Consider the following 56,218-nt stretch of genomic DNA (forward strand, 5'->3'; position numbering starts at 1 on the left):
CGCCCGATTGGGTGTCACCGCTGATGCGCTGATGCAGACCCTGGAGGCCGCCGGCGGGCCGGGTGCCGATCTGGCCGAGACGCTTGATCTGGACGAGGCGGCTCTTCGCGCTGCATTGCCCGCGCCGCCCAGCCCGTAACCCGAACATCCCAGGACAGTTGATCGAAATGGAGTTCCCCGTGACACGCATGATCCTTCCTTCCCTGCTCTTGGCAGGCAGCGCCGGCATGGCCTCGGCCCATGCGGGGGCCCATGACGACGACGCGCTGGCCCGCGTTGCAGCCTTTTTCGAAACGGCGAATGTTGTCGCCGGCCCCGAACTGGTCGATTGCACCTTGTCGGGCGGTGCCGAGACGCGCTGTTTCAGGATCACCGTCACACCAGACCCGCAGGATTATACCCCCGGCCCATGGTGCCCCAGCAATATCGCAGATGGGGCCGATGCCGGCGGAATCTGGCTGGAGGATGGCAAGGTTCTTGATGTCGACGGCGATTTCATCGCCAATCTTGCCGAATTCTATGGCGATGCGAACTGGCAGTTGTTCGACCCCGAGACCGGCGACATCCGCTATACGGGCACGCTGGAGGCTTGCGAGGCAGCGGCGCGCCCCGATGTGGATCCGGCCTATCATAACTATTGCGTTCAATGCCTGCCGGAATATCTGCCCGAGGATGCTTCGGTCACCTATGTCATCCCGGTCGAGCCGGTGGAATCGAACAGACCGATGCCCACCAATCAGACCGGTTCCGGCATTGCCTATAACGGCGTCCGCCTGGATGGGCCGGCGCCTCTGGATGCGATCCTTTCGGCCCATACGGTTGCGCCCTTCGACGATTGCGGCGGCCATGTGAACCCGCATGTCGGCTATCACTATCACGCGGTGACCGATTGTCTGGATCATGCACCGGGCACGACGGCAGCCGCGCTTGGGACCGGCCACGGGTCGCAGATCGGCATAGCCATGGACGGCCATCCCATCTTTCAGCATCTGCTTGGCGATGGCTCTGGGCCAGAAGACCTTGATGCCTGCAATGGGCATCTGGCATCGGACGGCAGCTATCATTATCACGCGGGTGCGGCGGGTTCGAACGCCATCCTCGGCTGTCTCGTGGCTCAGGCCGGCTGCACGCTGGAGGATCCCGACGGCAGTTGTGATGCTTCGCAGCGCAGGCCGCATCCCTGAACGCATCATTTCAAGTCAGGACATACACGGAGATCCTCATGACACAACTTACGGACCGGCCCGACCGGTACGGGCTTGTCAGCCGGGTGCTGCACTGGGGCATGGCCGCCATGTTTGCCGCACAGTTCCTTTCGGCATGGGCGCATTGGGCGCTGCCGCGCGAAGACGCCTTGCGCGGCATCCTGTGGAGCTGGCATTTCGACCTTGGAATGACGCTGTTCATTCTGGTTTTGCTGCGCGGAGCCTGGGGACTGGCCAATCTGGCGCGGCGCCCCTCTCATTCGGGGCTGATGGGTCAGGCCACCGCGATCGGCCATCTGGCCATCTATGCGCTGATGGTGATCGTTCCTCTGGTGCGGATCGTGGCAGGTGCCGGGGGCGAGCACGGGCTGCACTATCTGGGACTGCAGATCTTTCCCGCCCGTGAAACGCCCATTGCCTGGACGCAGGCCGTCGCCGAATGGCATGGGGAAATGGGCTGGATCCTTGCGGTGCTGGTCTTGGGACATATCGCCGTGGCGGTCCTCTGGCACCGGGTAGTCCGGCACGATGATGTCCTGAGCCGCATGGCCTGACAACACGACCGCTTCTCTGGCGGGGGCCGGACAATATCTGGCCCCGCCCTGATCCGGCATAGTTCGGCTTGCGCCCATGCCACAGGCACAAGACCCTCGACGCATTCATTTTCCTGCGCGAAGATGAAGCCACGGTCCGAAACGCGGGGATGGGCCCGCGATTGTGCAATACTGCGGAAATGACCGGCCTGCCGCAGATGAAGTGAACCTCATGGAAATCGTCCGCGATGAATGGCTGAAAACGGGGCTTTTGCTGTTCGCGCTGCTGGGCCTGTCGCTGGGGCTGGGGTTTTACTTTGCCGACATGGATGGGCCTTCGCATCTGGTCTGGACCGTTACGGTTCTGCCGGTTCTGGCGGCGCTATGCGTTCAGATCCTGCGCAGCCTGTCGCGCGGAGAGGTCGGGCTGGATATCGTAGCCGCCCTGTCGATGAGCGCGGCGCTGATCTTTGGCGAGACGCTGGCGGCGGCTGTGGTCGCCGTGATGTATTCGGGCGGAAATGTCCTTGAAAGCTTTGCCGAAGGGCGCGCCCGTCGCGAGATGCGCGCCCTGCTGTCGCGGGTGCCGCGCACGGCCTATCGCTATCAGGCGGGCGGGCTGGAGGATGTCCCGCTGGATGAGATTGCGCCGGGCGACCGGCTGCTGATCCGGCAGGGTGACGTGGTGCCGGTGGATGGCGCGGTGGCCTCGGATATGGCTTTTCTGGACAGTTCCGCCCTGACCGGGGAATCCCTGCCTGCGCGGCTGGCACGCGGGGCCGAGGTCATGAGCGGCGCGACCAATGCGGGCGAACCCTTCGATCTGATCGCCGCGCGCCGGGCCAGCGACAGCACTTATGCCGGGATCGTGCGGCTGGTCGAGCAGGCGCAGCGATCCAAGGCGCCGATGGCACGTCTGGCGGACCGCTGGTCGCTGGGTTTTCTGGCCGTGACCGTGGTCATCGCAATGGCGGCATGGGGGCTGACCGGCGACCCGATCCGCGCGGTGGCGGTGCTGGTTGTGGCAACGCCATGCCCGTTGATCCTTGCAGTGCCGGTGGCGCTGGTTGCCGGGCTGTCGCGGGCGGCGCATTTCGGGGTGCTGATCAAGGGCGCTGCGCCGCTGGAGGCCATGGCCCGCATTCACACGCTGATCCTCGACAAGACCGGCACCCTGACCGATGGCCGCCCGCAGATCATCTCGATCGACGCAAGCGGCGATCTGGATGAGGCAGAGATCCTGCGCCTTGCTGCCTCGCTGGACCAGGCCTCGAAACATCCCGTTGCCCAGTCCCTTGTCGCGGCGGCAAAGGCCCGCGGTGCGGCGCTGTCGGTGCCTTCGGCGGTTACAGAGATTCCTGGTGAAGGGGTCGAAGGCACGGTTGACGGGCATCAGGTCGTGGTCGGCGGCAATGATTACGTGGCGCGGCGCATCGGGCAGGAGGCGGGCGATGACCCGGTGCTGGAAGCGGGCGCGTTGCTGGTTGCGGTGGCGGTCGATGGAAGACCGGCGGGGCGTCTGATCATGGCCGATCCGTTGCGTCAGGGCACGGCGGCGATGCTGGCGGGGCTGCGCGGACAGGGCGTCATGCGCATTCTTCTGGCCACGGGTGATCGCGCCGCCGTGGCCGAGCGCGTGACCCATGGGCTTGAACTGGACGGTCTGCGCGCCGGTCTGACCCCCGATCAGAAGGTTCTTCTGGTGCTGTCCGAACGCCAGAACGGGCCGGTGATGATGGTCGGTGACGGGGTGAATGATGCCCCCGCGCTGGCTGCGGCCAATGTTGGTGTGGCCATGGGTGCGCGCGGCGCTGCCGCATCGGCCGAGGCCGCCGATGTCGTGCTGCTGGTGGACCGGGTAGATCGTCTTGGTCCGGGAATCGAGATCGCGCGCCGTTCCCGCCATATCGCGCTGGAAAGCGTGGTCGTGGGAATTGGCCTGTCGGTCGCAGGCATGATCGCGGCCGCGTTCGGCTTTCTGACGCCGGTTCAGGGGGCGGTGTTGCAAGAGGTGATCGATGTCGCCGTGATCCTGAACGCCCTGCGTGCGCTGAGGATTGCGCCCTGTGATACGGCCAGCGCCTGAGCCCGGAATTCCCGGTTGCGGATCACATGCAAGAATGCCTAGCCAAGCGCTGCAAGTTTTGATACCAACGAATTGGTAGTAACAAATACTGCGGGGAGCGAGGCGTGGCGGCAACTGGCGAAAGCACCGGTCGGGATCTGCGCGCGGATCGCATCTTCGTCCTGCGTCACGCGGTGGCGCAGCTGCTGTTCTGGTCATCCTTCTATTACCTGATGCCTGCGCTCTTGCCGCATTTGCTGGCCCAGAGCGGCTGGTCTGATGTCGCCGTTTCGGGCGCGATGAGCTCGGGCGTTCTGGTCTGGGCGGTATTATGTCCTTTTGCAGGAGGCGTTGTGGACCGGGGCGGCGCGGGGCGTGCCATGCGGCTTGCCGGAATCTGCGGCGCCGTGCTGTTGCTGCTTGCGGCCTGGGCGCAGACCTTGTGGTTGCTTGCGGTGGCGCTTGTGCTGCTGGGCGGGCCGATGGCGATGACGCTGTATGATCCCTGTTTCAGCCTGATGATCCGCCGTTTCGGCCCTGAGGCCCGCCGCCCGATCACCCTGATCACCCTGATTGCCGGTTTTGCGACCCTGCTGATCTTTCCGCTGGTCAGTGCCTTGGCGGCGGCAGGGCTTGGCTGGCGCTGGATCGTCGTGATCTTCGCCGTCATCGCCTTGCTTGCAACGGCGATCCTGCCCTCTGATCCACAAGGCGATGAAAACCTGCAGGCGACCGCCTGCGCCCCGCCCGGCAAGGAGCAGCGCGCGCGGACCATTGCCTTTGGCATGGCCTTTGCGCTGATGATGTTCGGCCATGCCGCGCTGTTGTTCCAGCTGCCCGCGCAACTGGTCGAGGCGCGCGGCCTGTCGGGGGCGCTGATGCTGCCGATGGTGCTTGGCCCGGCGCAGGTTGCCGGACGGTTGATGTGGGAACGGGTGCAGGGCCGGCTGCACTCGGAACCGGCGGCGCTGCTGCTGTTCACGGCGATGCTGTTGCCGCCACTGCTGCTGTTTCTGGGCGGCGGCATGGGAATGGCGCTGCTGGCGCTGGTGATACAGGGCGGCTGTTATGGGGTTTTGACGATCCTGCGGCCCTTGCTGGGCGCGCGCTGGCTGCCCGGCGCGGGATTTGCCCGCCGGCTGGGTGTGGTCGCGATGATCGGCCTGTTGATGATGGGCGTCGCGCCAACCGTGGCGGCATGGGTCACATCGGGCTTTGGTCTGGTGGGCTTGCTGGTGCTGGTGTTGCTGGCGGACGGGGCCGGTCTGGCACTGCTGGCCGGATTCATGCGCCGGGCGCGGCGGGAGGAATGGACATGAGCGATGTGTTGATCGGGGGCGGCGCGATGACCGTCTTCAACCGCCGCAAGGATGGCAGTTCATGGCGCGACTGGTGTCTTGAGGCCTTTCACGGCGCGCTGGATGACGCGGGTCTGGCATCGGGCGATATTGATGCGTTGGTGGTGGCCAGCGAAAGCGACTTCTTTTCCCTGCAACTGAACCCTGCTGCGCTGATCGCAGATGAGCTTGGCCTGCAGGGCATCCGGCTGTTGCGGGCAGAAGGCGGCGGCGCGACCGGACATCTGGCGGTGCAGGCTGGCGCGGCGCTGGTGGCCTCGGGGCAGGCGCGGCGCGTGGCGGTGCTGGGATTCGAGGCCTCGGCCGCACATCTGGATGGGGCCAGCGTCGGGGCGCTGTACAGCCTGTCCTATGACGCATGGTCTGAAGGAGCGCTCGGCATTGGCTCGGCCTCGATCTATGCCTTGTCGGCGCTGGCCTTCATGCAGGACAGCGGCGCGACGGCACAGGATTTCGCCCGCGTGGCCGCCCGCAACCGGCAGAATGCGCGACAGAACCGCTATGCCCATCTGCCGCTTGATGTCAGCGAGGCCGATGTGCTGGCCTCGCCTCTGGTATCTGCGCCTTACAGGCGGCTGGATTGTTCGCCGCTCAGCGATGGCGCGGCATGCGTCATTCTGGGGCGCGGCGCGGATCTGCCGCAAAGGTCGGGTCGGGCGCGGCTGGCAGGCATGGCCGTGGCCAATGACCGGGTGCGGCTGGGTGATCGTGCGGCTCCGGGGCGCTTTGCTGCCAAGACCGTGGCCATGCGTGCGGCGCTGACTCAGGCCGGATGTGCGCCTGATGCCATCGGGCTGGTCGAGCTGTATGACAGCTTTTCCGGTGCGCAATTGCAGGCACTGGATGCGCTGGGTCTGACCGACAACGTCCTGACCGCTGAACGCGACGGGTGCTTTGCGGCCGATGGGGCGCTGCCGGTCAATCTGTCCGGCGGGTTGCTGGGGCAGGGCGCGCCGGTCGGGGCGACCGGCGTGGCGCAGATTCTGGCCGCCGCGCAACAGATCGAGGGGCGCTATCACGGTTGCCGCCCCGCCCAACCGCCCCGATTTGCGCTGGTCGATACCCATGGCGGTATCGCCACCCTTTGCGCGCTGTCGATCCTGGAGGGCAGCGCATGAAACGCATCCTGCATCTGGAATACGCCCAGCCCACGGGCCGTCTTGCCCCGCATTTCGAGGCTTTGGACAGGGGCCACGCGCTGGCCCGGCGATGTGGGGGCTGCGGCCATGTCGCCTTTCCGCCCTCGCTGACCTGTGGCACTTGCGGTGCGCGTGACGGTGCATGGGTCGCGCTGAGCGGGCGGGCCGCGCTGATTCAGCGCAGCGACACGCCTGATGCGGCCTATGCCCTTGTGCGGTTCGACGGTGCCGGTAACGCGGCCATGGTCCGCCTGAAAAATCCTGAAATCACAACGCAACGCGGCGCGCTGCTGCCGCCTGAAAACGAAGCCGGCCTGTGGCTGGAACTAGAGGAACCCCGCAATGATGACTGATCTGTTCGCTGACTGGAGTGATGACAAACTGGCCGGAATCGGCCTGCGGCGCAGAGAAGCGGGGATCGAGATCGATATTCCCGAGGATGCCAATATCCATGCCATGACCGTGGGGCGGCAGCTGGCCGAAGGTCGCGCGGATGCCCCGGCGATGATCTTTGAACGCGGGGAAGATGAGCTGGAGCATTGGAGCTTTGGCCAGATCGACGCGGCCGCGACCGCCTTGGCAGCGCATTTGCGCGCGCTTGGCTATGGACGCGGTGATCCCGTCGGGCTGCATACCGGGATGCGCCCGGAAACCGCCATCGCCCATATGGCCGTGTGCAAGCTGGGCGGCGTGGCGGTGACGCTGTCACAGCTATACGGGCCGGATGCGCTGGCCCATGCGCTGAACCATTGTGGCGCGCGTTGCCTGCTGACCACGGAATCGGGCTGGGCAGGGCTGCGGCCCGAGGCGGCGACGCTGTTTCCGGCGCTGGAACATGTGCTGGTCTCGGAAACTACCGGACCTGAGCGCGATCTGCGCGATGTCCTGGCCGGACCGACCCCCGCAGGCTTTGTTCCCGAATATACCGGCGCCGATGATGTGGCGCTGTTGATGTATACGTCCGGCTCGACCGGCATGCCCAAGGGCATCCGCCACGGGCATCGGGTGCTGGCCTCTTACGTGCCTTCGATCAGCCTGTTTTTCGACCTGTCGATGCATGACGATGATGCGGTGTTCTGGTCGCCTTCGGACTGGGCCTGGGTTGGCGGGTTGCTGGACATGCTGTTTCCGGCATGGCTGGCAGGACGGCCGGTGGTGACATCCGAGGCGCGCTTCAAGGCCGACTGGGCCTATGCCTTCATGGCGCGCCACAAGGTCACGCATACATTTCTGGCCCCCACCGCGATCAAGCGGCTGGCGCAAACCCCCAACCCGCGACAGGATCACGATCTGGCGCTGCGGGTGATCTGCACCGGCGGCGAGGCGCTGGCCGCCGATACGCTGGCCTGGGCCGAGGACCGTCTGGGCGTGGTCTGCAACGAATTCTATGGCATGACCGAGGTGAACCATCTGATTGGCAATTGCGCCCGGCTGTATCCGCGCAAGCCCGGTTCTATGGGCGTGGCCTATCCCGGCCACAAGGTCTGTCTGGTCGATGCCGAGGGGCGCGAGGTGCCAGATGGCGAGCCGGGCGAGATCGTGACCCCGGCGACGGCCCCGACCCGCTATCTGGGCTATCTGAACAATGCCGAAAAGGAAGCCGAGCTGCGTCTGGGCGACTGGATGCGGACCCATGATCTGGCGGTGCGCGATAGCGACGGCTATTTCTGGTACAAGGGCCGCTCGGACGATCTGATCAAGTCTTCCGGTTTCCGTATCGGTCCGGCAGAGATCGAGGAATGCCTGCTGGCCCATCCCGCCGTGGCCGAAGCTGCGGTGATCGGCAAACCCGATCCCGAGCGTGGCCAGATCGTCAAGGCCTTTGTCCGTCCCGCCAGTTCCGCCCGGCCCGGTCCCGAACTGGTCAAGGAGTTGCAAGAGCATGTCCGCACCCGGCTGGCCCCTTACAAGGCGCCGCGTGAAATCGACTTTGTTGACGGGTTTCAGATGACCTCGTCGGGCAAGATCAACAGAAAATCGCTTCGCGCTCAGGAATCTGCCAATATAAATTTGACATAACAAATTGGTTCATACTAATATGACATGTGAGAGGGAGGGTGCGATGAAATTCGGAATTCACGCCGGTTTGTGGATGGACAGATGGACGCAGGATCCTGCGCCATTGTTTGACCGCGCCGCGCGCATCGGTTTTGACGCGGTCGAGCTTTCGCTGCTGGGCATCGGACCCGACAAGGCCGCCGCCTTGCGCGGGGCCGCCGATGCTGCCGGTGTGGCGCTGAGTTGCTCGACCGGGCTTGGCCCCGAGGCCGATCCGGCCTCGTCCGACCCGGCTGTGCGACACCAGGCCCGCGAGACGCTGGCCCGCGCGATCGAGACCGCCGCGGCGCTGGGTTCCTCCCGTCTCGCGGGTGTGGTTGCCGCGCCTTGGGGGCTGTTCGATCCGGCCAACAAGCCCGACCGTGCCAAGCGTTCCGCCGAGACGCTGGGACAGATGCAGGATCATCTGGCGCAGCATGGCGTCACCTTGGGGGTCGAGGCGCTGAACCGGTTTGAATCCGACCTGACCAGCACTGCCGCCGAGGCCTGCGCCATTGCCCGCGCCAGCGGTGCCGCCAATGTCGGTGTGCTGCTGGACAGTTTCCATATGAATATCGAGGAGAAAGACCCGCCCGCCGCTCTGCGTGCCGCCGGGGAAACCTTGGTGCATTACCATGTGTCCGACAATGATCGCGGCGTGCCGGGCAGCGGTCGCTATGATTTTGTCGCCGATGCGCGGGCGCTGGCAGAGATTGGCTACCAGGGCTGGATCGTCGCGGAAATGTTCGTGCGCGCCGGTCAGCCGACCAGCGCCGATCTGCATATCTGGCGCGATATCGAGCCGGATGCAGACAAGGCCGCGGCTGCGGCGCTGGCTCATATGAAGGAGGTATTTGCCAATGTCGGCTGAGCGATATTTCAACGCCCTGCGCGAGAAGGTCGCGGGCGATATGGCCCATCTGAACGCGCTGGACGCCGCGCTTGGCGATGGCGATCACGGCACCACGCTGCTGCGCGGGCTGACCAGCGCGGCCAGAGCAGCAGAGGGCCAGCGTGCCAAGGCTTTCATGCGCGCATCGGGCGGGGCATCGGGAACGCTTTTCGGTCTGGTGCTGCATGAGATCGAACAACATCTGGAGGCCGGGGCCGATCTTGGTGCAGGACTGGCACGTGCCGAGGCCCGGATCTGCGATCTGGGGCAAGTCAAGCCCGGCGACAAAAGCATGATTGATGCGCTGTCACCAGCAGTTCAGGCGCTGCAGGGCGGCGATCTGGCGGCGGCGGTTGCTGCGGCCGGGGCGGGGCGGGATGCCACCGTCGAAATGATCGCCCGGCGCGGACGGGCGCAATATGTCGAAGGCGGCGGGCAGGGTCACATGGACCCCGGTGCCGTGTCCCTGACGATGATGCTGGCCCTGCTGGCCGAAACCGAGGCTGCCGCATGAAGAAATTGTTCAACAGTCCGGAAACCATGGTCGACGACATGATCGACGGTTTTGTCGAGGCCTATCCTCAGGTGCGGCGTGGTGCGATTGATCCGCGTGTGGTGGTGCGTCGTCGTGGCACCAAGAACCCGGATGAAAAGGTCACCCTGCTGATCGGCAATGGCGCCGGGCATGAGCCGATTGCCATGGGCTTTGTCGGGCAGGGATTGCTGGATGCCAATGTGGTGGGCGATGTCTTTGCCGCGCCCTCGGCCGATCTTATCCTGGATGGCGTGCGCGAGGTCACCGGCAAGGCCGGGTCCATCCTGCTGATCTCGCAGCATTCCGGCGATGTCATCAATGGCCGCGCGGCCACGATGCTGGCCGAGGAAGACGGGCTGAATGTGCTGCCCCTGCTGATGTATGACGATATTTCCGCCGCTCCGCCCGAGCGTCGGCAGGACCGGCGCGGCGCCCCCGGCACGATGTTCATCTACAAGATCCTTGGCGCGGCTGCCGAGGAAGGCATGGATCAGGCCGCGCTGATGCGCCTTGGCGAAGAGGTGCGCGACCGCACGGTGACGCTGGCTGCCGCTCTTTCTCCGGGCATTTCGCCGCTGACCGGCCTGCCGATGTTCTCGCTGCCGGATGACGAGATATATCTGGGCATGGGCGTGCATGGCGAGCCGGGCGTCGGGCGGGTCAAGACCGGCCCCGTGCGCGGGCTGGTGGTCGAGATGATCGCCCGCCTGCTGGAGGACCGCCCGATTGACCAGGGCGGACGCGCTGCGGTGATCATCAATGGCATGGGCGGCACCACGCAGATGGAGCTGTTGACCGTCTGGCGCGAAACCGCCGCCGAGCTGCGCCGTCGTGGCATCACGCCGCTGGCGCCGATGGTGGGCAGCTTTGTCACCACGCAGGAAATGGGCGGCTTCTCGATTTCGCTGCTTGAGCCAGAGGATGAGATGCTGCGCCTGTGGTGTGCGCCCCAGGACAGCCCCGCCTTTCCCGAAATTCACATGATCCCCGAGGATGACCAGAAATGACCGACATTCCCTTGAGCAAGCGCCGTCCGATCCATGGCGTCGCGGTCGATCAGGGCAGCGGTCTGGCTACCGCCCTGCGTGAGGCCCGTGGCGCTGCGGCGCGTGATGATGATCTGTTCCGCTTCAAGCAGCTTGTGGCCCGCACCATGAGCGCCGAGGCCACGACGCTGTTGGTGGATGCCCAATACGGGCGGGCCTTGCTGCCCGAGATCGCCGCGTCCTGCCTGCCGATGCTGGCCTTCGAGGCCGATGTCTACAAGATCGTCAATGACGACCGCATCACCGTGCTGCCCGACAATCTGCAAGTGGCGGACTACCCTGCCTTGGGCGTCGATGTGCTGAAATTCTTTCTGTATTACGGCCCCAATGACGATCCCCGGATCAATGACCGCAAACATAAGCTGGTGCAGCAGATCGGCGAGCAATGTCGCGAACATGGCATCAGCTTCCTGTTCGAGCCGATCGTCTATGACCGGGCCATCCCCGACAGCGCCTCGGCCGAATTCGCGGATCGGAAACCGGACCTGGTCGCCCGCGCCACGCGCATCTTTGCCCAGCCGGAATTCAATATCGCCATCCTCAAGGTCGAATTGCCGGTCAATCTCAATTTCGTCGAAGGGATCGGCACGGCGCGGATAAGCCGCAAGGATGCCGAGGCCGCCTTCCGCAATGCCGCCGAAGCCGCCGGCAATGTGCCGCTGCTCTATCTCAGCGCCGGGGTCACGTTCGAACAATTCGAGGCGGGGCTGAAACTGGCGCGCGCGGCTGGTGTGGATATGGCCGGTTTCATGTGCGGCCGGGCGATCTGGTCTGATGCCATCGCCGTCTTTGGTGCGGAAGGACCGGAAGCTGCCGAGCGCTGGATGGCCGATGAGGGCCTGCGCCGGTTGCGTCTGCTGGGCGAGGCACTGGCATGACGATGATCCCGCTTTTGCCCGAAGTCGCCGCCTTTCTGGACAGGGTGCAGGGTTTGCGCATCGCGGATGCGCGGATCGACAGCGCAATCACGATTCCGGTGGAAAACCCCTCGACCGGCGAGCGGCTGGCCGAGGTGGCCGGAGCATCTGCGGCCGATGTGGACAGCGCTGTCGCTGCTGCCCGCGCGGCATTGTCGGGGCCATGGGGGCGGATGATGCCCCATGACCGCGGACAGCTGATCGCGCGGCTGGCCGATGCGATCGAAGACCGCAAGGCGGTGTTCGGGCAGTTGGACGCGCTGGACAATGGCAAGCCCTTTGCCGTGGCACGCGATGTCGATGCCGTCTGGTCGGCGCGTCATTTCCGCTATTTCGCGGGCTGGCCCGACAAGATCGAGGGCGCGACCATTCCGGTCTCGACGCCGGGCCGGTTCAATTACACAAGGATCGAACCGGTCGGTGTCTGCGGATTGATCACGCCCTGGAACTATCCGACGCTGATGGTGGCCTGGAAGCTGGCGCCCGCGCTGGCGGCGGGCAATACGGTGGTGCTGAAACCGGCCGAACAGACGCCGCTCAGCGCGCTCTATCTGGCCGATCTGGCGCTGGAACTGGGCTTTCCGCCCGGTGTGCTGAATGTCATTCCCGGATATGGACAAGAGGCCGGTGCCGCGCTGGCCGCGCATCCGGGCGTGGACAAGATCGGCTTTACCGGCTCGACCGAGACCGGGCGGCGGATCGTGCAGGCCTCGGCGGGAAATCTCAAGAAGGTCTCGCTGGAACTGGGCGGCAAGGCCGCCAATATCATCTTTGACGATGCCGATCTCGCGCGCGCGATTCCGGGCGCTTTCTGGGCGCTGTTTGGCAATAACGGGCAGTCCTGCACCGCAGGCGCACGGCTTTACGTCCAGCGCCCGCTGCTGGAGCGCGTGACCGAGCCGCTGGCGGACATGGCGCGCGGCCTTCGCGTCGGGCCGGGCATGGCGGCCAGCGGGCATGACCTTGGGCCGGTGATTTCGTCGCCGCAGATGGAAAAGGTTCTGGGCTATATCGCCAGCGCGCGCGAGGACGGGGCAGAGATCCGCGCCGGTGGTGCGCGGCAGGGCGAGGCGGGTTATTTCGTGCAGCCCACGGTTCTGGGCGCTGTGCAGGATCAGATGCGGGTGGCCCGTGAAGAAATCTTTGGTCCGGTGCTTTGCGTGCTGCCCTTTGACGAGGAAGACGAGGTTCTGGCCCGCGCCAATGACACGATCTACGGGCTGGCGGCAGGCTGCTGGACCGAAAATCTTGGGCGCGCCAATCGCATGGCTGCCGGGCTGCGTGCCGGGACGATCTGGACCAATTGCTGGGGTGACACCGATGCGGCCTCTCCTTTCGGCGGCATGGGGCAAAGCGGTTACGGGCGCGAAATGGGGCGCGAGGCACTGGCGCTGTATTCCCAGACCAAGAGCGTCTGGCAGGGCTGAGCAATGCGTGATTTGATGCAATCAATTCGACGGATCAACAAAGGTTAAGCGATGAACACGCGTCCCGCTGCGAAATATCAGATTGTCCATGACGAATTGCTGCGTCGGCTGAAGGCGGGAATGTATTCCGTGGGAACGCGTTTGCCCTCGGAAGAGGCGCTGGCGCAGTCTTTCGGGGTCAGCCGGGTCACCACCCGCCGGGCCTTGGAAATACTGGTCGATGCGGGCTATCTGATCTCGCGTCAGGGCAGTGGCTATCTGGTCAATACGCTTTCGCCGCCGGAAACCACCTGCCTGACCTCGTTCACCGACATGATGCTGCGCGAAGGCCGGGTGCCGGGTGCGCGGCTGATCGAGATACGCGAGCAGGACCCGACACCGCCTGCCGAGGTGACGGCGCTGTTTGACGAACCCGTGGCGTTGATCCGGCGCTTGCGGACTGTGGATGGCGTGCCGAAGCTGCTGGTCAATACATGGCTGCCCTGCAGGCTGGTGCCGGGTCTCAGCCCCGACGATTTTCCCGAAGAAGGGCAGGATCAGTCGATCCTGCGGATCCTGACCGAGCGTTTTCATATCGACTGGGGCCGGGCCTGCGAGACGGTCGGGTCCTGCGCCGCACCGGCGGATGCCGCAAAATGGCTGGGGATCAAGCCCGACACACCGATCCTGTCGCAGGCCTGCACCGCCTTTGACGATGACCAGAAGCCGGTGTTTTTCGACCAGGTCTATCGGGTCAGCCCCATCACCTACAATCTCGTCGGATCGCGGCGCCAAGCCGATCCGGCCTGAACCGAAGGAAGTTCACATGACCCTCGTTGTCGGCCTCATCAAGGCATCCCTGCCCAGCTATTTTCCCCAGCGTCACGGAGTCTTTGATGCTGCGCTGGCGGCGGTGGAAAAGATCGCGGCCATGACGGGGGCGCGACTTGTCGAGGCGCCCGGCGTGCCGATGAACGGTGCCGAGGCGCAAAAGGCGCTGGATCATTGCCGGGGGCAGGGGGCGGATTTCATCCTGCTGCTGCATGGTGGCTTTACCATGGGCGATGTGGCGCGCCAGATTGCGTTGTCCGGCCTGCCGATGGGGGTTTGGGCAACGCCCGAGCCTGGCCATGAAGGCGATATCCAGCTGAACAATTTCGTCTCGCTGAACATGAGCATGTCCATTGCCCGTGGCGTGCGCGACCTGCGCAAGGCTCCGGTGCAATGGTATTTCGGCGCGCCGGATGACAGCGCATTGCAGGCCCGGCTGGGGCGCAGTTTCCGCGCGCTTTCGGCCCGGGTGGCACTGCGTGATGCGCGGATCGGGGTGATTGGCGGGCTGGCCCCGACCTTCTACAATATGGATATTTCCGCCCATACGCTGAAGGTCGCGACGGGGGCCGAGCCGGTGCATGTGGATATGCACCGCCTGACCGCTGGCATGAAGAATTGCGCCCATGACAGCGTGCAGCGCGAAGTGGCGGCCATGGCCGCACGGGCCGAAATTCGCGGCGTGTCCGATGAGCAGATGGCACTGACGGCGCAAGCCGCGCTGGCGATGCGCGACATCGTGGCGCAAGAGGGCTTTGCCGGATTGGCGGTGTCGGACTGGCCGGCCCTGCAGGAAGACCCCGGAATGCATCCCGGCGCGGCATTCAGCTGGCTGGAAGAGGTCGATAATCTGCCGCTGGCCTCGGAGGGCGATGTGCTGGGCACGGTGACGCAGATCGTCACCCGCGCGCTGACCGGCCGGGTCGGCAGTCTGCTGGACATGACCTCGCCGCAACTGGCCAATGACCGCATCCTGATGTGGCATGGCGGCGGCGGCCCCCTTTATATGGGCGGCCCGGAGGTCGCATGGATCAATCACCCGATGATCGGCCGGGGTACGCCCGAAGGGCCGCGTTTCGGGGCGATTGCCGATTTCATCTTTCCCGACGGCCCCTGCACTGTCCTGCGCGTGGCGCGCAGCGGCACGGCGGCCTTCGGTTTCGAAGGCACGCTGAGGGCTGAAGGAGAGTCGGGCTTCACCGGCTGCCGGGGCTGGGTCACCGATTTCCACAGCACCAGGGGGCAACACAGCGCGGGCGATATCGTGACCTCGGTGATGGAACACGGGCTGGAACATCACTTCGTTCTGGTGCCGGGTGCCTTCCATCGCGACTTTCAGGAATTCGCCGCATGGATGGCCATGACCCCTCTGGACATCATCGCCGAACATGACGGTTTGCCCGCTGGTATCTGTTGACAGACAGACGGCACCGTGTAGAATTTGTAGATACTAATTAGGCAATACAAATTGCCTAAAGGGAGGCCCATGTGACCAAGGTTCAGCTCAATGCCGTTCGCAAGCAGTTCGGTGCATTCGTGGCGATCGAGAATATCGATCTGGACATCGAATCCGGAGAACTGGTGGCGCTGCTTGGCCCGTCGGGCTGCGGCAAGACGACGACGCTGCGCATGATCGCCGGGCTGGAACGCCCCAGCGGCGGCGCGATCCTGTTTGACGGCAAGGACGTGTCCGAACAGCCGGTCCAAGACCGCAATGTCGGCATGGTCTTTCAGCGCTACGCGTTGTTTCCGCATATGACCGTGGAAAAGAATGTCGCCTTCGGGCTGAGCGTGCGGGGCACTCCGCGGGACGAGATCGGCGAACGGCTGGAAGAAATCCTTGATGTCGTGCAGCTGACGCAGTTCCGGCACCGCTTTCCCGCGCAGCTTTCGGGAGGGCAGATGCAGCGGGTGGCGATTGCGCGGACATTGATCACCAAGCCCTCGGTGCTGATGATGGATGAGCCACTGGCCAATCTGGATACCAAGCTGCGGGGCGAGATGCGCCGCTTTATCCGCGATCTGCAGCAGCGGTTTGGCATCACCACCATCTTCGTCACCCATGATCAGGTCGAGGCGATGGAGCTGGCCGACCGCGTGGCGGTGATCTTCAACGGCCATCTGGCACAATATGACGCGCCCGCCAAATTGTATCAGCAGCCCGCCAATCTGGATGTGGCCGATTTCATGGGGGCCAGCAATATCGTGCCCGGACGCATGAAATCCCATGAACTGGTGGAAACCGCCATTGGCGAGATCCGGGTTGCATCGCGCGCCGGCTTTGACTCTGGCAAGGATGTGCAGGTGATGCTGCGCGGTGAAGCGATTGACCTGTTGACCAGCCAGCCCGCGCGGGGAGGCGTAGCGGGCCGGGTGGTGGCCCGCGATTTCTTCGGGGCCAGCGTCAATTACAACATCGACTGCGGCACGCATCAGATCACGGTCAGCGAACAGGCGCGGCGACTGGTGGATGTCGGCACGCCGGTCTGGCTGAGTATCGATCCCGAAAGGGTCTGGCTTCTTTGACGATAACGGCTTTGCCGGAAACAAGAAATCTTTGGGAGGAGAACCATGAAGATCACCGCAATTTACACGAGCCTGCTTGCGCTTGTCGCAGCCGGGGCCGTGCATGCCGATACGGCGCAGTTTCGCGAAGCGTTTCTGGCTGGCGAGGTCGACTGGGCTGCCGTCGAGGCGCAGGCCAAGGATGAAGGCAGCGTCAATCTGTATTACTGGGGCGGGTCGGACCTGCTGAATGTGTGGATGGATCGGGTGGTGGCCCCGGCGCTGGAAAGCCAGGGCGTCGAGCTGAACCCGGTGCGTATCACCAGCACCAAGGATGCGGTCGATCTGGTTCTGGCCGAGCAGAATTCCGGCGCCAGCGAAGGCAGCGTCGACATGATCTGGCTCAATGGCGAGAACTTTGCCACGCTCAAGCGGCAGGATGCGCTGTTTGGCAGCTTTGCTCCGCTGTTGCCCAATGCGGCCAATCTTGAATGGAACCCCGAGGATGAGCGCTCGGTCCTGAATCTGCGCGATTTCGGGGTCGAGACGGGTGGCGCCGAAATCCCCTGGTCGGGCGAGCAATATGTCTGCGCCTATAATGCCGACCGCGTGGCGGCAGAGGATGTGCCTTCGACCTTCGAGGCGCTGCGCAGCTATCTGGAAGAAAATCCCGGCAAGTTCACCTATATCAAGCCGCCGCATTATATCGGCAATACCTTCGTGCAAGAGGCGATCTACGCGCATAATCCCGATGGCACCGGCGCGGAACCGTTTCAGCAATCCTCCGATCAGATCCCGGCTGCGGAACTGGCGCGGCTGATCACGCCGGGCATGGAGTATCTGCGCGATCTGGAACCGCTGTTGCTGGATGCGGCTGGCGGATCGCCGCGCTATCCCGAAGACAATGCCGCGCTGGACGGGCTGTTCCTGAATGGCGAAGTGGATTTCAGCTGCACCTTCGGCCTGTATGCCGTGGCGACAGGGCTGGCCACAGGGTCCTATCCAGAGGCGGCGCAGCAATTCATCTTTCCCGAAGGCCATATGATCAAGAACAAGAACTATCTTGCGATTCCGGTGAATGCTCCGCATCCGGCCGCATCGCTTGTTCTGGCCAACTGGATGACCTCGGTCGAAGCCCAGGCCTCGAAGCTGCAACAGACCGGAATGCCCTCGGGTATCGACAGCTGGAAGCTGGACGAGGCCGGTGCAAAGGCGATTGCCGAGGCATCGCCGGGACTGGTCGGTGTCGAGCAGGACGCGCTTGATGCCAACGCCGCACCCGATACCAATGCCACGCTGGTCGATGTGATCGAGGCGACCTGGCTGGAATATATCGAACGCGACAGCTCGGACCCGATCGAGACGATCGTGGCCCGTGCCTACGAAAATCTGGCGAAGTAATTCGCCGTCCCGGCCGTCCTGCACTCTTGTCTGACAGGGCGGCCATCCTTCCCTTTCCCCTTTTCTATCGGAGGCCCGGATGTCCGTTTCATCGCCGCCCGCCCCCAGCGCAAGGCTGACCGCGCGTGAGCGCCGCACCCGGTTCTGGCAGATGGTCCAGCTTATGCCGATCATGGCCATTCTGGTGTTGCTGTTCGGCGGTGCGCTGGTGCTGGCGATCCTGCAATCGCTGGGTTTTGCCCCCTGGTTCGGGGTGAATACCTTCCCTGATTTCAGCTATTTCGGGGCGCTCTGGGGGTCTTCAACCTTCTGGGCATCGCTGGGGCTGACGCTGTATTACGCGACGGTTTCGACCGTGCTGGCGCTGATCCTTGGCATTCTTCTGGCCTTGGCGCTGGTGAAGACCTTTCCCAGCAAGACCTTCTACAAATATCTCTACAAGCTGCCGCTGATGATCCCCTATACGGTCGGCATCGCGCTGGCGGTCCTGATGCTGTCCAATGGCGGGATGCTGTCGCGCCTTGCGGCCTTTTTCGGGATGATCGACGATCCCTCGCAATTTCCCCAGATCCTGAAAACCCATTACGGCTGGGGCATCATTGCGGTCTATGTATGGAAGCAGACCCCTTTCATCACGCTGGCTGTCTATGCGGTTCTGCTGGGCATCGGGCGCGAAACCGAAGAGGCGGCGGCAATCCTTGGGGCCAGCCGACGCACGATATTCTTTCGCGTGACCCTGCCCCAGATCCTGCCGGGCGTGGTGTCCTCGACGCTGATCTGCTTTGCCTTCAATGTCGGTGCCTTCGAAGCGCCCTTCATTCTGGGCGGCGGTTTCCCCGATACGCTGCCGGTGGTGGCATGGCGCTATTTCAATGACGCCGATTACACCTTGCAGCTTCAGGGCATGGCCACGGTGGTGTCCATCGGACTGGTCGCCGGGGTGATCCTGTTTGGCTATCTCGCGGCCTATCGCCGCTATGAACGACGCATGGGACGGAACTGACATGGCCAAGAAATTCAATATCGCGTTGTCCAGCCGGCTTTCGCCGTTCCAGAAATTCTATCTGCTGGTGATTGCCGGGTTCATCCTTGGCCCCTTCATCCCGCTGATCATCCAGAGCTTTGCCTTCCGTTGGGCCTGGCCCGATCTGCTGCCGGGCACATGGTGGCTGGAGCAACGCGAAAAGGCGATGGCACCGCTGGCCTGGGATTATGTGCTGTCGCCCTATAGCCGCGTCTGGGAGGCAACGGTCAATACCGTGTTCATCGGCACCATCGTCACGGTGATCTGTCTGGCGATCTGTCTGCCTGCCGCCCGCGTTCTCGCGCGCGAGAAGTTCCGGGGCAAAAGCGCCTTCGAGTTCTTTCTGTCGCTGCCCCTGATCGTGCCCGAGGCGGCCATCGGCATCGCCCTGCTGATGATGTTCATCCGGCTGGGGCTGGCGGGCAGCTATGTCGGCATCATCCTTGCCCATCTGATCCCCACGATCCCCTATATGGTGCGGATGCTGACCGCCGTTTATCAGGGGCTTGGCCGCGATTTCGAGGAACAGGCGATGATCCTTGGCGCCAGCCGCTGGCAGGTTCTGCGCCTTGTGACGCTGCCCATGCTGCTGCCCGGTGTGGTGGCGGGGGCGCTGTTCACCTTCCTGGTATCGACCAATATCTTCCTGCTGACCTTCTTTCTGGGGCAGGGCCAGATCGTCACCCTGCCGACGCTGCTGTTCTCGAAGATCGCGGGCGGCACGCTGGATGCCTCGGCTGCCGGCATCACCCTGATCGTGACCCTGCCGGGGATCATTCTGCTCATCATTTCGGAACGCTTCATCAAGGAAGAGGCTTTCGGCAAGGGCTTTGGAAATTAAGGAGACCCATCCATGACCACCCCGCTTTCCATTCTCGAAAGGTTTCCAAAGCTTGACGATGCCTTCGTCGAGGGCCGCCTTGGCCGTCCCGGTCCATCGCCGCGGGTGATCATCGACACCGACACCGCCAATGAGATCGACGATCAATATGCGCTGGCATGGGCCTTGCTGTCGCCCGAGCGGCTGGAACTGGAGGGCGTCACCGCCGTGCCCTTCAGCTTTGCCCATCACCGCGAAGAGCTGATCGAGTCGGTTGCCGCGCTGCGCGCGGCCTCGGATGCGGACAGCAAGGACAAGTTCATGGGCGGTCTGGGCGGCTGGGCACAGCGCCTGATCGAACAGGATCGCCGCGCCGAAGAGGTGAAATTCGTCGGCCCCGACGAGGGTGTCGAACTGTCCTATCAAGAGATCCTGCGCGTCTTTGACAAATGCGGCGTCCCCGCCGAGGGCAAGGTCTTTCGGGGCAGCCCCGGCTATCTGCAAGGTCTGGATGCGCCCATCGACACGCCGGCCGCGCGTTTCATCATTGAACGGGCGCGTGCGGATGACGACCGTCCGCTCTATATTCTGGCGATGGGCGCGCTGACCAATATCGCCTCGGCGCTGCTGATGGCCCCTGACATCATCGAAAAGATCGTCGTGGTCTGGACCTCGGGCTTTCCATCCTATGCGCCCTTCAGCAATGTGCCCTCGCTGAATCTTGTGCAGGACCGTCTGGCTTCGCAACTGCTGTTTGATTGCGCTGTGCCCCATGTCTATCTGCCCGGTTATCATGTCGGCGCGCAGTTGAAGCTGTCGTTGCCCGAGATGGAGCGTTTCGTCCAGGACAAGGGCGCGATCGGCGCCTATCTGCATCACCTTTATACCAACAATCCGCTGCACGAGATGTTCGCCATCACCGGCGCGGAAACCAAGACCTGGGTGATCTGGGATGTGATCAATGTCGCATGGCTGTTTGACGAGAAATATGTGTCCACGCATATGACCCGTTCGCCGCTGCTGGATGACGGGCTGTTCTGGCGCCATCCCGAGGGCCGTCATCCGATGCTGGAGGCCTATGATCTGGATCGCGATGCGATTTTCGAGGACATGTATCGCGCATTGGATCGCGCCCCGGCCTAGTCTGTTTCAGGGGGGCAGGGCCTGTCCCCCGCTCCCGCCGCCGGGGCCGGGAAACCCTATGGCTGCACCATGGCGGCATTCCATTCCGCCAGCAGCCCGGCCCGCCGCAGCTGATCGCCATAGACCAGCAGGCCGGTATCCAGCCGGATCGGTCGCAAATGCGCCGAAGGTTCGGGACCAAGGCCGGGCATCAGGGCGACGCCCGCATCGCTGGCGATCTGCCGTTGCGCGACATCCGACAGCAGGAAAGACAGCAGGTCGGTCGCGCCCTGCGGGTCATTCGCATTCGATGGAACCAGCGCCGAACGGACAATCGCGAATGTGTAATCCTCAAGCGCCAGCTGCACCAGATCGGGATCGCCGGGCGTGAAGCGCGACGCATAGCTGGCGACGACATTATAGGCGATGGTAATCCGTCCGGCGCGCAATTCGTCGATCATCTCGACGGAACAGCAGAACAGCCGCGTGTTCAGCCGACCCATGACCTCGGCAAGACGCCAGAACCCTTCGGATTCGCGGCTGTCCTGCGAGATCAGGAAATAGCCGACCCCCGATTGCTGCGGATCATAGGTCGCGATACGACCGTTCAGCGCATCGGGATGTTCGCGCATCATGGCGATCAGGTCGCGCCTTGTATGCGGCACCGGCAGATCGCCAAGACCACGACGCGATGCCAGTGTCACCACCGGCTCCAGCGCGACGCCGAAAAGCTGATCGCGCCAGCGCGCCCATGCGGGCAGATTGCCCAGCTTTGGCATGATCGATGCCGCGAAACCGTCATTGGCCAGTTTCATCTGCAGATCCATTGCCGAGGACATGACCAGATCATAGGGCACCGCCTCGTCATGTATCGCACGGAAGACCTCGATGCTGGCGGCCTGATCGTAACGGATGCGCAGATCGGGGCGGGCATCCGCGAAGGCCTGCATCACCTGGCTTATGGCGGCCAGATCGGTTGTCGACAGAACCGATATCTCTTTCGCGCCAGCGCCGAAGATCTGCTGTTCCTCGATCTCATAGGCGTGGCTCTGCGTGGTCAGGCCAAGCGTTACAAGAGCGGCAAGAACAAGATGGCGCATGCGCCTTTCTCCTTTCCCGGTTCAAGGGTGAATTTGCCGCGATGGGCTGCGGCCACCCCGGCGACGATGGTCAGTCCCAGACCCGATCCGACAATGTCGCTGACATTGCTGCCACGCTGGAAGCGCGCGGTCAGATTGCTGTCGGATGCGGACAAGCCCCGGCCTTCATCGGTGATCGTCAGCCGGGCCATGCCCTCGGCCTTGTCCAGCCGGATTCGCACCTGACCCTCGCTTCGGGAGTATTTCAATGCATTGTCCAGCAGGTTGCGCAGCGCGACCTCGATCATCCGCTCATCGGCCTGAACGGGGCAGCTTTCGTCCAGACCCTCGTTCAGGATCTCGATGTCGCGCATTTCGGCGATGGGCTGGACCGAACGCAGCACCGAGCGCGTCAGCATGGCGAAATCTACCTGTGTCGTCAGGAATTGTTCGCTGCGATACAGAACCATCGCATGATCGAGGATCTGGTTCGCCGAGCGGCTGCTTTCCCCGATGGCGCGCACCATCCGCCGCAGCCGTGCCCGTGTCACCTCGTCCGAGGTTTCGGCCAGCGCCATTTCTGCCTCGGTTCGCACCAGAGACAGGGGCGTGCGAATGCGATGCGCGGCTTCAAAGATGAAGGTTTCGGTCAGCTTCAGCGCGCCGCGAAGCCGGGCGATGAAGTCGTTCAGCGAGCCCACCAGCGGCACCAGCTCGCGCGGGGTGGGATGGCGGACCGGGCGCAGATCATGCGGCCCGCGCCGGGCGACGGCCTCGGCCAGACGATCCACGGGGCGGATCACCGCGCGGGTGGTCCACAGCGCCAGCGGCACGGCAAGCGCCAGAAATCCCAGCCCGATCCATGCTGCGCTGCGTGCTGTGTCACGTGCGATGGTCGCCTGACCATCGCGCGTCTGGCCCAATGTCACGGCGATTTCCTGCATCCGGTTGTCCAGCCGCACGCGCCGGGTAATCGCCGCCAGTCTCAGCCTGCTGTCCTGATAGTCTCCGCTGTAAAAGACCGGCGACAGATCATCCGGTGCGTGTGGCGGCTGTGGCAGCGCCGGATAGCCCGTCACCAGACGATCCCCGATCATCAGGCTGTAGAAGATCCGTTCATCCCCCATCGCGCCCAGCATCGAGAATGTCGCATAGGGCAGATCCAGCGCCAGCCCTTCGTCCACAGCCCGGATGCCGTCGCCGACCGAGATCACCGCCGCGCCCAGAATGGCGTCCTGACTGGCACGAGAGGCGCGTTCGGCCGCAAAGCGCACCGCAAAGAACAGCGCCACGACCAGCAAGAGAAACAGGGCGACGAATTGCCAGACCAGCCTGCGCCGCAGCGAGAATCCGGCCGGGCGCGGCTGCAGCGGTCTCATTCCGGGATCAGCCGATAGCCAACCCCGCGCAGCGTCTCCAGACGCGCGCCCGAACCTTCCAGCTTGCGTCGCAACCGGCCGACATAGACCTCGATCGCATTGTCGCTGATTTCCTCGTCAAAGGAAAACAGCCGGTCGATCAGATGGGCTTTGGAATAGGCCTGGCCGGGCCGCGACAGCAGGATTTCCAGCAGGCGCAATTCGCGCGCGCGCAGCTCGCGGACCTCATCCCCGATGGTGATATTGGCCGCCAGCGCATCAAAGATGAAGCCTGCATAATGCTGGCGGCTGTCGGCCACACCCTGATGGCGGCGCAGGACGGCGCGGCAGCGGGCCTGCAATTCGGCGAAATCGAAGGGTTTGGTGATATAATCATCGGCACCCTGATCCAGCGTGCTGACCCGGTCGCTGACCGAGGCGCTGGCGGTCATCATGATGACAGGCGTGTTGTGCCGCGCCGCGCGTTCGCGCGCCAGAAAGTCGCGGCCATCGCCATCTGGCAGGGAAATATCCAGCAGGATCAGGTCATAGGGGGCGGTTGCCAGAAATTCCTTTGCCTCGCCCAATGTGCCCGCGCGGTCCACACCATGCCCGTCCATCGCCAGACGTGACGCCACGGCGGCAGCCAGTTCATCGCTGTCTTCGACAAGAAGAAACCGCATTCGCCCAACTTTTCAGCAGTTCATGACAGGTTGGTGTCAGCTTTTCATCAAAATCTGTGTCTCGCAAGCCCGCGCCGATCCGGCGGGTGAGAGGGAGGAATATCATGAAGAACTGGACCCGCGTGGCGATTGCCGCGCTGATGACAAGTGTTGCCGCACCTGCAATTGCCGAAGAATGCATTGCGCCGGCCAATCCCGGCGGCGGCTGGGACTTTACCTGCCGTCAGATCGGGCGGATCATGACCGAGCTGGGGATCGTGCCCAATCTGGTGCAGGTGACCAATCTTGCCGGTGCCGGTGGCGGCGTGGCCTTCACGCAGGTCGTCAGCAGCCGCAACGAGGACCCCGATGTCTTTGTCGCCGCCAGTTCGGCCACGACCACCCGTCTGGCGCAGAATGCCTTTGCCGGTGCGACCGCAGATCAGGTACGCTGGGTGGGCACGATTGGCGGCGATCCCGGGGTGATTGTCGTGGCCAAGGACAGCCCGTTCCAGAATCTGGGCGATCTGGTCGAGGCCGTGAAGGCCGATCCGTCGAAAGTGGCCTTTGCCGGTGGTTCCGCCGTGGGCGGTTTCGATCACCTGAAGGTCCTGATGATGCTGGACAAGGCCGGTTTTGACGAGGCCCGCAAGGTCAAATATATCGGTCTTGACGGTGGCGCGGATGCCATCACCCAGACGGTTGGCGGCTTTGCGCAGGCCATGACCGGCGATCTGTCCGAGATCACGGGCTTCATCAAATCCGGCGATGTGCGCCAGATCGCGGTGCTGTCCGAGGAACGCATCTCGGGCTTTGAGGATGTCCCGACCGCCAAGGAGCAGGGCGTGGATATCGTCGCAATGAACTGGCGCGGGATCTATGTGCCCAAGGGCATCAGCGATGAACGCTATGACGAATGGGTCGAGACCCTGAAAAAGGTCGGTGCCAGCGACGAATGGCAACAGGTCATGTCCGAAAACGGACTGGCATCCTATGATGTGTTCGGCGCTGAATTCGAGCAATTCGTGGCCGACAATATCGCCCAGATTCAAGAGGTCTCGAAAGAGATCGGGTTGCTGAAATGATCCGCGGCGACCGTATCTTCGGGACGGTCATGATTGTCATAGCGCTGGGGTATATCCTCAGCGCATATGGCATCGAGACCAGCTTCATGTCCGACCCGGTCGGCCCGCGTGTCTTTCCCTATCTGATTGCGCTCGTGATGATCGTCTGCTCGCTTGTCATGGTGCTGCGCCCCGATCCCGAGGCCGACTGGCCCGCCGCGCCGATGCTGCTTCAGCTTGGGATCGCCTTTGCGGTGCTGGTCGCCTATGCCTATGCGATCACGCCCCTGGGCTTCATCCTGCCCACCGCCATCGCTTCGGGCGTGCTGTGTTGGCAGATCGCGGGCAAGCCGCTTCGTGCCGCGATTACCGGCGCCGGACTGGGTGTCGGGCTGTGGGTGTTGTTCCGTCTGATCCTGGGGCTTGGCCTGCGCGGCCTGCCTGCCGGCTGGGGGTTCTGAGCCATGGACATTCTTTCCAATCTTGCGATGGGCTTTCAGATCGCCGCATCGCCCTATACGCTGCTTCTGGCCGTGATCGGCTGTTTTGTCGGCACGATCATCGGGGCGCTGCCCGGACTTGGGCCGTCAAATGGTGTGGCGCTGCTGATTCCCATATCGTTCTCGATGGGGCTGGACGCGATTTCCTCGCTGGTGCTGCTGACTTCGGTCTATTACGGCGCGATGTATGGTGGGCGGATCAGTTCGATCCTGCTGAATATTCCCGGCGATGAACCGGCGATGATGACAACGCTGGACGGCTATCCGATGGCCAAACAAGGGCGCGCCGCCGAGGCCCTGGTCGTGTCGGGCGTCGCCTCTTTTGTCGGCGCTTTCGCCGCAACGATCGGGCTGATGATCTTTGCGCCCTATCTGGCCCGCGTTGCCTTCAAATTCGGCCCGGCCGAATATTTCGCGCTGTATATGCTGGCCTTCTGCACGCTTGGCGGAATCGGGTCCAGCAATCAGGCCAAATCCGCGCTTGCCGCCGCGATCGGTCTGGCCATTGCCATGATCGGTCTGGACAAGACAACTGGCATGCCGCGTTTCACCTTTGGCGAGCTGCATCTGATGGACGGGGTGGATTTTCTGGTCGCGATTGTCGGCCTGTTCGCCGTTGCCGAGGTGTTCTTCTTCATCGAGACCCATGGCCGGGACAGCGCCATCGGTGTCAAGCTGGGCAAGATCAGGGTGCCCTGGAAGATGCTGCGCCAGACCAGCGGCGCGATGATGCGTGGCACGGGGATCGGCTTTGTCTCGGGCGTCCTGCCGGGCGCGGGGGCTTCGCTGGGGTCATTTCTGGCCTATATGGCAGAGAAATCTCTGGCCCGCGACAAGGACAGCTTTGGTTCGGGCAATCCCAAGGGCGTCGCCGCGCCCGAGGCTGGCAACAATGCCGCAGCTGGGGGTGCGCTGGTGCCGATGCTGACGCTGGGAGTGCCGGGTTCGGGGACGACGGCGGTGCTGCTGGCGCTGTTGCTGACGCTGAACATCACGCCTGGCCCGTTGCTGTTCACCGAAAGGCCCGAGGTGGTCTGGTCGCTGATCGCGGCGCTGCTGATTGCCAATATCGTGCTGCTGCTGATGAACGTGCCGATGGTCAGGATCTTTGTGCATATCCTGTCGGTGCCCGCATGGATCCTGCTGCCGGGCGTCACCATGGTTGCCTTTGTGGGCATCTATTCCCTGACCGGGTCCAGCTTTGACATGCTTATGATGGTCGGGTTCGGGGCCCTTGGCTATGTGATGCGCAAGCTGAGCATTCCGACGGTGCCGGCGATCCTTGGCATTCTTCTGGGCAATGCCATGGAGGACAATCTGCGCCGCGCGATGGTGCTGTCGGACGGAGACTGGGCTTTCCTGTTCAGTTCACCTATCGCCGTGGGGCTGTGGATTGCGGCCATTCTGGGCTTTGTCGCCCCGATTTTCCTGCGTGGCCTGCTGAAAAAGCCGGCCTTGCCGGATGACGACCCAACAACGATCGAGGACTGACATGCCAACACGCGTTCTGGTGCCTTCGGGCGTTCTTGGACTGGGCTTTGACCGCGCTGCGCTGGCGCGCGGCGTGGCCATGCGCCCGGATATCATCTGCATCGACGGAGGGTCCACCGACAGTGGGCCCTTCAGCCTGGGGGCGGGACAGTCGAAATATTCCCGCGCGGCGACGAAATCGGAATGGCGCAGCCTGATGCAGGCCCGCGCCGAACTTGGCGTCCCGCTGGTCATCGGCACGGCGGGCACCTGCGGCACGGACAGCACCGTCGACTGGATGTATGACATCACCATCGAACTGGCGCAGGAGCTGGGCCAGTCGCTGAAGATCGCGCGGCTTTATTCCAGCCAGCCGGTCGAGCGCATCGCCGCAGCGGCGAAGGCCGGGCAGGTCACGCCGCTGACCCCCGCGCCGGAACTGGACTTGTCGAACCTGTCCAATATCGTCGCTCTGGCGGGCGCCGAACATATTCAGGCGGCCTTGGAAACCGGTGCCGATATCGTCATTGCCGGTCGCACGACCGACACCGCGACCATTGCGGCGCTGCCTCTGTCACGCGGTGACGCGGCAGGCGGGGCCTGGCATGGCGCCAAGATCGCCGAATGCGGGGCGCTGTGTTCCACCAATCCGACCTCGGGCGTCATCATGGTCGATTTCGATGCCGATGGCTTTACGGTCGAACCGATGGCGGAAAGCGCCGCCTGCACGCCGCATTCGGTCAGCGCGCATATGCTCTATGAGAATTCGGACCCTTTCCATCTATACGAACCGGGCGGGCATCTGGATGTGACCGGCGCGCATTATACGGCACTGGATGATCGTCGCGTGCGGGTCGAGGGTTCTCGTTGGATCCCCGGTCCTTATACCGTCAAGCTGGAGGGCGCACGGATCGGGGGCTATCAGACCACGATCATGGCCATTCTGCGCAACGCCCATTATGTAGGCAATGCACAGACATGGGTTGACCGGCTGACCGGCTTTTTGACCGCCGAGATCGAAACCCGGATGGGGCTGACCCCTGGCGATTACAGGCTGGATTTCCGGCTGATTGGTGTCAATGGCGCATTGGGCGCGCTGGAAAACCGTATCGGCGATCCGGCAGAGGTCGGGGTGCTGGGCATCATCACCGCGCGCAGCCAGGATGAGGCCGGCGAGATCGGCAAGCTGATCAATCCTTTCGTGCTGCATTATCCGCTGACCGATGACGAGGAGCTGCCGACCTTTGCCTTTCCCTATTCCCCAGCCACCACGAACCGGGGGGCGCTGTATGAGTTCGCGCTGAACCATGTCATGCATCTCACAGACCCGATGTCGGCCTTCCGCATCGAGGTCAGTCAGACTCAATCAAAGGTTGCAAGATGAAACTGGGTGACGTTGTTCTGAAAGTCAGATCAAAGAATGCGGGCCCTTTCTGGGTGACCATCGATATTTTCTGCGACCGGCCGGATATCTACAAACGGGTCCGCGACGGCCTGTCCAGCACCTCTGTGGCGCAGCTTTATCGGGTGCCCGAACAAACGCTCAAACGTTTCGACATCGAGGATCTTCGCGTCGTCAAGTTCAGCTTGCCGCGGCCTGTCGTGCAGGGTAGCGCCGAAGATCGTGACATGCATGGCGCGCAATATGCCGCATTGCTGGAGGAATATGAGCTGGGCTAGGCCGCGCGGGCCTGCGTTCTTCTTGTATGTCAGTCATTTTGACAATATATTGCGTCTAGATAGCTGATTGGAGCCATGCCATGCATCTGATGAATTTTGCCGAAGGCGGACAGTTCGAACCTCGCAAGATCGCCGTGGCCCTGCGCACCACGGCGGAAGAGATTGGCCTGACGGTGGGGCTGGGCAAGGATGCCATGCAGCGCCGCACAAGGGTTCAGTCGGACAAGACTCAGCGCCGCCTGCGCGAACTGGTCGAGATACTCAACAAGGTCGAGCCGCGCTTTGGCTCGGAGCTGATGGCCTATGCCTGGTATCGCTCCGAACCTCTGCCCGGCTTTGATGGACGGACCGCGATGCAGCTGGTGCAGGAAGGCAAGGCGCAACAAGTGCTGGAATATATCGATGCGGTTGATGCGGGCGTCTTTGCCTGATGCCGCTGACGAAGGGACGCTATCAGGGGCCGCTCTATCGCGCCCTGAACCCGGTCTATGCGCGCCAGCCGCTGTCGGGCCGGGGCGCCATGCTTTACGGCGGGCGTTTCAACCCAAAGGGTGTGCCCGCTCTCTATACGGCCTTTGACCCCGCGACCGCCCTGCGCGAGGCCAATCAGGTCGGCAGCCTGCAACCTACGGTGCTGGTCTCTTATCTCGCCGATCTTGGTCCTCTTTTTGATACGCGCGACAGCGCGGCATTGGGCGCATATGGCATGACGGCGGATGCTCTGGCCGATCCCGGCTGGCGCGCGACCATGCTTGGGGGGCAAAGGGCACCGACCCAGAGCTTTGCCTGCGCATTGATCGAAAGCGGTTTCGCCGGGATGTTGATACGCAGCTTTGCCAAGGGCGCATCCGAGACCAGTCTGAATCTTGTCCTGTGGCGTTGGACAGGTCGTGATTGCAGGCTTGACGTCATAGATGACGAGGATCGTCTGGGACGGATGTAAGAAGCCCGGTGACATTCTCACAGACAACGTGAGCATTTGCAGGTCGAGATCTGCAAACATCGATCGAAACCCGACGAATTCGTGTCTTCGGGACGCGTCTTGTTGATACAGCGGGTGGCGCAACCGGAAATTGTGGCAACCTTGCCCAGGCTCTGCCGTTATAGGCCTTCACGCGACAGCCTGTTTGGTCTAACTGCTGCAGGGGCAAAAGACGGATTGAAGCAGATGATCGCAGCAAAAGACGATAATGTGTCCGATGTCACCGGCGCGTCGGAACGACCGCAGGCCGAACAGCATGCTTTGGCCGTATCGCTCGGGAATGACACGGAAACGGTTGAAGCCAGTCAGGCCCGGCGGATCGCAGAACTTGAACAGCAGCTTGCCGAGGCCTGGTCGCAGCATGACGCCCGTATCGAAGATATCGCAGCGCTGACCGAAAGCTGGCAGCGAGATCTGGAAACCACCAAGAAGCCCAATGCTTCGCTGCATGACGAGATCGAGGCGCTCAAGAAAGCGCGCAATGCAGCCGAGAAGGCGCGAAATGCAGCCGACAAGGCGCGCCTTGCGGCCGAGAAGGCCAGAGACGACGCCAGCGCGAAGCTGGCCGCGATGAAGAAGAAATTCGATCAGAAAGAAGCCCAGTTCCAGCTTCTGAGGATCAAGTTCATCAAGGCGACCAAACAGCGCGATGCGATGCTGGCCAGCACCTCATGGAAACTCACCGCGCCATTGCGGAAGGTAAACGGCGTCCTGCGCCGAAAATAACCCTGACTTCGCGGCCCGTTCAGGGCCGCGTTCCTTCCGTCCTGCCGCGCGAATGCGCCGGTCCCGATGGCATGAAAACCACGGAACCGGTTTGGTGATTGCCGATCCTGCGACCGCAATGGAATAGGTCATCGGCGACTATTATTCCTGATTGCCCGGCCGCGATCAGAGGCGGGTTCAGGCCCTGCGACCGGCCGACCGCGCGCATCCGCGGCCGGTGGTCTTTCCCTTTGGCGCGCGTGCCAAGCAGATCCGCGAGGGGCGTGAAAGCAATCTGACCATTGCCGTTCTTCCTGCCGTGCCTTGCCGGATCGCGCGGATGACACCCCGCAAGGACTATCAGCGCGCGGTTGTGGAGATGTCCATGGGTTGTGCCGAAGAAGAACGTGACCAGTTGCTGGCCCTGCGTGATTGGTGACAGCGCCAATGGTTCAGGCAGCGGATAACCAGCGCTTGCTGTTCGATCGCGGTCCGGTTTTCTTCGGACAGCAATTCGCCCGATGGCATGGCGGCACCGCGCATGTCGATGCTGCCGATGATATCTACGGAATTCCTGTCTGCGCCGCGCACCAACATGGCCGTCTGCTGGTCGGTGCAGCTGCCTCTGTCCAAGGCGACCGTCGCGGTGCAGCAAAGCCTGATCGCGCTGGCATGGCAATCCGCGGAACAGGTGGCCTTCCGGGTCAGGACGGCGCAATGGCGTCGCCCGCTGACCAGGTTTCTGCGGAGCGGATCCCCTTGAAACGGTTCGGTTTGACGCGGCAGATCTGGACATCGCCGTCAGACGAACGCAAACCGTTTACAGCCTGAAGGCGAATATATCGCCATATGGGCCAGGCACGGAGGCGCGGCATGAAAATCGGGATCACATTGCGCATGGAAGCTGTCGGGTGGGGCGGTTGAGCGCGGAACTGCGCAGGCGGGTGATGGAGCTTGCCGGGCTGTTTCCCGTTCTGGCGATGTTGGTGATGATAGCCGGGTTCTACAGCCACAGCGCAACGGCAGCGATGCTGGCGGGGGCATTGGCGCTGGCCGGGATCATCGCCTTTGCGCTGGCCGATCGTTCTGCCCCGGTCATCTTTGTCCTGGTCGGTCTGGCCATGGTGTCGGTGGCGGCGCTGACCCAGCCAGACTGGTGGGGCGGAACATGGAACGCGGTCGAACGCGGCAGCTTTGTCATGGCGCTCTATACCGCGCTCAGCGCCATTCGCATCGCGGCGATGGGATCGGAAGAGATCCTGGAATGCGGTCGCTTTCTGGCCGGGCAGAGGCCGGGGCTGCGCTATATCGCCCTGTCCATCGGGGGACATCTGTTCGGGCTGATCCTGATGTATGGTTCGATCGCACTTCTGGGTGGCCTGTCAAAGGCCAGCACGATGCGTGAAACCGACCCCGAATTGCGCCGCCACCGGCTGCGTCGGATGCTGGTGGCGATCAATCGCGGCTTTGCGGCAACGCTGTGCTGGTCGCCTCTTGGGTTTTCCATGGCGATCACGCTGGCACTGGTGCCGGGGGCCAGCTGGAACAATGTCGTGCTGCCCTGCGCGGTCAATGCCCTGTTGCTGATCGGGCTGGGCTGGGGACTGGACACGCTGTTCAAGCCGCGCCTCAGCCATCCCGCCCCGCCGCGCGCCGCGCCTTCGGGAAAATGGCTGCGGCATCTGCGCCCGTTGCTTCTGTTGCTGGCGGCCATCGTGACCGGGGTGGTTCTGCTGCACAATCTGGTGGGGGTCGATGTGGTGGCCGCGGTGATGACCTGCGTGCCCGCGATCGCCGTCGCCTGGATCTGCCTGCAGGGCAGCTTGGTGGTCGGTGGGGCGCGACGGCATCTGTCAACGCAGGTCAGTCATTTCGTGCGCCGCGAGTTGCCCTCCTGCGGGAACCAGATCGTGCTGCTGTTCATGGCGGCCTTCATCGGCAGCCTTGGGGCCTTCATGCTGGAGCCGGTCTTGCCGCGACTGGGGTTGGATCTGTCGGTGCTGCCGGGCTGGCTGATCGTGGTGGCAATGGTCTGGCTGGTGCCCTTGACCGGTCAGCTGGGGATGAACCCGATCCTCTCGGTGTCGATGATCCTGCCGATCCTGCCCGCGCCCGAGGTGATGGGCGTTCCGCCTGCTGCGCTGGTCGCGGCCGTGACGGGGGGCTGGGCGATCAGCGGCACGACCTCGCCCTTCACGGCATCGGTGATGCTGCTGGGCGGCTTTGCCGGGCTGCCCGCGCGACAGCTGGGATTGCGCTGGAATGGCCCCTATGCGCTGTGCATGGGCTGCGCGATATCGGCCTGGGTGCTGATCCTGATCTGGCTGATCTAGCCTGCCGTGACGACATGGCGCGACTCAAGCTGCGGAAGGCAGGGGCAGAATACCTTGGCGGCAAGGCAAAACCGGGGCGTTTCGGTCTTGCACTTTGACGGGGCAGAATGCGAATGTTCTGCCCGAAAAATATCCGTTTGTGGAATGGATCGCGCTTCGGAACTGTCAGGGAGACTACATGTTATGCTGAAACCCATCATTGCTGCGGGGCTTGCCGTCGCCGGCCTTGCCTCAGGTGCCATGGCCCAGGATTACCCCGCCGAACCGATCGAGATCATCGTCCCCTCCAGCGCCGGAGGCTCGACCGATACCACCGCGCGCATCTTTGCCGAGGTGGCCGAAAAGAAATTCGACGGCTTCGAATTCGTCATCAACAACATCAAGGGATCGGGTGGCCAGAAGGGCTTTGAGGCCATCGCGCGCGCCGAGCCCGATGGCTATACCATCGGCATGGTATTCACCCCGCAACTGGTGGCCCATATCGCATCCGGGCGCGCGGCCTACACGCTGGACAGCTTTCACGTGATGGGCAACACCGCTGAAGACCCGGAACTGGTTTCCGTGCCCAAGGACAGCCCGATCCAGACTCTGGATGATCTGGCCAAGGGTGAAGAACTGACTGTCGCTGTCAATGGCATCGGCTCGGATGACTTCCTTGCGGCCAAGGATTTCGAGGCCCTGACGGGCACCACCTTCAACCTGCTGCCCACCAAGGGATCGACCGAACAGAAGGCCGCGATCCTGGGGGGGCATGTCGATGCGTCGTTCATGAACCTGTCGCAGATGATCGCCCAGCACAAGGCCGGTGATGCGCGCATCATCGCCATGCTCAGCGAAGAGCGCAACGATCTGCTGCCCGATGTGCCCACCGCCAAGGAGCAGGGCTATGACACGCTGATGCGCGCCACCCGTGGCTTTGTTGCCCCGGCAGGCGTGCCCGAGGATGTCGCCAGCAAGCTGGACGAGGTTCTGGCCGAGGTCATGGCCGATCCCGAATTCATCGAGAAGGCCGCAGCCAGCAATATCTATCTGCTGCCGATGAGCGGGCCGGACTATCTGGCCTATCTGCAGCAACTGCAGGCCGACACGATGAAAGTGTTCGAGACGGCTCCCTGGTAATGTCACGCAATATTCTCGACAGGCTTCTTCTGGCGGGATTCATCGGGTTGGCCGTGCTGCTTTATCTCAGCACGGCCGATTATTCGGGGATCGCCCAAAAGACATCGGCGAAATATGTTCGCTTTCTGGCGGTCTCTTTCGGTGGGCTTGGCGCCATTCAGTTGCTGCTGTCGTTGCGCAACCGCGCGGCGGATGAAAGGCTGGATCTGTTCGGACGGGCAGGGCGGTTCTTCGGGCTGCTGGCCGGGCTGGTGGCCTTTGCGCTGGCGTTCGAGCCGCTTGGCTTCTTCATTCCGGCAGCGGTGTTCATCCCGGTGATCGCGGTGCTTCTGGGTTATCGCAATCCCGTTGTCATCGGGCTCAGCACGGCAGGGGTTCTGGCCGCCGTCTGGCTGATCTTCGTGCAACTTCTGTCGGTCAATCTGCCCGGCCCAAGCTTCTGAAAACAAGGTAGATCCCTATGGATTATATCGCGATCGTGCTGATGCCGGCATCGTTGCTGGCCATCGCAATCGGGACTGTCGCCGGTGTGGTCATCGGTGCCATGCCGGGGCTGACGGCGACCATGGCGGTCGGCCTGCTGGTGCCGTTCACCTATACGATGGATCCTGTTCTGGGGCTGATGCTGCTGGGCGGGATCTATGCGGGGGCCATGTATGGAGGTTCGATCCCCGCAATTCTTCTGAACACCCCGGGCACCCCCGCGGCCGTCGCCACCGCGCTGGAAGGCTATGCGATGAGCCGCGAGGGCCGTGGCCGTCTGGCGCTGAAAGTGTCGGTGGTGGCCTCTTTCATGGGCGGGCTGATTTCGGCCGTGGTGCTGTTGATGTTCGCGCCGCTTCTGGCCCAGCAGGCGCTGGCCTTCGGTCCGGCAGAGACTTTCCTTCTGGCGCTGATGGGCCTGGCCGGGATCGTCTCTATTGCGGATGAGGATACCTCGCTGATCAAGGCGCTGTTGGCCGGTGTCCTGGGCATGATCATCGCCGTGATCGGCACCGATGCCATGTCGGGCAGCCTGCGCTATACCTTTGGATCGGTAGAGCTGATCGACGGCATCGACTTCATGCCCGCGCTGATCGGGCTGTTCTCGATGATCCAGATGCTGGAAATCGCGGGCCAGCGCCATGCAACGACCATCGATGCCTCGGCGCTGGAACGCAGCCAGAAATCCGAACCCATGCCCAAGGGCATCGGGCGCTATATGGCGCTGGGGTCGGGGACGGGCACCGTGGTGGGAATCCTGCCCGGCGAAGGGGCGACCATTGCCGCCTTCCTGTCCTATAACTTCGCCAAGCGGCTGGCCGGTGCCAAGGCCCGTTTCGGCAAGGGCGCGCCCGAAGGGGTGGCCGCCGCCGAGGCGGGCAACAACGGCTGCGTCGGTGGTTCGCTGGTGCCGACGCTGACCCTGGGGATTCCGGGCAATTCGGTTGCGGCCGCATTGATGGGGGCCTTTATCATCCACGGGATGATCCCGGGGCCGGATCTGTTCACCATTCACGCCGACAAGACCTATCCCTTCATCTATTCGCTGTTCATCGCCAATGCGGTCTTTCTGATCGTGGGCATCAGCGTCGCCCCCTATCTGGCGCGCATCGCGCTGATTCCGCCTGCCATCATGGTGCCGGTGATCAGCGCCTTTGCGGTATTGGGATCCTATGCGCTGAATCAGTCGACCTTCGATGTCTATCTGATGATCGGTTTCGCCTTTTTCGGGCTGATCCTGAAAAAGCTGGGTTATTCGCTCGAGGCGCTGATCCTGGGGTTGATCCTTGGACCCATTGCCGAGGGCGGGTTCTCGCAGGGGATGATCATCGGCAAGGGGTCTCCGGCGATCTTCTTTGAAAGCAATATCGCCAAGGTCATGTGGGTGATCATCCTTGGCCTGCTGACGCCGCCGCTTCTGGCACATCTGCGGCGAATGCTGCGCAAATAGGGCGGGCGATCCTGTTGGAACGACCGACAGGCCGGTATCGGGACATGACCCGGTGCCGGCCTGTTTCCTGTTCAGGCAGGGGCATGCTGGACATCGCCGGCGGACCGTGAATGATAACTGTCGACAAAGGAAGAATATCGTGCCAGCATAGGTGATGAATATGCCGATATATGGAACGATAAGATGGTCTCCGACAATTCTGCCCGCTCTGCCACATTGATGACGGCCAGCCATTGGGGGCCCGGTCGGGCGGTGGTCGAAAATGGCCGTATCGTCAATGTCTCGGGTCACGAGGATGATCCGGATCCCTCGCCGATCAATGGCAATATCGCCTCGAGTCTGAACGGAAGGGCAAGGGTGCTGCGCCCTGCCGTTCGCGAAAGCTGGCTGCGTGATGGCCCGGGGCGCGCCGCGGGGCGGCGGGGGGCAGAGCCTTTTGTCGAGGTCAGTTGGGACCGCGCGCTTGATCTGATCGCGGGAGAGGTGACGCGCGTGCGGGGCCAGCATGGCAATGGCGCGATCTTTGCCGGTTCCTATGGGTGGAGCAGCGCCGGCCGCTTTCACCATGCGCAATCCCAACTCAAGCGGTTTCTCAATACGGTCGGCGGTTTCGTCGCCTCGGAAGGCAACTACAGCTATAACGCGGCGCTGGTGCTGATGCCCCATATCGTCGGGAACTTCCGGCAGCATGTCAAAGAGGCCACCCGCTGGCGCAGCGTTGCCCGAAACGGGGAACTGGTGGTGATGTTTGGTGGCGTGCCGCTGCGTTCGGCGCAGGTCGGGGCAGGGGGCGTCTATCGCCATCGGTTGCGCGCCGATCTCGAGGCCTGCCGCCAGGCCGGGGTCGATTTCGTGAGCATCAGCCCCTATCGCAATGACGCGGCACAATCGCTGCAGGCGGAATGGCTGGCCCCGCGGCCCGGATCGGACACCGCGATCATGCTGGGTCTTGCCCATACGCTGCTGGTCGAAGGACTGCATGATCAGGCTTTCCTGGATCGCTATACGGTCGGTTTTGACAAGCTGCGCAGCTATCTTCTGGGGCAAGAGGACGGACAGCCCAAGGATGCCGAATGGGCTGCGCGGCAATCGGGTCTGGATGCCGAACGGCTGCGCGCGCTGGCGCGGCGCATGGCGGCATCGCGGACCCTGATCTGCACGGCGGTCAGCCTGCAGCGTGGGGAACATGGTGAACAGCCGCTCTGGGCCACGGTGACACTGGCCTCGATGCTGGGGCAGATCGGTCTGCCGGGCGGTGGCTATGGCATCGGCTATGGTTCCGAAGCGCATATCGGCACCATGGACCGGCCTGTCGGCTGGCCCTCGCTGCCGCAGGGGGACAATCCGGTCAAGGACTTCATCCCCGTTGCCATGATTTCGGATATGCTGCTGAACCCCGGGCAGGGCTACGACTACAATGGAGAAAAGCGGGTCTTTCCCGATGTGCGGCTGGTCTGGTGGGCCGGGGGCAACCCCTTCCACCACCATCAGGATCTGAACCGGCTGCGAGAGGCGTTTCAGCAGCCCGAAACCATCATCGTGAACGAGTTGAACTGGACCGCGACGGCGCGACATGCCGATATCGTGCTGCCGGTCGCGGCGCCGCAGGAGCGCTGTGATTTCGGGGCCGGAACCCAGGACAATGCGCTGATCCCGATGCCGAAACTGGTCGATCCTCCGGCCGAGGCGCGCTGCGAATATGACATCTATTGCGATCTGGCGGCGCGGCTGGATGTGCTGGATGCCTTTTCCGAAGGGCGCAGCAGCGAGGACTGGCTGCGTCACATGTGGCAGCGGATGACGCAAACCGCCCTGGCCGAGGATATCCGCCTGCCGGAATGGGATGAATTCATCACCGGGCAGAAGGCAGTCGAATTTCCCGACCGCGCGCCCGAACATGTGTTCCTTGGTGATTTCCGCGCCGATCCCCGGGCCAATGCCCTGCCCACGCCCTCGGGGCGGATCGAGTTGTATTCGCAGGTGATTGCGGGGTTCGATTATGCCGATTGTCCGGGTCATGCCGCTTGGCTGCCGCCGCGCGAATGGCTGGGCAATCGCAACGATCCCGATCTGCTGCATATGGTCTCGGGTCAGCCGGCGACGCGGCTGCACAGTCAACTGGACAATGGTGATTACAGTCGCAGCCGCAAGGTCGGGGGGCGCGAGCCGGTGCTGATCAATCCCGCGGATGCGCAGGCGCGGGGCATCGCCGATGGCGATATCGTTCTGCTGCACAATGACCGGGGAAGATGCCTGGCCGGGGCCGTGCTGACCGAAGATATCCGGCCCGGCGTGGTATTCCTGTGGACAGGGGCCTGGTATGATCCCGACCTCTCTGACCCGCAGCATCTGGACCGACACGGCAACCCCAACGTGCTGACACATGATTGGCGGACCTCGCGTCTGTCCCAGGGGCCGGCGGCACATTCGGCGCTGGTGCGGCTGGCGCGTTTTGAAGGCGTGGCACCGGATATTCGCGTCTTTGACCAGCCGGACATCAGATCCGCCGACAGCGTGGATTGATTCCACCCGGCCAGTCGATCCGGCACTCCGGCGCAGGATTGCGCCGCATCCGTCATGTGAAAATCCCTTCCGATCGGTGAAAGTTCCGACGGTGCCCGAATGGGTGCCGTCGGTTTGATCATGGTGATCATTCAATGGGCCATGCCGTGCTGCCAGCATGAATCTGACCTTCATTCGTGCTGAAATGTGCCAACATGCAGGACGCGAATATCAAATGTTGACATGATTTGGAATCGCCCCATACTGATTTTCACAGATCGGGACGGCATGTCCCGGATCATTCTGGGGGCTGAACTGCATGTCACTCGTCAATCTCACCGAAGAAGATGTCGCCCGGCTTTTGACCTATCGCGATCTTGTTCCGCTGATGGAGCGCGCCCTGAGCGAGCTGTCTTCGGGCGATGCCATCCAGCCCGTGCGTCAGATGCTGCCGGTCGAGCCAGAGCGGCGCTATCTGGGCATGATGCCGGCGGTGACCTCGCAGGCGATGGGGGCCAAGCTGGTCTGTTTCTATCCGGCGAATGCGGGCAGCGAATATCCGACCCATCTGGCCAGCATCCTGCTGTTCGATCCGCAAACGGGCCAGCCTCTGGCGGTCATGGATGGCCGGCTGATCACCGAAATGCGCACGGCGGCGACCTCGGCCGCGGTCAGCCGTCGGCTGGCCAGCCCGGAAAGTTCGCGTCTGGCCCTGATCGGCAGCGGTGTTCAGGCCGAGGCGCATTTGCAGGCGCTGCGCGAGATCTTTCCCATCGACGAGGTTCGTGTCTGGAGCCGCACCCAGGCCAATGCCCGCGCCTTTGCCGACAGGCATGGCGCGCAGGCCATGGCGCTGCAACAGGCGGTGGAAGGCGCGGATATCGTCGTCGTGGCAACCAATTCGACCACGCCCGTTGTGCAGGGCGCATGGCTGAAGGCCGGGGCGCATGTCAATTCCGTTGGCTCGCCACGTCCGACATGGCGCGAGCTGGATGACGCGGTCATGGCCAATGCGCTGGTCGTGGATTCGCGCGAAGCCGCCATGACCGAGGCTGGCGATGTCATCCTGTCCGGCGCGGAAATCCTGGCCGAAGCAGGCGAACTGTTCGCGGGCAGGGTCCAGATCGATCCGGGCCAGACCACGGTGTTCAAATCGGTCGGTGTCGCCGTCGAGGATCTGGCAGCGGCGCGCCATGTCTATGACGCCTATCTGAACCAATGACCAAAAGCCCGGCCGGGTTCGACATCACGGCCGGAACAAAATCAACCGACAGGGAAAAACAACATGCAAATCAATGCCAAATTTCTGATGTTCGCGACCGCTCTGGCGGGGGCGGGGCTGGGTTCACAGGCATGGGCCGGGGAACCGGGGCCGACCCTGCAGGCGGTGCTGGAACGGGGAAAGCTGATCTGTCCCAGCCATAACGGCAGCTATCGCGGCTTTGCCGAGGTCGACAACGAGGGTCGCTGGAAGGGGCTGGACATCGATCTGTGCCGCGCGATGGCGACGATGATCCTTGGCTCGCCCGATCAGGCGGAATTCGTGCCGCTCAGCTGGGCGCAGCGCTTTCCCGCGCTGCAGGCCAAGGAAATCGATGTCATCATCAAGCTGACCGAATGGACCATGTCGCGCGACACCGAGCTGAATTTGCAGATGTCGCTGCCCTATTTCTATGGTGGCACGCAATTCGCCATCAAGACCGAGCATGGTGTCACAAGCGCCGCCGAACTGGACGGCGCGACCATTTGCGGCGAGGCGGGCACATCCACGGTGCGCCATGCCGCGAATTACCTGACCGGTCTGGGGCTGGAATATGACTTGGTCCAATATGAAAAGCAGGAAGAGGCGCAGGCGGCCTTCAACGAGGATCGCTGCGATGCCTTTATCGGCTGGGGGCCGAATCTGGCGGTCTTCCTTGCCGATGCCGAAGGCGGCGCGGACAAGAACATGATCCTGCCCGATCTGGTGAACATGGGGCCTCAGGCCATCGCCATGCGCGAGGGTGACGATCAGTTCGTCGATGTGGCCAACTGGATGATCAGCGCGCTGCTGCTGGCCGAATACAACGGCGTCACCTCGGAAAATGCCGAGCAGATGCGGGACAATCCGCCCAATCCTGTCGTGGCAAAGCTGCTGGGCGTCGATCCGGGCATCGGTGAACGCCTGGGCCTGCCCGATGACTGGGCCTACAAGATGATCAGCCAGAACGGCAATTATGCCGAGATCTATGATCGCAATCTGGGCGCAAACTCTCCCTACAAGCTGGATCGCGGCGTGAATTCGCTGTGGAACCATGGCGGCGTCCTGGCCCCGATGACGCTGGATTGATGCTGCGGCGGGCGGCCCTGCCGCCTGCCCCCTGAGAAGGAGACGGCCATGACTTCGCTTCGCTTCCGCAACAATCTGATCCAGATCGCCTTCCTGTCGCTGCTTGTCCTGCTGGCTGTGAGCTTTGTCGTGATCGCCGGGCGCAATATGGCGGCGCAGGGGATCACCTCGGGCTTTGGCTTTCTGGAACGCGCCACCGGCTGGGATGTCGGTTTCTCGTTGCTGCCCTTCAGCATTCGCGACCCCTATTGGTGGACCCTGCTGATCGGCTTTCTGAACACGCTGTTTGTGGGATATTTCTCGATCATCTTCGCGACACTGGTGGGTCTGGTCGTGGCAATGATGCGGATTTCGGGGAACCCGGTGCTCAATCTTGTGTCACTGGGCTATGTCGAATTGATCCGCAACATTCCGCCCATCTTGCAGGTGCTGGCCTGGTATGGGGTATTCTCGGCACTGCCCGCTCCGAAACAGGCGATCCAGCTGGGCGACAGCATCTTCCTCAGCGCGCGCGGATTGTTCGTGCCGGTGCTGAACGTCCATCCCTGGGCCTTGCTGGCGATCTCGCTGGTGGTGCTGGTCATGGTCGGGCTGCTGTGCTGGGTTGCCTTCGGGCGTCGATTCCTGTTCCGGCCCCGCAGCGTCAGGCTGAAGATGCAGGGGGCCACGGTGATCGGCGCAATGCTGGCGGTCGCGGCCATCATTCTGGTGTCGCGCATCCCCGACATGCCGCTGTTGTCTGTCCCCGAACTCAAGGGGTTCAATTTCCGGGGCGGGATCTCGGTCTCGCCGGAACTGGCCACCATTCTTGTCGCCACGACGATCTATGGATCGGCCTATGTCGCCGAGATCGTGCGCGGCGGCTTTCTGTCGGTGCCGGAAGGTCAGATCGAGGCGGGCCGCGCCCTGGGCATGCCGCCCTGGAAGATCTTTGCCTGCATCCAGCTGCCGATCACCATTCGAAACGTGATCCCGATGATGACCAATTTCTACGTCTGGCTGATCAAGGCCACGACGCTGGGGATCGCCATCGGCTTCAGCGATCTGTTCATGGTTGTCGCTTCGGCCATCAACCAGTCGGGGCAGACCATCGAACTGATCATCATTCTTGCCGCATCATTCTGGCTGCTGAACGGAGTCATCGTGGCCGGAATGAACCGGATAGACGCCCGCCTGCGGGTCAAGCGCTGAGGACGCCATGGCTGATATTGCTGATATTCCCCATTCTTCCGCGGCGCTGGCCGTGTCCGATCATCCCGTGATGCGCTTTGTGTCCCATATGCGAAAACATCCGGTGCAGGGGCTGATTTCCCTCGGTGTCCTGATGCTGCTGGGCTGGGTCGCGCTGCGGCTGGGCGATTGGGCGATCCTGCATGCCGTGTGGAATTCGCCTGACGGCCAGTTGTGCCGGGCCGAGGACGCCGGGGCCTGCTGGGCGGTGATCCGCGAACGCTGGCGGATCATCATCTTCGGCCTGTATCCCTATGAAGAGCAGTGGCGCTCGGCGCTGGCCTGTCTGTTGCTGTTCGTCACCGGGGTCCTGTCCTGCATGCCCCGTTTCTGGCATGCACGCCGGCTTGGCCCGCTGTGGATCGTTGCTTTCACCGGTTTTGCCACCCTGATGTGGGGCGGAGTGGCCGGCATGCCCTATATCCCGACGCGGGAATGGGGTGGTCTGGCGCTGACGCTGTTTGTCTTTGCCTCGGTCGTTCTTCTGACCATGCCGACGGCGCTGGTGCTGTTGCTGTTGCGTCAGTCGCCCCTGCCTCTGGTGCGCCGCCCGACACAGTTCATCATTGATGCGGTGCGTTCCCTGCCATTGCTGGTGGTGATGTTTGTCGCCGGAGTCCTGCTGCCCTTTGGCCTGCCGGATTTCATGGTCGGAGAGAAGCTGTTCCGGGTGATTGCCGGGTTCACGCTCTATGTGTCCTGCTACCAGGCCGAGATTCTGCGCGGCGGCATCCAGTCCCTGCCCAAGGGTCAGGACGAGGCCGGCAAGGCTCTGGGCCTGAGCTGGTGGCAGCGGATGCGGATGGTGGTTCTGCCGCAGGCCTTCAAGGTGACGCTGCCGGCCACGATCAACCAGATCGTCATCATCTTTCTGGAAACCCCCCTGATCGTGGTGATCGGTTTCTTCGACGTGCTGGCATCGGGGGCTGCGGCCTTCGGGACGGCGGAATGGGGTATCGCCTCGGTCGAGGTCTATCTGTTCATCGGGGCGATCTTCTTCGCCTTTTCCTTCAGTCTTTCACGCTATGGCGCATTCCTCGAGGCGCGCCTTGCCCGCAGCAGCCGGAGATAATCCCATGTCAGATCAAATCGCGGTCAATGTCACCGGATTGAACAAGTATTACGGCACCTTCCACGCCCTGAAAGAGATCAACATCAGTATCTCCGAGGGCGAGCGCATCGTGGTCTGCGGTCCCTCGGGGTCGGGCAAATCGACGCTGATCCGCTGCATCAACCAGCTGGAGGTTCACCAGGCCGGGCGCATCGAGGTGCTGGGCCGGGAAATGAACGCGGATTCACGCGATATCGACCAGTTGCGCAGCGAAGTCGGCATGGTGTTCCAGCATTTCAATCTGTTCCCGCATATGACCGTGCTGGAGAACTGCATGCTGGCGCCTTCGCTGGTCAGAAAGACGGATCGCGCGGCGGCCGAGGCGGATGCACGCCATTTTCTTGAGAAGGTGCATATTCCTCATCAGGCGGACAAATATCCCGAACAGCTGTCGGGCGGGCAGCAGCAGCGGGTGGCCATCGCCCGCGCCCTTTGCATGCGCCCCAAGATCCTGCTGTTTGACGAGCCGACCTCGGCGCTGGACCCCGAGATGGTCTCCGAGGTTCTGGATGTGATGATCGAACTGGCCAGCGAGGGCATCACCATGGTCTGCGTGACCCATGAGATGGGCTTTGCGCGCAAGGTGGCCGACCGGGTCGTGTTCATGGATGGCGGGGAAATCATCGAAAGCGCGTCCCCCGAGCAGTTCTTCCAGAACCCGCAAAGCGGTCGCGCGCGCGACTTCCTGGAACAGGTTCTGGTGCATTAGCCCGAAGCTGCAAGGCCAGATGCCGTCGCGACATGGGGGCGGGCCTGCGGGTCGGGGAGTGCGATGTCCCGTTTCCGCGCCGGGCGAGGCCATCGCCCGACGCATGAGCAGATCGTTCGGGGCTGGCAGCCGGGGGCCAGCCCCTTTCACCTGTCCGGGAATACGGCTCAGGCAGAGCTGCGGGACAACAGGCTGGAGGGACGCGCCCGCGCCAGACCCGAGGTCAGAAGCCCCGCGACAATTGCCTTGACGATATCTCCGGGCACGAAGGCAAGGGTCAGCGCCGCAGCCTCGGGCAGGCTCTTGTTCAGGACGATCGCCATGCCTGCGGCCCCGAAGGCATAAAGCACCAGGATGCCCCCGATGATCGAGGCCACCGATGCGACCAGGGCCACGGGTGCGCCGCGCCATTTTTCCATGATCAGGCCGGTGACAAAGGCCGCCGGCACCCAGCCCACCAGAAAGCCCGCGGTCGGCCCGACGAAAACACCCAGCCCGCCACGCGCCCCCGCCAGCACCGGCAAGCCAAGCGCGACGATCAGCAGCAGCAGCAGGATGGCCATGGCGCCCCGCCTTGCGCCCAGAATGGTGCCACACAGCATGACCCCAAGGGTCTGGGCGGTGATCGGCACGCCGAAACCCAGCGAAATCTTGGGCAAAAGCCCCAGAACCGCGATGACCGCCGCAAACAGCGCCACATGGGCGACTGATTTTTCCATGATCTACTCCTTTTCAAGATTCCCCAGGCCGCCGCGCGCGCGCAGGGCCGTGCCGACATTGTCGGCATCGTCCAATGCCAATAGGGCCAGCGGTGCAATGACCCGCCAGCGGGCACGTCTTGGCGAGCGTGCCGCCCAGCTTTCCGTCAGTTGATGCCCCTTGTCCGACAGCACCGGAACCATGCGGATCACCAGCGCAACGCCGATCTCCAGCGCTTTCATGTTCAGGCCCAGGCGGGTCAACGGCCGCACGATCCGGCGGATCACCGCCATCATGTCGGTCAGCCGCGTCGTCATGGTCACCAGATTGGCCAGCCCCACCGCGCTGATCATGCGCAACACGATCACCAGCCCCTGGTCCAGATCGCGCGTCACGAGATGCCAGATCAGGATCATCACGACAAAGGGCCAAAGCACCCGCAGCCGCGACAGTCCGGCCCGGAAGAACCGCAGGCCCGGCGCAAGATACAGCCCCAATGTTCCCGCGCAGGCCGCCAGTTGAAACCAGAGGTCCGAAACCATCGCAAGGATGGCGGTCGCCACCAGCAGAAGCCCCAGCTTCAGCGCTGCGGGCAGATCATGGGCGCGGGTTCTAACGGGTGAGGTCAGAGATATCATCGCTCTCTCCCAGCCGGGTCATCTCGGCAAGATAGCTGGCCATGACCTCGGGGCCGTTCCCCTGCTGCACGATCCGGCCCTTTTCCAGCCAGATCACCGTCTCGCAGCCGTCCAGATCCTGCGGGTCATGGGAAATATGAATGACTGCGCCCGGGAACAGTTGCAGATAACGGCGCAATTGTGCCCGCGTCGGCATGTCAAGTCCGGCAAAGGGCTCATCCAGGATCAGAACCCGGGGCGCCATGGCCATGATGGACATCAGGCAGACCAGATGTTTCTGTCCCTGTGACAGGGTCGAAATCGCCACTTCGGCCCAATCCGACTTGTGAAAGCTGGTCAGGGTCGCGCGGGCATCACGCTCGGCATCGCGGCTGGAACGGCCCAGTTGGGTCAGCCCGAAGGCGATCTCTTCCAGCACCGTGGGAAAGATGATCTGGTGATCGGGGTTCTGGAACAGGATGCCCACGGTCCGCAGCGCGGCGCGACGGTCGGCATACATATCCGCGCCGTTCAGCCTCGCGCGACCGTCGGTCGGCCGGATCAGCCCGGCCAGCACCCGCGCCAGCGTGGACTTGCCCGAGCCATTGCGCCCGACCACCCCCATGCGCCGGATGCCAAGGTCCAGGTTCAGCCCGGTCAGAACCTCGCGCCCCTCGCGCCGCAGGGTAACGCCCTCCAGGGTCACCCGCATCGGTCGGGCGTTCTCGGTCATTGCGGCCGTGGTGTGCTTTGCTTGCATCGTCATTCAGCGTTTCGCCTGCCTTCCATGTGAACGGGGCCCCCGCGGGGCGATGCCGGGCGGGATCAGCAAGCCAAGTAGCAGCACCATCCGCATATAGGAACTGGGCTGGACAAGTTTCATGCCGATCCCGGCCCCGGGATTTCCGCCGGGCGGGCGGCCTGCCGATGTGACCGGCCGGTTTCGCCCATGTCCCGCACGGCAAAAGTCGCTTGGGCAGGGATGCATGGTTGTTGCAAGATGCCTTGAAAGGAGCGGGCAGATGCCAGACAAGACACCGCCGCAGGACCATGAAGAATTGATCCGCCTGATTCATGATCGCCATGACGCGATGAGCCGGGCATATCAGCGGATCGGCCTCTTCCTGACCCAGAATCCGCATGATGTCGCCGTGCTCACGGCAAGTGCCATGGCCAAACGCTGCGGCCTTCATGCGTCGAGCCTTGTCAGATTCGCCCAGTCACTGGGATACAGGGGGTTCAAGGATCTGCAGCTGCTGTTCCAGAAACATCTGGCCGCCACGGTGCCGGGCTTCGTGACAAGGGTTGCCGCGCTTGAGGACGCCTTTCCGACGTCACCAGGGCATCCGCAAGAGGGTTTCTTGCGCGATCAGGTTCTTCGCGACATCGCCTCGCTGCAACTGCTGCTGGAAGACATCGACGGCCCGGGCATGGCTCTGGCGGCAGAGATGCTGGTTCAGGCCGAGGTCATCCATCTGATCGGACAGCTGCACGGCAGACCTGTCGTGGACCTGTTGCGCCAAGAGCTGATCATGCTGGGCAAGCGTTGCGTGCTGCTTGATGGCGGCGGGGGATTGGCCGGTTGCATGGCCCAGACGATCGGTCACAAGGATGTTCTTCTGGCGGTCTCGTTGCAAAGCCCTGCCAGCGAACTGGCAGAGATCGTGCAAGAGGCAGGCCGGAAAGGCCGCGCGATCATCGCCATCACGGATGGCAGCCTGTCGCCGCTGGGAAAATGGGCGCGGGTCATCTTCCCGGTGCCCTCGCGTGATGCAAGGTTCCCCCATGCGCTGGCCGCGCCGATATGCCTGACGCAAGCATTGGCCGCCGCCGTCGCCGCCCGGATGCAGAATGATGCCCGGACCGGGACCTTCCGGGCGTGACCTGACCTCCAGGCGCCGTCATCTCGTCATGCCGCGTCGTGACATGGGCCGCTCTGCCGGGGCGGTCTGGCCGGGTCGGGCATGAAGGAACGTAGGCAAACGGGCCCCGCAAGGGCCCGCCGCGATGATCTGTCGCGATGATCCGCCGGGCGCGTCACCGGATGTCGCGGGCGCGTTCCTCTGCCAGTTCCTCGGTCGCCTTGGTGACGGCGGCCTGCATGGCGTCAAAGATCTCCTGCCCGCCCTGCACATTCGCGGTGAACCATTCATAGACCGGCTGCGCCGCCTCGGCGAAGGCCTGTTTTTCTTCGGGGCTGGGCACATAGAGATCGCCGCCACCCGCGACGAATTCCTCGTAGGCCGGGATGGATTTGCGCTTGGGCGCGGCAAAGGTCGCCTGCTGAAGCTGGTAGAAACCATCGACCACGACACGGCGCATGTCTTCGGGCATGGCCATGAACTTGTCGTTCGACATCCACCACAAGGCGCCCATATAGGCGTGGCCGTCCAAGGTCAGATATTGCAGCCCGGCCTCGGGGAATTTCATCGACATGATATCGGTGATGCCATTCTTGGTGCCCTCGACCACCCCGGTCTGCAGCGAGGTGAACAGTTCCGGCCAGGGAATCGGCGTCGGGGCCGCTTCCAGCGTGCTGACCAGTTCTTGCGGCAGATCGGCCACCACGGTGCGGATCTTCATGCCCTTCAGATCCTCGGGGCGCTGCACGCGGCGCTTGGTATTGGCAAAGTTGCGCCAGCCGCCGGTATTGCCAATGGTCATCAGCCGGATCGTGCCGCCGGAATCCTCCAGCGCCATGTCGCGCATGGTCCGGGTAAAGTCGCCCGACAGCACCTTTTCCGCCACGCGGTCATCCTGCATCACATAGGGAAGGTCCAGGACCTGCACATAGGGAAACAGCCCTGCCGCCCCGCCCGAGGTCGAGATATAGACGTCGATCGAACCCTCGGCGACGCCCTGCAGGCATTCCGCCCCGTTCGAGCACAGCTGCGTGCCCATGTAGATCTCGACCTCGATGGCGCCATTCGAGGCGCTTTCGACATAGGATTTGAAGACCTGCAGCCCGTCATAATCCTCGTCACTCTCGTTCGAATTGGCGACCGCGCGAATGGTGTATTCCTGCGCCATCGCAGGCAGGGCAAGCGCGGCCGTCATGGTCAGCGTCGCCGCCAATGTTGTCATCTTCTTGAGCATCGTATCCTCCCAGTGGCTCGGATGAAAATCAGTCCGCGAAACCGGCCAGACGCGGAATCGTCATGGAGATCGCGGGGAAATAGGTAATCAGAAAGATCACGAGGATCTCGACAGCAAGGAATGGCAGGATGGCACGGGAAATGGTCGTCACCCGTTCCTGCGACACGGCCGAGGCCACGAAGAGCACCAGGCCCATCGGCGGCGTGGCCAGGCCGACGGTCAGGTTCACGCACATGATGATGGCGAAATGCACGCTGTCCACGCCCATGTCGGCAAAGACCGGTCCCAGGATCGGGCCAAGGATGATGATCGCGGGGCCGGCGTCCAGGAACATTCCCACCACGAACAGCAGCAGGTTGATCAGGAACAGCATCAGCAGCGGATTGTCCGTCAGCATCAGAATGAATTCGGCCATCATCTGCGGCGCATGTGACAGTGAAACCACGGTCTTGAAGGACATCGCCGCCCCCACCAGCAGCAGCACCACCGCCGAGGTCAGCCCGGCGCGGCCCAGCACCTCGGGCAGTTCGGAGAAACGCAGGCTTCTCAGCACGAACAGGCTGATGAACAGCGCATAGAAGACGGCAACGGCCGCAGCCTCGGTCGGGGTGAAGACGCCCGCCAGAATGCCCCCCAGGATGATCACCGGTGTCATCAGCGGAAAGAAGGCCTTCAGGCTGGCCTGTCCCCGCTCTTTCCAGCCATATCTGCGCGAGGCGACCGGAAAATCATAGCGATCGGCCATGAATTTGATCAGCAGCATCAGCCCGACCCCGACCAGAATGCCCGGCACCAGACCGGCCAGAAACAGCGCCGCGACGCTTTCGCCCATCACATAGGCATAGATGATCATGATTCCCGAGGGCGGAATGATCGGCCCGATGACCGAGCTTGCGGCCGTGATGGCGGCTGCAAAGCGGCGGGTATAGCCCTGTTTCTCCATCGCCGGGATCAGCATCGAGCCAAGCGCCGAGGTATCGGCCACGGCCGAGCCCGACAGCCCGGCAAAGAGCATCGAGGACAAGACGTTCACATGCGCCAGCCCGCCGCGCAGATGCCCCATGAAGGCCTGGCTGAATTCGACCAGCCGATGGGTGATGCCGCCGCGATTCATGATCTCGCCCGCCAGCATGAAGAAGGGAATGGCCATCAGCGGGAAACTGTCCATGCCGTTGTAAAGGTTCCGGTAAAGCAGCGTCAGGTCGCGCTCTTGCCCGTTCAGGAACAGCAGGATTCCCGGCGCGGCCAGCAGGCCGAAGAACACCGGCAGGCCGATCATCAGGAAGACAAGGAACAGGGGAAGAAACCAGATCAACATCACTCACTGCCTCCGGTCCGGGGCTCGGCGTTCAGCGCCAGTCCATGAAGGCCGCACAAGACGGCCAGATTGCGCAGGATCAGCTCGATATTGACCAGCAGCAGCAACAGGAAGCCGACCAGCAGCGACGCCATCATCCAGCTGCGGGGCAGGCGATACCATGCGCTGAAATCCCAGGCGGTCGGCACGAAAAGCGAGGCCGAGGCAAAGCGCCCGCCAATGCCGGTGACTTCGCTCCAGCCCAGTTTCAGGGCCACGGCCAGCACGATCAGGCTGAGCGACAGCAGCACAAGGTTCAACAGGCTGCCCAGCCATTGCGGCAGCATGGTGGGCAGGATGTCGATGGCAACGAACCCCCCGCGCCGAAAGGCCGTCGGGGCCATCAGCCCGGTCATCCACAACATGCAGAAGCGCGCGGCTTCATCCGGCCAGGGCAGCGCATTGTTCAGCAGGTAGCGGCAGAACACCTGCACCAGCGTGACCGCGACCATGACCGCGATGGCGAAGATGCCGATGCCATAGCCGATCTTCAGCAATCGTTCATTCACCCATGACAGGCAGCGGATCGGCCCGTGCAACATGAACATTTTTCTTCCCCCTCCACTGCAGGCGCGACCGCCCCCTCCTCGGGGCGGGATGGCGCGGTCAGTTATATTGTATCCGCGCCATTCGACCTCCGAAAAAGGCCAGCGGATCGCCCTGTTGCATGGTGGCGCGCAGCACCTCGCCCAGAACGATGGCATGGTCGCCCGCGTCATGGCGCGCGTAACGACGACAATCAAAGCGGGCAAGGCATTGTTCCAGCACCGGCACGCCGTGATCGTTCTGCGCCAGCCTGCGGTCCTTCAGGGCGGCGCCATTGCGCGCGACCGCCCATGCCAGTTCATGCTGATCGGCCGACAGCACGTGAATCGCGTAATGTTCGGCCTCGGCGAACAATGCAAAGCGGCTGGAATGACGCGCCGGAGACCACAGCACCAGCGGCGGGTTCATCGAGACCGAGGAAAAGCTGTTGGCGGTGATCGCCGCACAGCCGGATGGACCCTGCGCGGTCACGATGGTCACGCCGGTTGCGAACATGCCAAAGGCGTCGCGCAGAACCCGGCCATTTTCCGGGTCGGGCACGAAACTGCGGGGTTGAGCGACTTGCATCAGGCCACCTCGCGGCCCAGGGCCGCCTCGTAAAGCTGGAACCATTGCACGCGGGTCATGTCGACCTTGCAGGCATCGGAAATGCCGGCGATCCGGGGCAGGGAGTTCGTGCCCAGAACCGGCAGTATCCGGGCCGGGTGGCGCAGCAGGAAGGCCACCGCAATGGCGGCACGGTCGACACCGAATTCCGCGGCCATCGCGTCCATGCGCCGGGTCAGTTCGCTGTCCTCGCGCATCAGGCTTCCCCCGCCGAGGGGCGACCATGCCATGACCGGATCGTTGCGGCGCTGGTGAAAGGCCAGATCGCCATCGCTGAAAGGTTCGATGCGGGCCAGCGACAGCTCGATCTGGTTCGTGGCCAGCGGCGTCTGCATGGCGCTTTGCAGCAATTCGACATCATGGGGGCGGAAATTGGACACGCCGACGGCCCGGATCTTGCCCGATTTGACCAGCCCGTCCAGCGCCGCGCCCGTTTCGCGGTGATCCATCAGCGGATCGGGGCGGTGGATCAGCAGCAGGTCGATATGATCGGTGCCCAGATCGCGCAGCGAATTTTCGACCGAGGCGGTGATATGGGCCGCCGTGGTGTCGTAATGCTTGCAGGCGACATCCGCATATTTGCCGCAGGGTGCGACAATCCCGCATTTGGTCACCAGTTCGACCCGCTGGCGCAGTCCCGGATCGGCTTTCAGCGCCTGGCCGAGGATCGATTCAGCGGTATAATCGCCATAGATGTCGGCCTGATCCAGCGTGGTGATGCCCTGCGCCAGAACCGCATCGATCTTGGCGCGGACATGGGCCACCGATGTATCGGCATCGTCGCCGATGCGCCACATGCCATAGACGAGGCGCGAGAAGCTCAGGTCTTCGGAAATGCTGACCCGTTCGACTGGAAAATCCCTGCGAGTATCCATCAACGACGCTCTCCTGCTCCAAGCGGGGTCTGCGGCATGCTGTCGGGCACGCGGCCCCAGACCCGGTTCAACTGACAAGTCTTCATCTGCGGCAGAACCCGGCTGCCGAAATGTTCTGCCTCATCGATATGGGGATAGCCCGACAGGATAAAGGCACGGATTCCCATATTCCGCAGTTCTTCCAGTTTGCTCAGAACCTGGTCGGTCGAGCCGACAATGGCCGCCCCGCAGCCCGAGCGCGCACGGCCGACACCGGTCCAGAGATTGGGTTCGATATAGCCTTCCAGATCGGCCAGCTCGCGGTTGCGGGCCTGATGGCTGACACCCAGGCTGCCCGCGTCGAGCGCGCGTTCGCGAATCGCGCGGCCCAGGTCGTCATCCAGCTTGCTGGCGATATGGCGGGCATATTCGCGGGCCTCGGCCTCGGTATCGCGGACGATCACATGGGCGCGGAAACCGTAATCCAGCGTGCGGCCGTATTTCTCGGCGGCGGCATGGGCGGCCTGCATCCGCGCGGCGATATCCTCGGTCTTTTCCGGCCACATCAGATAGACATCGCAATGCTGTCCACACAGATCCAGGGCGTCGGGGGAATAGCCGCCAAAATACAGCATCGGCCCGCCCTGCTGGTAGGGTTTGGCCGGATCGGTGGTCAGACCCGAGAAATTGTAAACCTGTCCCTGATAGTCGATCTGATCGCGATTCCATGCCTGTTTCAGGATTTCGACCACCTCGCGCGAACGCTGGTAGCGATAGGCGCTGTCGGCCTTTTCGCCCGGAAAGTCGGACGAGATGATATTCACCGTCAGCCGCCCCTGCAGCATGTGATCCAGCGTCGCGATGGTGCGCGCCAGCATGATCGGCTGCATCTCGCCGCAGCGCACGGCGGCCAGCAGGTTGATGCTTTCGGTGATCGGCGCGCAGCCTGCCACGAAGCTGAGCGTATCCTGCCCGACCTGATAGGATGACGGGCACAGGATATTGCCGAAACCCTGTGCTTCGGCGGTCTTCACGATATCGGAACAATGTTTCCAGGACGAGCGCAGGTCACCGTCCGGCACGCCCAGGAACTGATAGTCATCCGAACAGAGCGCCGAGAACCAGGCGACCTCCACTGCATCCAGATCCGCGGATGTCACGGGAACAACCGTCATGCTTTCCTCCCTCAGGATCGCTGAAATTTCTACTTTACTAGCTCTCGATTTGATGTAGATCAATGGTGTATCAATTTCGTTCCCCAGCAAAGCGGAGGATGGGCGGGGCCATGCAGAACATGCGTCGCAACAGCGGCAACAGGCCCGATGCGTTGCCGATCTACATGCAGATCTGTGAATTGCTGATTCGGGATATCGCCGCAGGTCGGCTGGTCGATGGCCAGAAACTGCCGCCCGAGCGCGACTTTGCCAAAGCCCATGGCACGACCGTGCGGACCCTGCGCAAAGCCCTGTCGATGCTGGAAGAAAAGGGCCTGCTGGAGCGGCGGCAGGGGTCGGGAAACTATGTTCGCGCCGCCGGTCAGGTCGAATCGGTCTATTCGATGCTGCGCCTTGAACTGGCGCAGGGCGGGGGCGGATTGCCGACGGCGGATATCCTGTCAGTCGATTACCTGCCCAAGGATTCCGCCCAGCCAGGTTATGGCACATCCGACCATGGCACCCGCTTTCGCCGGCTGCGCTATCTGGACGATCAGATCGTCGCCATCGAGGAAATCTGGCTGGATGGCGGCGCCGGTCGCGTGGCGCGCGAAATGGTGCAGGATTCGCTTTACCTGACCTATCGGCGCGTCCTGAACCTGTGGATCACCCGTGCCGAGGACCGTGTCGGAATCGGCAAGGTCCCCGGCTGGACCCCCGATGCCTTTCCGCTGCCCGAAGGCAGCATCACCGCCTATATCGAACGGCTTGCCTGGGGGCAGGACGTCGCGGCGGTCGAATTTTCACGCACCTGGTATGACACCGAAAAGGCGCTCTACGTGCAGCGCCTGACCTGATGAGGGAAGGACCCCATGACGACCGAAACGCTTCTGCGCAGTGAGACCCGGACCATCACCTATGGCATCATCGGCTGCGGCATGATGGGACAGGAGCATCTGCGCAATATCGCACTGCTCGGGAACACCACCGTCGGCGCGATCTTCGAGCCGGATGCAGAGATGCGGGCGCGTGCCGCGCAATTTGCCCCGAAGGCGTGCTTTGTCGACAGCATCGAGGCACTGCTGGATGTGCCCGACCTCGACTGTCTGCTGATCGTCAGTCCCAATTACCGCCATGTCGAACAGTTGCAGGCCATCGCCGGCAAGCGGCCCCTGCCTGTGCTGGTGGAAAAGCCGCTTTTCACCGACCCCGAACATGCCCGCGCGATCGATGCCTTTGCGGCCAGCTATCCGGCGCCGGTCTGGGTGGCGATGGAATATCGCTATATGCCGCCCGTCGCCAAGCTGCTGGAAGAGGCCGGGGCCGCGACCGGCGGCATCAAGATGCTGACCATCCGCGAGAACCGTTTCCCCTTTCTGGAGAAGGTCGGCGACTGGAACCGCTTCAACCGCTATACGGGCGGCACCTTCGTCGAGAAATGCTGCCACTTCTTCGATCTGATGCGTCTGGCGCTGAAATCCGATCCCCTGCGTGTCATGGCAATGGGCGGACAGGCGGTGAACCATCTGGACGAAACCTATGGCGGCGAAAGGCCGGACATTCTGGACCATGGCTATGTTCTGGTCGATTTCGAGAACGGCGCCAAGGCGATGCTGGAACTGTGCATGTTCGCCGAGGGCGCGCGCTATCAAGAGGAAATTTCGGCCATTGGCCCCAAGGGAAAGATCGAGGCCCTGGTGCCCGGCCCGACGCGTTTCTGGCCATCCCATCTGGGTGCCCCCCCCGTGGCACAGGTCATCCGGTCTCCGCGCAATCCAAAGGGGCCGGAAGTGCAGGAAATTCCCGTCGATCCGACCATTCTGGAAGCCGGGGATCACAATGGTTCCACTTTCTACCAGCATCGCGGTTTTCTGGAACTGGTGCGCGGCGAACGCAGCGCGCCCGATGTGTCGCTGCTTGATGGGAAATGGGCGGTGCTGATGGGGCTGGCGGCACAGCGTTCCATGGCCGAGCGGCGCGCGGTCGAACTGAGCGAACTGACTGGCACCGACTGACTGGCACCGACTGACGGGAAACGGAAAGGACATTGTGCAGCGCGGCCCGGGATCGACAGCCCATGCCCGGGTCTGCCTGCGGATTGCGCATTCCTGATCGCGACCCGACCCAAGGAAAATATACTCCTCTACTATCAGTGGACCCTATCAATATGTCGGAGCTCTTTCCCAGCGAGACAGGGCGCAGTGGCCACAATCACCGGAACGAATGATGACGACACCCTGACCGGTGCCGGTGCCGCCGATGATCTGTCTGGCCTGGCTGGGGACAATCTGCATCCGTCACCCAAATGCATCTGGTGTTTGATTCCCATCAGATCATTTTCGCCAACGGGCGCCCGGTCGAGAGTTTCTACCCCGGCCCGCAGGCGCTCAAGGCATTGGACGCCGAGGCATTCGAGGAGTTCAGGCTGATATTCCCCGAGCTGGTCGATGGGGCAGAACATGGGCGCATTCTCCGCGCCGGCCAAACATTCGCCATGGTCACAAAACGTCACTTTCGTGCTGTCAATCAGCAGGGTCAACGACTCTCCGAGTGGGGATAGGGTAATGGCACGTCGATCCGCGCCTCTGATGGCAGCGGAAACAGCCTGGCAATCCGGTGGCAATTGGCACGACCTCGCGTGACCATCGGTCAGGATGTGGCTGCGGGTTTCATCTGTCGCCAGGCGTCGGGCGAGATGCCTTCCCGACTGCGGAACACCTTGCCGAAATGTGACGCATCGCAAAAGCCGGTCGCCGCGGCGATATGGGTCACCGAATGGTCGGTGCTGGCCAGCATACGGCGCGCGGCCTTCATTCGCAGCGCTATTCCGGCCTCGGCTGGCGAAAGCTGCAATGCGTGGTTGAAGTGACGCTCCAGCTTGCGTCGGCTGACGGCCAGCAGCCTTGACATCTGATCGACCTTCAAGGGCGTCGCCATGTTCTGCTGCATCAGATGCAGGGCCCTCTTGACCAGCTTGTCCGTGGTGGTGAACTCGAGCGGCAGGCCGGGTTGCGGGTTTTCGCCCGTCTGCGCCTCATCGATGATCATGATGTTCAGGCTCTTGCGCGCTGCGGCCTGACCGACGTGACGGTCGACCAGGAATGCCGCCAGATGTGCGGAACTTGCCCCGCCAGAACAGGTCAGACGATCACGGTCGACGACGAAGATCTGGTCCGATACGGGGATCAGCCCCTCGAACTGTTCAAGAAAATCATCGTGATGGAACCAGCTGACACAGCAGCGATAGCCCTCCATCAGTCCTGCCTTGTGCAGGATGAAGGCCCCCGTGCAGACCCCGACCAGCGGAACATTGGCCTGCGCCGCGCGCTGCAGATAGGTGATGTAGGCGGGGTTGAGGTTCTGGATCGCGGGGATCAGCCCACCCACCACGACGACATAATCGAACTCGCGCGGGTCGCCCAGGCGTTCGTCGGGCTGCACCGGGATGCCACAGCTTGAGGCCACCGGATTCATGGTTGCCGAGATGACACGCCAGGAACAGCGGATCGGACGCGAGCGGTCGCCCTCATCCGCCGCCAGCCGAAGGACATCCACGAAATTCGCAAAAGCCGACAGGGTGAAGCGCCGCGCCAGGATCAGGCCAACCTTCAGGACGGGTTTCTGCTGCATTCCGAAGATCCGTTTTCATGGGCGTGACGCAATCATCATAGATTTGTGACGTAATGA

Annotated in this window: 57 protein-coding genes (1 of these 57 running past the window's edge); 44 read left to right on the top strand and 13 right to left on the bottom strand. The window is 63.0% G+C overall.

Annotated elements, in window-relative coordinates:
* The 20 genes from JHW44_RS14165 to JHW44_RS14260 all read left to right on the top strand — a co-directional run.
* On the top strand, positions 1 to 139 hold the 3' portion of the coding sequence (locus JHW44_RS14165; RefSeq protein ID WP_089345194.1) for a hypothetical protein. Its footprint begins 638 nt before the window's first position; only the last 139 of its 777 coding nucleotides appear in the window; its start codon lies off the left edge, out of view; it ends in the stop codon at positions 137 to 139.
* Positions 140 to 188: 49 nt separating this feature from the next.
* A complete protein-coding gene (locus tag JHW44_RS14170; RefSeq protein ID WP_245847276.1) occupies positions 189 to 1,184 on the top strand; it encodes a YHYH protein in 996 nt (331 codons plus the stop codon).
* 38 nt (positions 1,185 to 1,222) lie between these two features.
* Positions 1,223 to 1,759, top strand: coding sequence for a cytochrome b (locus tag JHW44_RS14175; RefSeq protein ID WP_089345192.1), 537 nt, complete (start codon positions 1,223 to 1,225; stop codon positions 1,757 to 1,759).
* Positions 1,760 to 1,970: 211 nt separating this feature from the next.
* Positions 1,971 to 3,824, top strand: a complete 1,854-nt coding sequence (locus JHW44_RS14180; RefSeq protein WP_089345191.1) for a heavy metal translocating P-type ATPase — start codon at positions 1,971 to 1,973, stop codon at positions 3,822 to 3,824.
* Positions 3,825 to 3,928: 104 nt separating this feature from the next.
* Positions 3,929 to 5,122 carry an MFS transporter gene (locus JHW44_RS14185; protein ID WP_089345190.1) on the top strand — a complete coding sequence of 398 codons (1,194 nt, stop codon included), beginning with the start codon at positions 3,929 to 3,931 and terminating at the stop codon, positions 5,120 to 5,122.
* Positions 5,119 to 6,279, top strand: coding sequence for a thiolase family protein (locus tag JHW44_RS14190; protein ID WP_179217756.1), 1,161 nt, complete (start codon positions 5,119 to 5,121; stop codon positions 6,277 to 6,279). Before JHW44_RS14185 ends, JHW44_RS14190 begins: the two co-directional genes overlap by 4 nt.
* Positions 6,276 to 6,653 (top strand): Zn-ribbon domain-containing OB-fold protein, encoded by a 378-nt coding sequence (locus JHW44_RS14195; RefSeq protein WP_089345188.1) that lies wholly within the window; start codon positions 6,276 to 6,278, stop codon positions 6,651 to 6,653. Before JHW44_RS14190 ends, JHW44_RS14195 begins: the two co-directional genes overlap by 4 nt.
* Positions 6,643 to 8,319 (top strand): acetate--CoA ligase, encoded by a 1,677-nt coding sequence (locus tag JHW44_RS14200; RefSeq protein WP_089345187.1) that lies wholly within the window; start codon positions 6,643 to 6,645, stop codon positions 8,317 to 8,319. The genes JHW44_RS14195 and JHW44_RS14200 overlap by 11 nt, the downstream gene beginning before the upstream one ends.
* A 43-nt stretch (positions 8,320 to 8,362) precedes the next feature.
* Complete coding sequence (locus JHW44_RS14205) at positions 8,363 to 9,208, top strand: sugar phosphate isomerase/epimerase family protein (protein ID WP_179217755.1); 846 nt, start codon at positions 8,363 to 8,365, stop codon at positions 9,206 to 9,208.
* The gene (locus JHW44_RS14210; protein ID WP_089345185.1) at positions 9,198 to 9,743 is read left to right on the top strand and encodes a DAK2 domain-containing protein; all 546 of its coding nucleotides are present in this window, start codon (positions 9,198 to 9,200) and stop codon (positions 9,741 to 9,743) included. Before JHW44_RS14205 ends, JHW44_RS14210 begins: the two co-directional genes overlap by 11 nt.
* Positions 9,740 to 10,771, top strand: a complete 1,032-nt coding sequence (locus JHW44_RS14215; RefSeq protein ID WP_089345184.1) for a dihydroxyacetone kinase subunit DhaK — start codon at positions 9,740 to 9,742, stop codon at positions 10,769 to 10,771. The genes JHW44_RS14210 and JHW44_RS14215 overlap by 4 nt, the downstream gene beginning before the upstream one ends.
* Complete coding sequence (locus JHW44_RS14220; protein WP_089345183.1) at positions 10,768 to 11,688, top strand: tagatose 1,6-diphosphate aldolase; 921 nt, start codon at positions 10,768 to 10,770, stop codon at positions 11,686 to 11,688. The genes JHW44_RS14215 and JHW44_RS14220 overlap by 4 nt, the downstream gene beginning before the upstream one ends.
* Positions 11,685 to 13,154, top strand: coding sequence for an aldehyde dehydrogenase family protein (locus JHW44_RS14225; RefSeq protein ID WP_089345182.1), 1,470 nt, complete (start codon positions 11,685 to 11,687; stop codon positions 13,152 to 13,154). Before JHW44_RS14220 ends, JHW44_RS14225 begins: the two co-directional genes overlap by 4 nt.
* 51 nt (positions 13,155 to 13,205) lie before the next feature.
* Entirely contained in the window at positions 13,206 to 13,943 is a 738-nt protein-coding gene (locus JHW44_RS14230; RefSeq protein WP_089345181.1) for a GntR family transcriptional regulator, read from the top strand.
* A gap of 16 nt (positions 13,944 to 13,959) precedes the next feature.
* Positions 13,960 to 15,381: an L-fucose/L-arabinose isomerase family protein gene (locus JHW44_RS14235; RefSeq protein ID WP_089345180.1), complete on the top strand. Its 1,422-nt coding sequence runs from the start codon at positions 13,960 to 13,962 to the stop codon at positions 15,379 to 15,381.
* A 71-nt stretch (positions 15,382 to 15,452) separates the two neighbouring features.
* Positions 15,453 to 16,490: an ABC transporter ATP-binding protein gene (locus tag JHW44_RS14240; protein WP_089345179.1), complete on the top strand. Its 1,038-nt coding sequence runs from the start codon at positions 15,453 to 15,455 to the stop codon at positions 16,488 to 16,490.
* 45 nt (positions 16,491 to 16,535) lie between these two features.
* Positions 16,536 to 17,870 carry an ABC transporter substrate-binding protein gene (locus JHW44_RS14245; protein WP_089345178.1) on the top strand — a complete coding sequence of 445 codons (1,335 nt, stop codon included), beginning with the start codon at positions 16,536 to 16,538 and terminating at the stop codon, positions 17,868 to 17,870.
* Positions 17,871 to 17,949: 79 nt separating this feature from the next.
* Positions 17,950 to 18,873: an ABC transporter permease gene (locus JHW44_RS14250; RefSeq protein ID WP_089345177.1), complete on the top strand. Its 924-nt coding sequence runs from the start codon at positions 17,950 to 17,952 to the stop codon at positions 18,871 to 18,873.
* Position 18,874: 1 nt separating this feature from the next.
* On the top strand, positions 18,875 to 19,735 hold the full coding sequence (locus JHW44_RS14255) for an ABC transporter permease (RefSeq protein WP_218822590.1): 861 nt from the start codon (positions 18,875 to 18,877) through the stop codon (positions 19,733 to 19,735).
* 12 nt (positions 19,736 to 19,747) lie between these two features.
* Positions 19,748 to 20,857 (top strand): nucleoside hydrolase, encoded by a 1,110-nt coding sequence (locus JHW44_RS14260; protein WP_089345176.1) that lies wholly within the window; start codon positions 19,748 to 19,750, stop codon positions 20,855 to 20,857.
* Positions 20,858 to 20,913: 56 nt separating this feature from the next.
* Here JHW44_RS14260 and JHW44_RS14265 read toward each other — a convergent pair whose 3' ends face one another.
* Genes JHW44_RS14265 through JHW44_RS14275 form a run of 3 tightly spaced genes read right to left on the bottom strand, consistent with a single transcriptional unit; the run spans position 20,914 to position 23,956 of the window.
* Entirely contained in the window at positions 20,914 to 21,936 is a 1,023-nt protein-coding gene (locus JHW44_RS14265) for an ABC transporter substrate-binding protein (RefSeq protein WP_089345175.1), read from the bottom strand.
* Complete coding sequence (locus JHW44_RS14270; protein ID WP_089345174.1) at positions 21,906 to 23,294, bottom strand: sensor histidine kinase; 1,389 nt, start codon at positions 23,292 to 23,294, stop codon at positions 21,906 to 21,908. Before JHW44_RS14270 ends, JHW44_RS14265 begins: the two co-directional genes overlap by 31 nt.
* The gene (locus tag JHW44_RS14275; protein ID WP_089345173.1) at positions 23,291 to 23,956 is read right to left on the bottom strand and encodes a response regulator transcription factor; all 666 of its coding nucleotides are present in this window, start codon (positions 23,954 to 23,956) and stop codon (positions 23,291 to 23,293) included. Before JHW44_RS14275 ends, JHW44_RS14270 begins: the two co-directional genes overlap by 4 nt.
* A 104-nt stretch (positions 23,957 to 24,060) precedes the next feature.
* Between JHW44_RS14275 and JHW44_RS14280 the strand changes: the two genes are divergently transcribed.
* The 20 genes from JHW44_RS14280 to JHW44_RS14375 all read left to right on the top strand — a co-directional run bounded on the left by JHW44_RS14280 (position 24,061) and on the right by JHW44_RS14375 (position 43,602).
* On the top strand, positions 24,061 to 25,020 hold the full coding sequence (locus JHW44_RS14280) for a Bug family tripartite tricarboxylate transporter substrate binding protein (RefSeq protein ID WP_089345172.1): 960 nt from the start codon (positions 24,061 to 24,063) through the stop codon (positions 25,018 to 25,020).
* Complete coding sequence (locus tag JHW44_RS14285; RefSeq protein ID WP_218822589.1) at positions 25,017 to 25,460, top strand: tripartite tricarboxylate transporter TctB family protein; 444 nt, start codon at positions 25,017 to 25,019, stop codon at positions 25,458 to 25,460. The genes JHW44_RS14280 and JHW44_RS14285 overlap by 4 nt, the downstream gene beginning before the upstream one ends.
* Positions 25,461 to 25,463: 3 nt before the next feature.
* The gene (locus JHW44_RS14290) at positions 25,464 to 26,990 is read left to right on the top strand and encodes a tripartite tricarboxylate transporter permease (RefSeq protein ID WP_089345171.1); all 1,527 of its coding nucleotides are present in this window, start codon (positions 25,464 to 25,466) and stop codon (positions 26,988 to 26,990) included.
* Position 26,991: 1 nt separating this feature from the next.
* Positions 26,992 to 28,353, top strand: a complete 1,362-nt coding sequence (locus JHW44_RS14295; RefSeq protein ID WP_089345170.1) for an acyclic terpene utilization AtuA family protein — start codon at positions 26,992 to 26,994, stop codon at positions 28,351 to 28,353.
* Positions 28,350 to 28,649 (top strand): DUF4387 family protein, encoded by a 300-nt coding sequence (locus tag JHW44_RS14300; protein WP_089345169.1) that lies wholly within the window; start codon positions 28,350 to 28,352, stop codon positions 28,647 to 28,649. The genes JHW44_RS14295 and JHW44_RS14300 overlap by 4 nt, the downstream gene beginning before the upstream one ends.
* A gap of 80 nt (positions 28,650 to 28,729) precedes the next feature.
* The gene (locus tag JHW44_RS14305; RefSeq protein ID WP_089345168.1) at positions 28,730 to 29,080 is read left to right on the top strand and encodes an MbcA/ParS/Xre antitoxin family protein; all 351 of its coding nucleotides are present in this window, start codon (positions 28,730 to 28,732) and stop codon (positions 29,078 to 29,080) included.
* Positions 29,080 to 29,592 carry an RES family NAD+ phosphorylase gene (locus JHW44_RS14310; RefSeq protein WP_089345167.1) on the top strand — a complete coding sequence of 171 codons (513 nt, stop codon included), beginning with the start codon at positions 29,080 to 29,082 and terminating at the stop codon, positions 29,590 to 29,592. Before JHW44_RS14305 ends, JHW44_RS14310 begins: the two co-directional genes overlap by 1 nt.
* 36 nt (positions 29,593 to 29,628) lie before the next feature.
* Positions 29,629 to 30,357 carry a hypothetical protein gene (locus tag JHW44_RS14315; RefSeq protein WP_143811469.1) on the top strand — a complete coding sequence of 243 codons (729 nt, stop codon included), beginning with the start codon at positions 29,629 to 29,631 and terminating at the stop codon, positions 30,355 to 30,357.
* Between the two features lie 151 nt (positions 30,358 to 30,508).
* Complete coding sequence (locus JHW44_RS14320) at positions 30,509 to 30,775, top strand: hypothetical protein (RefSeq protein ID WP_089345165.1); 267 nt, start codon at positions 30,509 to 30,511, stop codon at positions 30,773 to 30,775.
* A gap of 102 nt (positions 30,776 to 30,877) precedes the next feature.
* Complete coding sequence (locus JHW44_RS14325) at positions 30,878 to 31,099, top strand: hypothetical protein (protein WP_272850328.1); 222 nt, start codon at positions 30,878 to 30,880, stop codon at positions 31,097 to 31,099.
* 148 nt (positions 31,100 to 31,247) lie between these two features.
* Positions 31,248 to 32,669, top strand: coding sequence for a hypothetical protein (locus tag JHW44_RS14330; protein WP_272850329.1), 1,422 nt, complete (start codon positions 31,248 to 31,250; stop codon positions 32,667 to 32,669).
* A gap of 183 nt (positions 32,670 to 32,852) precedes the next feature.
* Entirely contained in the window at positions 32,853 to 33,788 is a 936-nt protein-coding gene (locus JHW44_RS14335) for a tripartite tricarboxylate transporter substrate binding protein (RefSeq protein WP_089345162.1), read from the top strand.
* Entirely contained in the window at positions 33,788 to 34,231 is a 444-nt protein-coding gene (locus tag JHW44_RS14340) for a tripartite tricarboxylate transporter TctB family protein (protein WP_089345161.1), read from the top strand. Before JHW44_RS14335 ends, JHW44_RS14340 begins: the two co-directional genes overlap by 1 nt.
* A 17-nt stretch (positions 34,232 to 34,248) precedes the next feature.
* Positions 34,249 to 35,721 carry a tripartite tricarboxylate transporter permease gene (locus JHW44_RS14345; RefSeq protein WP_089345160.1) on the top strand — a complete coding sequence of 491 codons (1,473 nt, stop codon included), beginning with the start codon at positions 34,249 to 34,251 and terminating at the stop codon, positions 35,719 to 35,721.
* A 183-nt stretch (positions 35,722 to 35,904) separates the two neighbouring features.
* The gene (locus tag JHW44_RS14350; RefSeq protein WP_179217754.1) at positions 35,905 to 38,244 is read left to right on the top strand and encodes a molybdopterin-dependent oxidoreductase; all 2,340 of its coding nucleotides are present in this window, start codon (positions 35,905 to 35,907) and stop codon (positions 38,242 to 38,244) included.
* A gap of 298 nt (positions 38,245 to 38,542) precedes the next feature.
* Positions 38,543 to 39,445 (top strand): ornithine cyclodeaminase family protein, encoded by a 903-nt coding sequence (locus tag JHW44_RS14355; RefSeq protein ID WP_089345159.1) that lies wholly within the window; start codon positions 38,543 to 38,545, stop codon positions 39,443 to 39,445.
* Positions 39,446 to 39,508: 63 nt separating this feature from the next.
* Positions 39,509 to 40,552: a transporter substrate-binding domain-containing protein gene (locus JHW44_RS14360; protein ID WP_089345158.1), complete on the top strand. Its 1,044-nt coding sequence runs from the start codon at positions 39,509 to 39,511 to the stop codon at positions 40,550 to 40,552.
* A gap of 48 nt (positions 40,553 to 40,600) precedes the next feature.
* On the top strand, positions 40,601 to 41,743 hold the full coding sequence (locus tag JHW44_RS14365; protein WP_089345157.1) for an ABC transporter permease subunit: 1,143 nt from the start codon (positions 40,601 to 40,603) through the stop codon (positions 41,741 to 41,743).
* 7 nt (positions 41,744 to 41,750) lie between these two features.
* Complete coding sequence (locus tag JHW44_RS14370) at positions 41,751 to 42,854, top strand: amino acid ABC transporter permease (RefSeq protein WP_089345156.1); 1,104 nt, start codon at positions 41,751 to 41,753, stop codon at positions 42,852 to 42,854.
* 4 nt (positions 42,855 to 42,858) lie between these two features.
* On the top strand, positions 42,859 to 43,602 hold the full coding sequence (locus tag JHW44_RS14375) for an amino acid ABC transporter ATP-binding protein (protein ID WP_218822588.1): 744 nt from the start codon (positions 42,859 to 42,861) through the stop codon (positions 43,600 to 43,602).
* Between the two features lie 167 nt (positions 43,603 to 43,769).
* Here JHW44_RS14375 and JHW44_RS14380 read toward each other — a convergent pair whose 3' ends face one another.
* From JHW44_RS14380 to JHW44_RS14390, 3 genes are read right to left on the bottom strand one after another with little or no spacing between them, the layout of a single operon-like run.
* Positions 43,770 to 44,321 carry a biotin transporter BioY gene (locus tag JHW44_RS14380; RefSeq protein ID WP_089345154.1) on the bottom strand — a complete coding sequence of 184 codons (552 nt, stop codon included), beginning with the start codon at positions 44,319 to 44,321 and terminating at the stop codon, positions 43,770 to 43,772.
* Between the two features lie 3 nt (positions 44,322 to 44,324).
* On the bottom strand, positions 44,325 to 44,939 hold the full coding sequence (locus tag JHW44_RS14385) for a CbiQ family ECF transporter T component (RefSeq protein WP_089345153.1): 615 nt from the start codon (positions 44,937 to 44,939) through the stop codon (positions 44,325 to 44,327).
* A complete protein-coding gene (locus JHW44_RS14390) occupies positions 44,914 to 45,684 on the bottom strand; it encodes an energy-coupling factor ABC transporter ATP-binding protein (protein ID WP_245847275.1) in 771 nt (256 codons plus the stop codon). The genes JHW44_RS14385 and JHW44_RS14390 overlap by 26 nt, the downstream gene beginning before the upstream one ends.
* Positions 45,685 to 45,940: 256 nt before the next feature.
* Here JHW44_RS14390 and JHW44_RS14395 point away from each other — a divergent pair, with 256 nt between their 5' ends.
* Complete coding sequence (locus JHW44_RS14395) at positions 45,941 to 46,801, top strand: MurR/RpiR family transcriptional regulator (protein ID WP_089345151.1); 861 nt, start codon at positions 45,941 to 45,943, stop codon at positions 46,799 to 46,801.
* Between the two features lie 154 nt (positions 46,802 to 46,955).
* Here JHW44_RS14395 and JHW44_RS14400 read toward each other — a convergent pair whose 3' ends face one another.
* From JHW44_RS14400 to JHW44_RS14425, 6 genes are read right to left on the bottom strand one after another with little or no spacing between them, the layout of a single operon-like run.
* Complete coding sequence (locus JHW44_RS14400) at positions 46,956 to 48,014, bottom strand: TRAP transporter substrate-binding protein (protein ID WP_089345150.1); 1,059 nt, start codon at positions 48,012 to 48,014, stop codon at positions 46,956 to 46,958.
* Between the two features lie 28 nt (positions 48,015 to 48,042).
* The gene (locus tag JHW44_RS14405) at positions 48,043 to 49,332 is read right to left on the bottom strand and encodes a TRAP transporter large permease (RefSeq protein WP_089345149.1); all 1,290 of its coding nucleotides are present in this window, start codon (positions 49,330 to 49,332) and stop codon (positions 48,043 to 48,045) included.
* Entirely contained in the window at positions 49,332 to 49,919 is a 588-nt protein-coding gene (locus JHW44_RS14410; RefSeq protein WP_089345148.1) for a TRAP transporter small permease, read from the bottom strand. The genes JHW44_RS14405 and JHW44_RS14410 overlap by 1 nt, the downstream gene beginning before the upstream one ends.
* Before the next feature lie 58 nt (positions 49,920 to 49,977).
* Positions 49,978 to 50,484: a flavin reductase family protein gene (locus JHW44_RS14415; RefSeq protein ID WP_089345147.1), complete on the bottom strand. Its 507-nt coding sequence runs from the start codon at positions 50,482 to 50,484 to the stop codon at positions 49,978 to 49,980.
* Complete coding sequence (locus JHW44_RS14420; protein ID WP_089345146.1) at positions 50,484 to 51,398, bottom strand: aldo/keto reductase; 915 nt, start codon at positions 51,396 to 51,398, stop codon at positions 50,484 to 50,486. The genes JHW44_RS14415 and JHW44_RS14420 overlap by 1 nt, the downstream gene beginning before the upstream one ends.
* Positions 51,398 to 52,552, bottom strand: coding sequence for an LLM class flavin-dependent oxidoreductase (locus tag JHW44_RS14425; RefSeq protein WP_089345145.1), 1,155 nt, complete (start codon positions 52,550 to 52,552; stop codon positions 51,398 to 51,400). Before JHW44_RS14425 ends, JHW44_RS14420 begins: the two co-directional genes overlap by 1 nt.
* A 119-nt stretch (positions 52,553 to 52,671) precedes the next feature.
* Between JHW44_RS14425 and JHW44_RS14430 the strand changes: the two genes are divergently transcribed.
* From JHW44_RS14430 to JHW44_RS14440, 3 genes are all read left to right on the top strand, one after another.
* On the top strand, positions 52,672 to 53,388 hold the full coding sequence (locus JHW44_RS14430) for a GntR family transcriptional regulator (protein WP_089345207.1): 717 nt from the start codon (positions 52,672 to 52,674) through the stop codon (positions 53,386 to 53,388).
* Positions 53,389 to 53,403: 15 nt separating this feature from the next.
* Positions 53,404 to 54,546 carry a Gfo/Idh/MocA family protein gene (locus tag JHW44_RS14435; protein ID WP_089345144.1) on the top strand — a complete coding sequence of 381 codons (1,143 nt, stop codon included), beginning with the start codon at positions 53,404 to 53,406 and terminating at the stop codon, positions 54,544 to 54,546.
* Between the two features lie 299 nt (positions 54,547 to 54,845).
* Positions 54,846 to 55,091, top strand: a complete 246-nt coding sequence (locus JHW44_RS14440) for a hypothetical protein (RefSeq protein ID WP_272850330.1) — start codon at positions 54,846 to 54,848, stop codon at positions 55,089 to 55,091.
* Between the two features lie 89 nt (positions 55,092 to 55,180).
* On the opposite strand, the gene JHW44_RS14445 is transcribed toward JHW44_RS14440, so the two are convergent.
* Entirely contained in the window at positions 55,181 to 56,161 is a 981-nt protein-coding gene (locus tag JHW44_RS14445; RefSeq protein WP_089345142.1) for a GlxA family transcriptional regulator, read from the bottom strand.
* Positions 56,162 to 56,218: the final 57 nt, after the last annotated feature.

The organism is Paracoccus seriniphilus (assembly GCF_028553745.1).
Classification (GTDB): domain Bacteria; phylum Pseudomonadota; class Alphaproteobacteria; order Rhodobacterales; family Rhodobacteraceae; genus Paracoccus; species Paracoccus seriniphilus.

Bases quoted from the DNA above. Each gene is read 5' to 3' on its own strand.
- JHW44_RS14225 (WP_089345182.1), top strand. From the start codon at position 11,685: ATGACGATGATCCCGCTTTTGCCCGAAGTCGCCGCCTTTCTGGACAGG.
- JHW44_RS14400 (WP_089345150.1), bottom strand. From the start codon at position 48,014: ATGCTCAAGAAGATGACAACATTGGCGGCGACGCTGACCATGACGGCC.
- JHW44_RS14415 (WP_089345147.1), bottom strand. From the start codon at position 50,484: ATGCAAGTCGCTCAACCCCGCAGTTTCGTGCCCGACCCGGAAAATGGC.
- JHW44_RS14445 (WP_089345142.1), bottom strand. From the start codon at position 56,161: ATGCAGCAGAAACCCGTCCTGAAGGTTGGCCTGATCCTGGCGCGGCGC.
- JHW44_RS14385 (WP_089345153.1), bottom strand. From the start codon at position 44,939: ATGATATCTCTGACCTCACCCGTTAGAACCCGCGCCCATGATCTGCCC.
- JHW44_RS14235 (WP_089345180.1), top strand. From the start codon at position 13,960: ATGACCCTCGTTGTCGGCCTCATCAAGGCATCCCTGCCCAGCTATTTT.
- JHW44_RS14390 (WP_245847275.1), bottom strand. From the start codon at position 45,684: ATGACGATGCAAGCAAAGCACACCACGGCCGCAATGACCGAGAACGCC.
- JHW44_RS14180 (WP_089345191.1), top strand. From the start codon at position 1,971: ATGGAAATCGTCCGCGATGAATGGCTGAAAACGGGGCTTTTGCTGTTC.
- JHW44_RS14370 (WP_089345156.1), top strand. From the start codon at position 41,751: ATGGCTGATATTGCTGATATTCCCCATTCTTCCGCGGCGCTGGCCGTG.
- JHW44_RS14380 (WP_089345154.1), bottom strand. From the start codon at position 44,321: ATGGAAAAATCAGTCGCCCATGTGGCGCTGTTTGCGGCGGTCATCGCG.
- JHW44_RS14360 (WP_089345158.1), top strand. From the start codon at position 39,509: ATGCAAATCAATGCCAAATTTCTGATGTTCGCGACCGCTCTGGCGGGG.
- JHW44_RS14410 (WP_089345148.1), bottom strand. From the start codon at position 49,919: ATGTTCATGTTGCACGGGCCGATCCGCTGCCTGTCATGGGTGAATGAA.
- JHW44_RS14210 (WP_089345185.1), top strand. From the start codon at position 9,198: ATGTCGGCTGAGCGATATTTCAACGCCCTGCGCGAGAAGGTCGCGGGC.
- JHW44_RS14425 (WP_089345145.1), bottom strand. From the start codon at position 52,552: ATGACGGTTGTTCCCGTGACATCCGCGGATCTGGATGCAGTGGAGGTC.
- JHW44_RS14290 (WP_089345171.1), top strand. From the start codon at position 25,464: ATGGACATTCTTTCCAATCTTGCGATGGGCTTTCAGATCGCCGCATCG.
- JHW44_RS14270 (WP_089345174.1), bottom strand. From the start codon at position 23,294: ATGAGACCGCTGCAGCCGCGCCCGGCCGGATTCTCGCTGCGGCGCAGG.
- JHW44_RS14215 (WP_089345184.1), top strand. From the start codon at position 9,740: ATGAAGAAATTGTTCAACAGTCCGGAAACCATGGTCGACGACATGATC.
- JHW44_RS14170 (WP_245847276.1), top strand. From the start codon at position 189: ATGATCCTTCCTTCCCTGCTCTTGGCAGGCAGCGCCGGCATGGCCTCG.
- JHW44_RS14335 (WP_089345162.1), top strand. From the start codon at position 32,853: ATGCTGAAACCCATCATTGCTGCGGGGCTTGCCGTCGCCGGCCTTGCC.
- JHW44_RS14265 (WP_089345175.1), bottom strand. From the start codon at position 21,936: ATGCGCCATCTTGTTCTTGCCGCTCTTGTAACGCTTGGCCTGACCACG.
- JHW44_RS14275 (WP_089345173.1), bottom strand. From the start codon at position 23,956: ATGCGGTTTCTTCTTGTCGAAGACAGCGATGAACTGGCTGCCGCCGTG.
- JHW44_RS14435 (WP_089345144.1), top strand. From the start codon at position 53,404: ATGACGACCGAAACGCTTCTGCGCAGTGAGACCCGGACCATCACCTAT.
- JHW44_RS14175 (WP_089345192.1), top strand. From the start codon at position 1,223: ATGACACAACTTACGGACCGGCCCGACCGGTACGGGCTTGTCAGCCGG.
- JHW44_RS14190 (WP_179217756.1), top strand. From the start codon at position 5,119: ATGAGCGATGTGTTGATCGGGGGCGGCGCGATGACCGTCTTCAACCGC.
- JHW44_RS14430 (WP_089345207.1), top strand. From the start codon at position 52,672: ATGCGTCGCAACAGCGGCAACAGGCCCGATGCGTTGCCGATCTACATG.
- JHW44_RS14230 (WP_089345181.1), top strand. From the start codon at position 13,206: ATGAACACGCGTCCCGCTGCGAAATATCAGATTGTCCATGACGAATTG.
- JHW44_RS14220 (WP_089345183.1), top strand. From the start codon at position 10,768: ATGACCGACATTCCCTTGAGCAAGCGCCGTCCGATCCATGGCGTCGCG.
- JHW44_RS14255 (WP_218822590.1), top strand. From the start codon at position 18,875: ATGGCCAAGAAATTCAATATCGCGTTGTCCAGCCGGCTTTCGCCGTTC.
- JHW44_RS14295 (WP_089345170.1), top strand. From the start codon at position 26,992: ATGCCAACACGCGTTCTGGTGCCTTCGGGCGTTCTTGGACTGGGCTTT.
- JHW44_RS14260 (WP_089345176.1), top strand. From the start codon at position 19,748: ATGACCACCCCGCTTTCCATTCTCGAAAGGTTTCCAAAGCTTGACGAT.
- JHW44_RS14350 (WP_179217754.1), top strand. From the start codon at position 35,905: ATGGTCTCCGACAATTCTGCCCGCTCTGCCACATTGATGACGGCCAGC.
- JHW44_RS14420 (WP_089345146.1), bottom strand. From the start codon at position 51,398: ATGGATACTCGCAGGGATTTTCCAGTCGAACGGGTCAGCATTTCCGAA.
- JHW44_RS14355 (WP_089345159.1), top strand. From the start codon at position 38,543: ATGTCACTCGTCAATCTCACCGAAGAAGATGTCGCCCGGCTTTTGACC.
- JHW44_RS14280 (WP_089345172.1), top strand. From the start codon at position 24,061: ATGAAGAACTGGACCCGCGTGGCGATTGCCGCGCTGATGACAAGTGTT.
- JHW44_RS14405 (WP_089345149.1), bottom strand. From the start codon at position 49,332: ATGTTGATCTGGTTTCTTCCCCTGTTCCTTGTCTTCCTGATGATCGGC.
- JHW44_RS14325 (WP_272850328.1), top strand. From the start codon at position 30,878: ATGTCGATGCTGCCGATGATATCTACGGAATTCCTGTCTGCGCCGCGC.
- JHW44_RS14340 (WP_089345161.1), top strand. From the start codon at position 33,788: ATGTCACGCAATATTCTCGACAGGCTTCTTCTGGCGGGATTCATCGGG.
- JHW44_RS14310 (WP_089345167.1), top strand. From the start codon at position 29,080: ATGCCGCTGACGAAGGGACGCTATCAGGGGCCGCTCTATCGCGCCCTG.
- JHW44_RS14375 (WP_218822588.1), top strand. From the start codon at position 42,859: ATGTCAGATCAAATCGCGGTCAATGTCACCGGATTGAACAAGTATTAC.
- JHW44_RS14195 (WP_089345188.1), top strand. From the start codon at position 6,276: ATGAAACGCATCCTGCATCTGGAATACGCCCAGCCCACGGGCCGTCTT.
- JHW44_RS14205 (WP_179217755.1), top strand. From the start codon at position 8,363: ATGAAATTCGGAATTCACGCCGGTTTGTGGATGGACAGATGGACGCAG.
- JHW44_RS14300 (WP_089345169.1), top strand. From the start codon at position 28,350: ATGAAACTGGGTGACGTTGTTCTGAAAGTCAGATCAAAGAATGCGGGC.
- JHW44_RS14245 (WP_089345178.1), top strand. From the start codon at position 16,536: ATGAAGATCACCGCAATTTACACGAGCCTGCTTGCGCTTGTCGCAGCC.
- JHW44_RS14200 (WP_089345187.1), top strand. From the start codon at position 6,643: ATGATGACTGATCTGTTCGCTGACTGGAGTGATGACAAACTGGCCGGA.
- JHW44_RS14285 (WP_218822589.1), top strand. From the start codon at position 25,017: ATGATCCGCGGCGACCGTATCTTCGGGACGGTCATGATTGTCATAGCG.
- JHW44_RS14305 (WP_089345168.1), top strand. From the start codon at position 28,730: ATGCATCTGATGAATTTTGCCGAAGGCGGACAGTTCGAACCTCGCAAG.
- JHW44_RS14365 (WP_089345157.1), top strand. From the start codon at position 40,601: ATGACTTCGCTTCGCTTCCGCAACAATCTGATCCAGATCGCCTTCCTG.
- JHW44_RS14345 (WP_089345160.1), top strand. From the start codon at position 34,249: ATGGATTATATCGCGATCGTGCTGATGCCGGCATCGTTGCTGGCCATC.
- JHW44_RS14250 (WP_089345177.1), top strand. From the start codon at position 17,950: ATGTCCGTTTCATCGCCGCCCGCCCCCAGCGCAAGGCTGACCGCGCGT.
- JHW44_RS14395 (WP_089345151.1), top strand. From the start codon at position 45,941: ATGCCAGACAAGACACCGCCGCAGGACCATGAAGAATTGATCCGCCTG.